At 52.9% G+C, this 56,981-nt stretch carries 59 protein-coding genes and 1 pseudogene (2 of these 60 cut by a window edge); 28 read left to right on the top strand and 32 right to left on the bottom strand.

What is annotated here, in order from left to right:
• Both E6P06_RS06815 and E6P06_RS06810 read left to right on the top strand, forming a co-directional pair.
• Positions 1-1,139, top strand: the end of a protein-coding gene (locus E6P06_RS06815; RefSeq protein ID WP_139935059.1) for a valine--tRNA ligase. The gene continues 1,717 nt to the left of window position 1, outside the view; the window shows 1,139 of its 2,856 coding nt (coding positions 1,718-2,856); its start codon lies beyond the left edge, outside the window; it ends in the stop codon at positions 1,137-1,139.
• Between the two features lie 219 nt (positions 1,140-1,358).
• Complete coding sequence (locus E6P06_RS06810; protein WP_003025856.1) at positions 1,359-1,862, top strand: GNAT family N-acetyltransferase; 504 nt, start codon at positions 1,359-1,361, stop codon at positions 1,860-1,862.
• Between the two features lie 26 nt (positions 1,863-1,888).
• On the opposite strand, the gene E6P06_RS06805 is transcribed toward E6P06_RS06810, so the two are convergent.
• The 3 genes from E6P06_RS06805 to rraB form a co-directional block, all read right to left on the bottom strand.
• Positions 1,889-2,719: a hypothetical protein gene (locus E6P06_RS06805; RefSeq protein ID WP_003839625.1), complete on the bottom strand. Its 831-nt coding sequence runs from the start codon at positions 2,717-2,719 to the stop codon at positions 1,889-1,891.
• 163 nt (positions 2,720-2,882) lie between these two features.
• Complete coding sequence (gene miaE, locus E6P06_RS06800; protein WP_060855417.1) at positions 2,883-3,641, bottom strand: tRNA isopentenyl-2-thiomethyl-A-37 hydroxylase MiaE; 759 nt, start codon at positions 3,639-3,641, stop codon at positions 2,883-2,885.
• A gap of 51 nt (positions 3,642-3,692) precedes the next feature.
• The gene (gene rraB, locus E6P06_RS06795) at positions 3,693-4,118 is read right to left on the bottom strand and encodes a ribonuclease E inhibitor RraB (RefSeq protein ID WP_003025845.1); all 426 of its coding nucleotides are present in this window, start codon (positions 4,116-4,118) and stop codon (positions 3,693-3,695) included.
• Positions 4,119-4,216: 98 nt separating this feature from the next.
• On the opposite strand from rraB, the gene E6P06_RS28215 reads away from it, so the two are divergent.
• Complete coding sequence (locus E6P06_RS28215; protein ID WP_371303384.1) at positions 4,217-4,312, top strand: hypothetical protein; 96 nt, start codon at positions 4,217-4,219, stop codon at positions 4,310-4,312.
• Positions 4,282-5,286 (top strand): ornithine carbamoyltransferase, encoded by a 1,005-nt coding sequence (argF, locus tag E6P06_RS06790; RefSeq protein ID WP_003839620.1) that lies wholly within the window; start codon positions 4,282-4,284, stop codon positions 5,284-5,286. Before E6P06_RS28215 ends, argF (E6P06_RS06790) begins: the two co-directional genes overlap by 31 nt.
• 106 nt (positions 5,287-5,392) lie before the next feature.
• Here argF (E6P06_RS06790) and E6P06_RS06785 read toward each other — a convergent pair whose 3' ends face one another.
• A complete protein-coding gene (locus E6P06_RS06785; RefSeq protein WP_003839618.1) occupies positions 5,393-5,845 on the bottom strand; it encodes a YhcH/YjgK/YiaL family protein in 453 nt (150 codons plus the stop codon).
• A 673-nt stretch (positions 5,846-6,518) separates the two neighbouring features.
• Between E6P06_RS06785 and arcA the strand changes: the two genes are divergently transcribed.
• The 5 genes from arcA (at position 6,519) to E6P06_RS06760 (ending at position 11,826) form a co-directional block, all read left to right on the top strand.
• The gene (arcA, locus tag E6P06_RS06780; RefSeq protein WP_003025834.1) at positions 6,519-7,739 is read left to right on the top strand and encodes an arginine deiminase; all 1,221 of its coding nucleotides are present in this window, start codon (positions 6,519-6,521) and stop codon (positions 7,737-7,739) included.
• Between the two features lie 9 nt (positions 7,740-7,748).
• A complete protein-coding gene (arcC, locus tag E6P06_RS06775) occupies positions 7,749-8,681 on the top strand; it encodes a carbamate kinase (RefSeq protein WP_139935058.1) in 933 nt (310 codons plus the stop codon).
• Positions 8,682-8,738: 57 nt separating this feature from the next.
• Positions 8,739-9,743: an ornithine carbamoyltransferase gene (argF, locus tag E6P06_RS06770; RefSeq protein ID WP_003025826.1), complete on the top strand. Its 1,005-nt coding sequence runs from the start codon at positions 8,739-8,741 to the stop codon at positions 9,741-9,743.
• A 55-nt stretch (positions 9,744-9,798) separates the two neighbouring features.
• Positions 9,799-11,202, top strand: a complete 1,404-nt coding sequence (locus E6P06_RS06765) for a YfcC family protein (RefSeq protein WP_003839611.1) — start codon at positions 9,799-9,801, stop codon at positions 11,200-11,202.
• A gap of 144 nt (positions 11,203-11,346) precedes the next feature.
• Positions 11,347-11,826, top strand: a complete 480-nt coding sequence (locus E6P06_RS06760) for an arginine repressor (RefSeq protein ID WP_003839609.1) — start codon at positions 11,347-11,349, stop codon at positions 11,824-11,826.
• Here the strand turns inward: E6P06_RS06760 and E6P06_RS06755 are convergent.
• The gene (locus E6P06_RS06755) at positions 11,823-11,945 is read right to left on the bottom strand and encodes a hypothetical protein (RefSeq protein WP_085951582.1); all 123 of its coding nucleotides are present in this window, start codon (positions 11,943-11,945) and stop codon (positions 11,823-11,825) included. The genes E6P06_RS06760 and E6P06_RS06755 overlap by 4 nt on opposite strands.
• Between E6P06_RS06755 and pyrL the strand changes: the two genes are divergently transcribed.
• From pyrL to E6P06_RS06725, 6 genes are all read left to right on the top strand, one after another.
• Positions 11,925-12,026: a pyr operon leader peptide gene (gene pyrL, locus E6P06_RS06750; protein WP_003025819.1), complete on the top strand. Its 102-nt coding sequence runs from the start codon at positions 11,925-11,927 to the stop codon at positions 12,024-12,026. The two genes, E6P06_RS06755 and pyrL, sit on opposite strands and share 21 nt — an antisense overlap.
• The gene (locus tag E6P06_RS28210) at positions 12,007-12,060 is read left to right on the top strand and encodes a pyrBI operon leader peptide (RefSeq protein ID WP_129622269.1); all 54 of its coding nucleotides are present in this window, start codon (positions 12,007-12,009) and stop codon (positions 12,058-12,060) included. Before pyrL ends, E6P06_RS28210 begins: the two co-directional genes overlap by 20 nt.
• A 2-nt stretch (positions 12,061-12,062) precedes the next feature.
• Positions 12,063-12,998: an aspartate carbamoyltransferase gene (pyrB, locus tag E6P06_RS06740; protein WP_003025818.1), complete on the top strand. Its 936-nt coding sequence runs from the start codon at positions 12,063-12,065 to the stop codon at positions 12,996-12,998.
• A gap of 13 nt (positions 12,999-13,011) precedes the next feature.
• Positions 13,012-13,473 carry an aspartate carbamoyltransferase regulatory subunit gene (gene pyrI, locus E6P06_RS06735; protein WP_003025816.1) on the top strand — a complete coding sequence of 154 codons (462 nt, stop codon included), beginning with the start codon at positions 13,012-13,014 and terminating at the stop codon, positions 13,471-13,473.
• Between the two features lie 200 nt (positions 13,474-13,673).
• Positions 13,674-14,060: a 2-iminobutanoate/2-iminopropanoate deaminase gene (ridA, locus tag E6P06_RS06730; RefSeq protein WP_000047544.1), complete on the top strand. Its 387-nt coding sequence runs from the start codon at positions 13,674-13,676 to the stop codon at positions 14,058-14,060.
• Positions 14,061-14,132: 72 nt separating this feature from the next.
• Positions 14,133-14,585, top strand: coding sequence for a transposase (locus E6P06_RS06725; protein WP_139935057.1), 453 nt, complete (start codon positions 14,133-14,135; stop codon positions 14,583-14,585).
• A 65-nt stretch (positions 14,586-14,650) separates the two neighbouring features.
• On the opposite strand, the gene E6P06_RS06720 is transcribed toward E6P06_RS06725, so the two are convergent.
• The 5 genes from E6P06_RS06720 to mgtL form a co-directional block, all read right to left on the bottom strand.
• Positions 14,651-15,937 (bottom strand): TRAP transporter large permease, encoded by a 1,287-nt coding sequence (locus tag E6P06_RS06720; protein WP_003839607.1) that lies wholly within the window; start codon positions 15,935-15,937, stop codon positions 14,651-14,653.
• Positions 15,938-15,967: 30 nt separating this feature from the next.
• Positions 15,968-16,477 carry a TRAP transporter small permease gene (locus E6P06_RS06715; protein ID WP_003839606.1) on the bottom strand — a complete coding sequence of 170 codons (510 nt, stop codon included), beginning with the start codon at positions 16,475-16,477 and terminating at the stop codon, positions 15,968-15,970.
• Between the two features lie 62 nt (positions 16,478-16,539).
• Positions 16,540-17,517 carry a TRAP transporter substrate-binding protein gene (locus tag E6P06_RS06710; RefSeq protein WP_003839604.1) on the bottom strand — a complete coding sequence of 326 codons (978 nt, stop codon included), beginning with the start codon at positions 17,515-17,517 and terminating at the stop codon, positions 16,540-16,542.
• A gap of 378 nt (positions 17,518-17,895) precedes the next feature.
• Entirely contained in the window at positions 17,896-20,604 is a 2,709-nt protein-coding gene (mgtA, locus tag E6P06_RS06705; protein ID WP_048216915.1) for a magnesium-translocating P-type ATPase, read from the bottom strand.
• Between the two features lie 144 nt (positions 20,605-20,748).
• Entirely contained in the window at positions 20,749-20,802 is a 54-nt protein-coding gene (gene mgtL / locus E6P06_RS28205) for a mgtA regulatory leader peptide MgtL (RefSeq protein WP_191229402.1), read from the bottom strand.
• 191 nt (positions 20,803-20,993) lie between these two features.
• On the opposite strand from mgtL, the gene treR reads away from it, so the two are divergent.
• The 4 genes from treR (at position 20,994) to E6P06_RS06680 (ending at position 26,123) form a co-directional block, all read left to right on the top strand.
• Entirely contained in the window at positions 20,994-21,941 is a 948-nt protein-coding gene (gene treR, locus E6P06_RS06695) for a trehalose operon repressor TreR (RefSeq protein ID WP_003025788.1), read from the top strand.
• A gap of 156 nt (positions 21,942-22,097) precedes the next feature.
• The gene (gene treB, locus E6P06_RS06690; protein WP_049002378.1) at positions 22,098-23,516 is read left to right on the top strand and encodes a PTS trehalose transporter subunit IIBC; all 1,419 of its coding nucleotides are present in this window, start codon (positions 22,098-22,100) and stop codon (positions 23,514-23,516) included.
• 49 nt (positions 23,517-23,565) lie between these two features.
• Positions 23,566-25,218 carry an alpha,alpha-phosphotrehalase gene (gene treC / locus E6P06_RS06685; RefSeq protein WP_048216916.1) on the top strand — a complete coding sequence of 551 codons (1,653 nt, stop codon included), beginning with the start codon at positions 23,566-23,568 and terminating at the stop codon, positions 25,216-25,218.
• A gap of 161 nt (positions 25,219-25,379) precedes the next feature.
• Positions 25,380-26,123 carry an oligogalacturonate-specific porin KdgM family protein gene (locus E6P06_RS06680; RefSeq protein ID WP_003839593.1) on the top strand — a complete coding sequence of 248 codons (744 nt, stop codon included), beginning with the start codon at positions 25,380-25,382 and terminating at the stop codon, positions 26,121-26,123.
• Between the two features lie 4 nt (positions 26,124-26,127).
• On the opposite strand, the gene E6P06_RS06675 is transcribed toward E6P06_RS06680, so the two are convergent.
• Positions 26,128-26,787 carry a MurR/RpiR family transcriptional regulator gene (locus E6P06_RS06675; protein ID WP_003844915.1) on the bottom strand — a complete coding sequence of 220 codons (660 nt, stop codon included), beginning with the start codon at positions 26,785-26,787 and terminating at the stop codon, positions 26,128-26,130.
• A gap of 180 nt (positions 26,788-26,967) precedes the next feature.
• Between E6P06_RS06675 and E6P06_RS06670 the strand changes: the two genes are divergently transcribed.
• From E6P06_RS06670 to nrdG, 6 genes are all read left to right on the top strand, one after another.
• On the top strand, positions 26,968-28,377 hold the full coding sequence (locus E6P06_RS06670; protein ID WP_139935056.1) for a PTS fructose transporter subunit IIC: 1,410 nt from the start codon (positions 26,968-26,970) through the stop codon (positions 28,375-28,377).
• Between the two features lies 1 nt (position 28,378).
• Complete coding sequence (locus E6P06_RS06665; protein WP_071687243.1) at positions 28,379-30,988, top strand: glycoside hydrolase family 38 C-terminal domain-containing protein; 2,610 nt, start codon at positions 28,379-28,381, stop codon at positions 30,986-30,988.
• Entirely contained in the window at positions 30,985-32,694 is a 1,710-nt protein-coding gene (locus E6P06_RS06660) for a sugar phosphorylase (RefSeq protein WP_048234080.1), read from the top strand. The genes E6P06_RS06665 and E6P06_RS06660 overlap by 4 nt, the downstream gene beginning before the upstream one ends.
• A 3-nt stretch (positions 32,695-32,697) precedes the next feature.
• Positions 32,698-33,282: a fructose PTS transporter subunit IIA gene (locus tag E6P06_RS06655; RefSeq protein ID WP_139935055.1), complete on the top strand. Its 585-nt coding sequence runs from the start codon at positions 32,698-32,700 to the stop codon at positions 33,280-33,282.
• A 377-nt stretch (positions 33,283-33,659) separates the two neighbouring features.
• Positions 33,660-35,798 (top strand): anaerobic ribonucleoside-triphosphate reductase, encoded by a 2,139-nt coding sequence (gene nrdD, locus E6P06_RS06650; protein WP_003844922.1) that lies wholly within the window; start codon positions 33,660-33,662, stop codon positions 35,796-35,798.
• A gap of 106 nt (positions 35,799-35,904) precedes the next feature.
• Positions 35,905-36,369 carry an anaerobic ribonucleoside-triphosphate reductase-activating protein gene (gene nrdG, locus E6P06_RS06645; RefSeq protein WP_032937736.1) on the top strand — a complete coding sequence of 155 codons (465 nt, stop codon included), beginning with the start codon at positions 35,905-35,907 and terminating at the stop codon, positions 36,367-36,369.
• A gap of 3 nt (positions 36,370-36,372) precedes the next feature.
• Here nrdG and E6P06_RS06640 read toward each other — a convergent pair.
• From E6P06_RS06640 to pmbA, 13 genes and pseudogenes are all read right to left on the bottom strand, one after another.
• A pseudogene (locus E6P06_RS06640) lies at positions 36,373-36,657 on the bottom strand (type II toxin-antitoxin system RelE/ParE family toxin).
• Positions 36,647-36,889, bottom strand: a complete 243-nt coding sequence (locus E6P06_RS06635) for a type II toxin-antitoxin system RelB/DinJ family antitoxin (protein WP_003839576.1) — start codon at positions 36,887-36,889, stop codon at positions 36,647-36,649. Before E6P06_RS06635 ends, E6P06_RS06640 begins: the two are co-directional and overlap by 11 nt.
• Before the next feature lie 77 nt (positions 36,890-36,966).
• Entirely contained in the window at positions 36,967-38,880 is a 1,914-nt protein-coding gene (locus tag E6P06_RS06630) for a BglG family transcription antiterminator (protein WP_003839574.1), read from the bottom strand.
• A gap of 21 nt (positions 38,881-38,901) precedes the next feature.
• Positions 38,902-39,642: a KDGP aldolase family protein gene (locus tag E6P06_RS06625; RefSeq protein ID WP_048216922.1), complete on the bottom strand. Its 741-nt coding sequence runs from the start codon at positions 39,640-39,642 to the stop codon at positions 38,902-38,904.
• Positions 39,639-40,757: a DgaE family pyridoxal phosphate-dependent ammonia lyase gene (locus E6P06_RS06620; protein ID WP_048234082.1), complete on the bottom strand. Its 1,119-nt coding sequence runs from the start codon at positions 40,755-40,757 to the stop codon at positions 39,639-39,641. Before E6P06_RS06620 ends, E6P06_RS06625 begins: the two co-directional genes overlap by 4 nt.
• Positions 40,741-41,874, bottom strand: a complete 1,134-nt coding sequence (locus E6P06_RS06615; protein WP_016149471.1) for an amidohydrolase/deacetylase family metallohydrolase — start codon at positions 41,872-41,874, stop codon at positions 40,741-40,743. The genes E6P06_RS06620 and E6P06_RS06615 overlap by 17 nt, the downstream gene beginning before the upstream one ends.
• Before the next feature lie 58 nt (positions 41,875-41,932).
• Positions 41,933-42,577 carry a DUF4310 family protein gene (locus E6P06_RS06610; RefSeq protein ID WP_003830379.1) on the bottom strand — a complete coding sequence of 215 codons (645 nt, stop codon included), beginning with the start codon at positions 42,575-42,577 and terminating at the stop codon, positions 41,933-41,935.
• A gap of 11 nt (positions 42,578-42,588) precedes the next feature.
• Entirely contained in the window at positions 42,589-43,365 is a 777-nt protein-coding gene (locus E6P06_RS06605) for a DUF4311 domain-containing protein (protein WP_139935054.1), read from the bottom strand.
• A gap of 22 nt (positions 43,366-43,387) precedes the next feature.
• The gene (locus tag E6P06_RS06600) at positions 43,388-43,687 is read right to left on the bottom strand and encodes a DUF4312 family protein (RefSeq protein WP_003025762.1); all 300 of its coding nucleotides are present in this window, start codon (positions 43,685-43,687) and stop codon (positions 43,388-43,390) included.
• Between the two features lie 2 nt (positions 43,688-43,689).
• Positions 43,690-44,052 (bottom strand): SFCGS family glycine-rich protein, encoded by a 363-nt coding sequence (locus tag E6P06_RS06595; protein ID WP_003830384.1) that lies wholly within the window; start codon positions 44,050-44,052, stop codon positions 43,690-43,692.
• A gap of 10 nt (positions 44,053-44,062) precedes the next feature.
• Positions 44,063-44,371: a glycine dehydrogenase gene (locus E6P06_RS06590; RefSeq protein WP_003025758.1), complete on the bottom strand. Its 309-nt coding sequence runs from the start codon at positions 44,369-44,371 to the stop codon at positions 44,063-44,065.
• A 332-nt stretch (positions 44,372-44,703) separates the two neighbouring features.
• Positions 44,704-45,090 (bottom strand): cytochrome b562, encoded by a 387-nt coding sequence (gene cybC, locus E6P06_RS06585; RefSeq protein WP_139935053.1) that lies wholly within the window; start codon positions 45,088-45,090, stop codon positions 44,704-44,706.
• A 46-nt stretch (positions 45,091-45,136) separates the two neighbouring features.
• Positions 45,137-46,489 (bottom strand): metalloprotease PmbA, encoded by a 1,353-nt coding sequence (pmbA, locus tag E6P06_RS06580; protein ID WP_139935052.1) that lies wholly within the window; start codon positions 46,487-46,489, stop codon positions 45,137-45,139.
• A 95-nt stretch (positions 46,490-46,584) separates the two neighbouring features.
• Here pmbA and yjgA point away from each other — a divergent pair, with 95 nt between their 5' ends.
• Positions 46,585-47,136 (top strand): ribosome biogenesis factor YjgA, encoded by a 552-nt coding sequence (yjgA, locus tag E6P06_RS06575; RefSeq protein ID WP_003839565.1) that lies wholly within the window; start codon positions 46,585-46,587, stop codon positions 47,134-47,136.
• Positions 47,137-47,243: 107 nt separating this feature from the next.
• Here the strand turns inward: yjgA and mpl are convergent, their stop codons facing one another.
• Positions 47,244-48,623, bottom strand: a complete 1,380-nt coding sequence (gene mpl, locus E6P06_RS06570) for a UDP-N-acetylmuramate:L-alanyl-gamma-D-glutamyl-meso-diaminopimelate ligase (RefSeq protein WP_061547574.1) — start codon at positions 48,621-48,623, stop codon at positions 47,244-47,246.
• Between the two features lie 175 nt (positions 48,624-48,798).
• On the opposite strand from mpl, the gene fbp reads away from it, so the two are divergent.
• The gene (fbp, locus tag E6P06_RS06565) at positions 48,799-49,797 is read left to right on the top strand and encodes a class 1 fructose-bisphosphatase (RefSeq protein WP_003025742.1); all 999 of its coding nucleotides are present in this window, start codon (positions 48,799-48,801) and stop codon (positions 49,795-49,797) included.
• 114 nt (positions 49,798-49,911) lie between these two features.
• Here the strand turns inward: fbp and E6P06_RS06560 are convergent, their stop codons facing one another.
• The 5 genes from E6P06_RS06560 to ytfQ all read right to left on the bottom strand — a co-directional run bounded on the left by E6P06_RS06560 (position 49,912) and on the right by ytfQ (position 55,714).
• Positions 49,912-51,024, bottom strand: coding sequence for a methyl-accepting chemotaxis protein (locus E6P06_RS06560; protein WP_003839560.1), 1,113 nt, complete (start codon positions 51,022-51,024; stop codon positions 49,912-49,914).
• Positions 51,025-51,127: 103 nt separating this feature from the next.
• Positions 51,128-52,129 carry a galactofuranose ABC transporter, permease protein YjfF gene (gene yjfF, locus E6P06_RS06555; RefSeq protein ID WP_003025736.1) on the bottom strand — a complete coding sequence of 334 codons (1,002 nt, stop codon included), beginning with the start codon at positions 52,127-52,129 and terminating at the stop codon, positions 51,128-51,130.
• Entirely contained in the window at positions 52,116-53,138 is a 1,023-nt protein-coding gene (gene ytfT, locus E6P06_RS06550; RefSeq protein ID WP_008323019.1) for a galactofuranose ABC transporter, ATP-binding protein YtfT, read from the bottom strand. The genes yjfF and ytfT overlap by 14 nt, the downstream gene beginning before the upstream one ends.
• 13 nt (positions 53,139-53,151) lie before the next feature.
• Positions 53,152-54,654, bottom strand: a complete 1,503-nt coding sequence (gene ytfR, locus E6P06_RS06545; protein WP_003839558.1) for a galactofuranose ABC transporter, ATP-binding protein YtfR — start codon at positions 54,652-54,654, stop codon at positions 53,152-53,154.
• A gap of 103 nt (positions 54,655-54,757) precedes the next feature.
• Positions 54,758-55,714, bottom strand: coding sequence for a galactofuranose ABC transporter substrate-binding protein YtfQ (gene ytfQ, locus E6P06_RS06540; protein ID WP_003025728.1), 957 nt, complete (start codon positions 55,712-55,714; stop codon positions 54,758-54,760).
• Positions 55,715-56,023: 309 nt separating this feature from the next.
• On the opposite strand from ytfQ, the gene ppa reads away from it, so the two are divergent.
• On the top strand, positions 56,024-56,551 hold the full coding sequence (gene ppa, locus E6P06_RS06535; RefSeq protein WP_115454861.1) for an inorganic diphosphatase: 528 nt from the start codon (positions 56,024-56,026) through the stop codon (positions 56,549-56,551).
• A gap of 70 nt (positions 56,552-56,621) precedes the next feature.
• On the opposite strand, the gene E6P06_RS06530 is transcribed toward ppa, so the two are convergent.
• A complete protein-coding gene (locus E6P06_RS06530; protein ID WP_003839553.1) occupies positions 56,622-56,903 on the bottom strand; it encodes a hypothetical protein in 282 nt (93 codons plus the stop codon).
• Positions 56,904-56,981: the 3' end of a type VI secretion system tube protein TssD gene (gene tssD / locus E6P06_RS06525; RefSeq protein WP_119173895.1), read on the bottom strand. Its footprint extends 1,134 nt past the window's final position; 78 of the gene's 1,212 nt are visible here — the last part of the coding sequence; the start codon falls outside the window, past its right edge; it ends in the stop codon at positions 56,904-56,906.

The raw sequence follows: 56,981 nt of genomic DNA, 5'->3' as shown, positions 1-56,981 counted from the left end.
CACTGCCGGAGCTGCTGGAGAAACGCACCGGCAACATGATGCAGCCGCAGCTGGCCGAGAAGATTGCCAAACGTACCGAGAAGCAATTCCCGAACGGCATCGAGCCGCACGGCACCGACGCCCTGCGCTTTACCCTGGCGGCGCTGGCTTCGACCGGCCGCGATATCAACTGGGATATGAAGCGTCTGGAAGGTTACCGTAACTTCTGTAACAAGCTGTGGAACGCCAGCCGCTTCGTGCTGATGAACACTGAAGGAAATGATTGCGGCTTCAACGGCGGCGAAATGACCCTGTCTCTGGCAGACCGCTGGATCCTCGCTGAATTCAACCAGACCATCAAAGCGTACCGCGAAGCGCTGGATAACTTCCGCTTCGATATCGCCGCGGGCATCCTGTACGAGTTCACCTGGAACCAGTTCTGCGACTGGTATCTGGAGCTGACCAAGCCGGTAATGACCGGAGGAACTGATGCTGAACTGCGCGGCACCCGCAATACGCTGGTGACCGTGCTGGAAGGTCTGCTGCGCCTGGCGCACCCGATCATTCCGTTCATCACCGAAACTATCTGGCAGCGTGTGAAGGTGATTTGTGGCAACACCGCAGATACCATCATGCTGCAGCCGTTCCCGGAATATAACGCGGCTCAGGTAGATGAAGCGGCGCTGGCCGATACCGAATGGCTGAAGCAGGCGATCGTTGCCGTACGTAATATTCGCGCGGAAATGAACATTGCCCCGGGCAAACCGCTGGAGCTGCTGCTGCGTGGTTGCAGCGCGGATGCGATGCGTCGTGTAAACGACAACAAGAGCTTCCTGCTGAACCTGGCGCGTCTGGAAAGCATCACCGTGCTGCCAGCCGATGACAAAGGTCCGGTCTCCGTGACCAAAATCATCGACGGCGCCGAGTTGCTGATCCCGATGGCTGGCCTCATCAACAAAGAAGATGAGCTGGCGCGTCTGGCGAAAGAAGTGGCAAAAATCGAAGGTGAGATTGCCCGTATCGAAGGCAAACTGTCTAACGAAGGTTTCGTTGCCCGCGCACCGGAAGCGGTCATCGCCAAAGAGCGTGAGAAGCTGGACGGTTACGCAGAAGCCAAAGCGAAGCTGATTGAGCAGCAGGCAGTTATCGCCGCGCTGTAATCATCGTGCCTGTACGTTTGCCGGATGGCGCTTGCGCTTATCCGGCCTACGGGCACCGTCAACGTAGGTCGGATAAGTGTTGCGCATCCGACGCCGCAGACAATAAAAGCCTCTGACGCATATGCTCAGAGGCTTTTTATTGAATTATCCTCGCTTGCGCTTCCCCTCACCGCAGTGGTATTAACTGCATATGTCTCACTTTTATGTCATGAGTTCGCTATGAGTGCCATTACCTCCGTCGCGGCAACGCTGCGCCGAATTTCTGCCGATGATAACGCCGCAATTGCCCGCGTTATCCGCAAAGTTTCCGCTGAATACGGCCTGACCGCCGATAAAGGCTACACCGTTGCCGACCCTAATCTGGACGAATTGTTCCAGGTTTACAGCCAGCCGGGCGCGGCCTACTGGGTGGTTGAGCAAAACGGTGAAGTCGTGGGCGGCGGCGGTGTTGCACCGTTAGGATGTAGTGAACCAGACATTTGCGAGCTGCAAAAGATGTACTTCCTGTCGAGTGCGCGCGGTCAGGGGCTGGCGAAAAAACTGGCGCTGATGGCGCTTGAACATGCCCGTGAGCAAGGTTTTAAGCAGTGCTATCTTGAGACCACGGCTTTTCTGACTGAGGCAATTCGCCTGTATGAGCATTTAGGCTTTGAGCATATCAGCGAAGCGCTGGGCTGTACCGGGCACGTAGATTGTGAAGTGCGAATGTTAAAGCCCCTCTGACCTTACGCCGAGAGGCTTTAACCGCGTTACTGCATCTCGGCTGAGAGCATCAGTCGAATAACGCCAGCCGCGCGAGCGGTTGGCAGCTTCAGCACCTGTGACCATAAATCTTGCACCATTTCACAGGCGACTTTCTCTTTGCCCACGCCTTTACTCGGATCGGCCATGATTTGGATATCCGGTCCAAAGCGCTGTACCAGCCCCGGACTGATGGATTGCAGATCCTGAAGCGCCAACTGTTTTTCTTCCGCCGTAACCGTATGTTTGTTCGGGCCATAGGCCGCGTGCATCATACTCATGTCGCTGGCCATACGACGGTTCATGAGCTCGCGCGGAATAATACGCACCGGGTTAATCCCGCCTTTCACTGCCGGGAACAAAAAGCGAAAACATTCGTCATTGCCCACTTTTGCCACCGCGGCAATCTGCTCGAGATTAATCTTCATATACTCGATCACGTTGGCATCAGGCGCCTGCTGCAAACGCGCCATCTGTACCTGTAGGATCTGCGGCTGAATAGCGTCGATAATCTGTTGCTCGCTTTTCCCCGCCTCTTTCAGCTGCGTTGCCTGGGTGAGGATGTTCTGCCACAGCGCTGGCTCCTGTTCCTTAAGCACCTGATAAACGGGCATGGACAGCATCGCGTTTTCAAATTTCTGCGCATCTGTCAGACCATAATCCGGGCTTTCGCGTGGGATCAGGTAGTGCACATCAAACAGATTCCACGCGATAATCGCCACCACAAAGACCACCGCGCCTGAGACCTTGCCCAGCCAGCCTTTTTTGCGAAACATGCCGACGACGATAGCAATCACCGCCCCGATATAACCTGCCAACAAAACGTGTGCCCAGTTCATTAACCATCCTTATGCCAAATCGTCTCTGTTACAGGGATATATTTCCCCTTCGATGTTTTGATTATTACGGCAGCAGCGAGCTATTTCCAGCCACCAGATTTTGCTAACAGAAACAGGAAGGATTAAACCGCGCGGCGATGGGCACGCGCGTCAAAGAAAGGAACTAAGCTGGCACACCGCTGTGAAAGCGGAATTCATCGTCAGGAGAGGTGATCAACGCGGCTTCTACTTCGCCAAAAAACTGCACCCGGCTACTGATATCATCGGTTGAAACCTGCTGCGCCAGCGCCAGGTAATCCTGATAGTGCCGCGCTTCAGAGCGCAGAAGCGACAGATAAAACGCCTGTAAATCGGCTTCAAGGTACGGTGCCAGCGCGGCGAAACGCTCGCAGGAGCGGGCTTCGATATAGGCTCCACAAATCAGCTTATCGATAAGCGTCAACGGCTCGTGGGTACGAACCTCTTTGAGCATGCCTTTCGCGTAGCGGCTGGCGGTGATTTTGACGTAGGGAATGTTGCGATGCTGCATCGCCTCACGCACCTGCCAGAAATGATGCAGTTCTTCTTTGATCAGCAAAACCATGCTGTCGATAAGCTTACGTCCCCACGGGTCGTCGGTTTGCGGCATCACGCTTTTGCTTATCTGTTTATTCAGCGCGATAAAATCCGGCTCATCCCCTTCTCTGAAAGCAAACGCTTCATAGGGTTTCAGCCAGTCCAGCAGCGCCTGAGATCCCTGTTTATCTGCGACATACTTACGCACCAGCAGCATCGCCGTTTGCGCCGCTTTCAGCTCACAGACGAGGTGGTCGGTCAATAACAGAGGCAGATTAGCCGGGTCTCGCGCTTTATCAAGCCAGGCCTGAGGCGTTTTACAGTGCAGGAAATTGTGGATCGGGGAGAGTATTTGCAGATAATCCATACATTGTCCTTGGCCTGCGGCAGCCTGGGCTACCGCAGGTCAGTAGATGACTTAGTGACGCACGCCGTCATCATCTTCGTCGACGAGATCTTCATCGTCGCCGTCTTCACCTTCTTCGCCGTTCGGGTCTTCAAAATAGGTGCCCCAACCGTCGTATTCCACATCATATTTTTCAGCCAGGTTCATCAGCTGCTCAACCTGAGCATCGATCAACTCCGCATTCAGTGCACATTCGCTCAAAATGTCACAGCAAATAACCGTGTCGCCTTCTTCCACTTCCAGCTCTTCCGGCTCGGTCACTTCATAACCCAGCTTGAAGGCTTCTACTGCCGCTTTTTCCAGGGTTTCGAAGTCATCCGCGGAAAGGTGATGCTCAATGGTGTACAGCGCGTCTGGATCGCTGCCATCTTCGAGTAACTCTTCAATAATCAAGCGCGTTTCTTCACGCTGTTCTTCCAGTAGTTCCGGGTTTGCCATGGCTCGTTCCTCATAATGTCCTGCCGATACTCTTATTGTCACATACCGCTGTCATTGCCTCCACCTTTCCAGGAAAGATTTGTTAAACAAGGTTGCAAATGAATAAACATCCATATAAATTGAATTTTAATTCAATAAATGGCCTAAGCCATGTGAGGGAACCATGTCTGCGTTTTATCATAAACATTTTTTGAAACTGCTTGATTTCACCTCTGCTGAACTCACGTCACTGCTCCTGCTCGCCGCGCAGCTAAAGGCAGATAAGAAAAACGGCACTGAAGTCGCAAAGCTCACCGGTAAAAACATCGCGCTCATCTTCGAAAAAGACTCAACCCGCACCCGTTGCTCTTTCGAAGTTGCCGCATACGACCAGGGCGCTCGCGTGACGTATCTCGGGCCAAGCGGCAGCCAGATTGGCCATAAAGAGTCGATCAAAGACACCGCCCGCGTGCTCGGCCGCATGTACGACGGTATTCAGTATCGGGGACACGGCCAGGAGATTGTCGAGACGCTGGCGGAATATGCCGGAGTTCCGGTGTGGAACGGATTAACCAACGAGTTTCATCCCACCCAGCTGCTGGCGGATCTGTTAACTATGCAGGAACACCTGCCAGGTAAAGCGTTTAATGAGATGACGCTGGTCTACACCGGTGATGCCCGCAACAATATGGGCAATTCCATGCTGGAAGCCGCTGCGTTAACCGGGCTGGATCTGCGCCTGGTCGCACCGCAGGCCTGCTGGCCAGAGGAAAGTCTGGTTGCAGAGTGCAAAGCGCTGGCGCAGAAAAACGGCGGCAATATTACGCTGACCGAAGATGTCGCCGCGGGCGTGAAAGGTGCGGACTTTATCTATACCGACGTCTGGGTATCAATGGGCGAAGCAAAAGAGAAGTGGGCCGAACGTATTGCGCTGCTGCGTAAGTACCAGGTTAATAGCACGATGATGGCGTTGACCGGCAATCCACAGGTGAAATTCCTGCACTGCCTGCCCGCGTTTCATGACGATCAAACCACGCTTGGCAAACAAATGGCACAGGAATATGGTCTGCACGGCGGTATGGAAGTGACCGATGAGGTCTTTGAATCACCCGCCAGCATCGTATTTGATCAGGCGGAAAATCGGATGCACACCATCAAAGCGGTGATGGTGGCGACGCTGGCGAAGTGAGGGCATGGATGAAAAGAATGCCGGATGGCGATGCTAAACATCTTATCCGGCCTACAACCGCGCTCTCGTAGGCCGGGCAAGGCGAAGCCGCCCCCGGCAAATACGCTTATGCCACTTGCATTTTCACCACGGCTTTGCGTACCAGCGCTGGAGCACCGACCGCGCACAGCGGTTTATGCACTTCACCCGGATAGAACACCACGAAATCACCTTCGTTCAGCACCACCGTTTTCTCCTGTACCCCTTCCGGCAGGAAGGCGATATCTTTATCCGCCAGCCAGTCAGTTTCCGGCGCGCCCGCAGGCTGCGTGCTGAAGGTCATTCCTTCCTGGCCTTTGAGCAGGATCTGAATATCCAGATAGCGAGCGTGATATTCGGCGCGGCGCTGTGCAAACGGCTCCGTCATATCTTCGGCAATCAGATAAAACAGGCGATCGCCGTCAATGTCGTGCTTACCTTTTTCCGTCGCATCCGTCACATGCGCTTTAATGTGTTCAATTGCCTGACGCAGCTCTTCCGGCAGCCAGGCATCCAGGTTGTGAATATTGCCAACAATCATCTCAAACCCCTTAATTAAAACATCGTTTCATTTTAGTTGTTATACGAAAAAACGGCCTGCCATACTACTGCTATTTGCCGATATTTTGCGTCAACGCATGTTTATCGCTGATGGTGTTAAATAATTGCTAACTCTCAGCAACAGGTTATGCATAAACTTTGCATAACTTTCGGCTACCCTTTTTCAACCTAATCAGTAACATACTGTTATTAAAAGTTTTATTAGAAAAACCAGCTATCGATCACAGTTCACCTCTCCTTCGCTATCCTTCTTCATCGTCATATTTATTTTGAAATAAACTTTACCGCGCAAATAATAAAATCATATATTCGCATAATAATTCACAACACATAAAAAAGCACAAATAAATCAATGCATTACTTATATTGCAGCACACTAGAAGTGTACATAAAATTAACACCGATAAATAACAAGACATATTCCCGCGTAGTAATTCAATTATTCATGTTTTTATTTTATTAATTCTCCGAGCCATATCATAAATTAAACATCAAAAGTCAAATATCGACCTGGCTGTGAAATAAATCACGTTTCCTCATCAAATAAGATCTAAATATAGATTCCGAAATCAGCTGAAAAGTCATGACTGCAATAAATATTTTTTGCAGGCACATCCTCTTTATTTTTTTAAAATAGTATTAAAGGAATAATGATGGAAAAGCATTATGTCGGGTCTGAAATCGGTCAATTACGTAGCGTAATGCTACATCGCCCTAATCTCAGCTTAAAAAGGCTGACGCCATCAAATTGCCAGGAACTGCTTTTTGATGATGTTCTTTCGGTAGAACGTGCAGGAGAAGAGCATGACATTTTCGCCAACACGTTACGTCAGCAAGGGATTGAGGTTCTGTTACTCACTGATTTATTGACACAAACCTTAGATGTCCAAGATGCCAAAGACTGGTTGCTGGAGACACAAATCTCTGATTATCGCCTTGGCCCCGCTTTCGCCACGGATATTCGCGCCTGGCTTGCAGATATGCAGCATCGGGAACTCGCCCGGCATTTAAGCGGTGGGCTAACCTACGGAGAAATTCCTGCCTCAATCAAAAATATGGTGGTCGATACTCACGATATTAATGACTTTATTATGAAGCCATTACCAAACCACTTATTTACCCGCGACACCTCATGCTGGATATATAACGGTGTGTCAATTAACCCAATGGCAAAAACCGCGCGGCAAAGAGAAACCAATAACCTGCGGGCGATCTACCGTTGGCACCCTCAATTTGCTGATGGTGAATTTATTAAATATTTCGGCGATGAAAATATTAATTACGACCACGCCACATTAGAAGGTGGAGATGTGCTGGTGATTGGTCGCGGCGCGGTACTCATCGGTATGTCGGAACGCACCACGCCGCAGGGCATTGAATTCCTTGCCCAGTCGCTGTTTAAGCATCGCCAGGCTGAACGCGTCATCGCGGTTGAACTGCCGAAACATCGCTCCTGTATGCACCTCGATACCGTCATGACCCACATTGATATCGATACCTTCTCCGTCTACCCGGAAGTGGTACGCCCGGATGTCCAGTGCTGGACCCTGACGCCAGACGGGCGCGGCGGCTTGAAACGCACCCAGGAAAGTACTCTGGTACATGCCCTCGAAAAAGCGCTGGGCCTCGACCAAATCACGCTGATAACCACCGGGGGCGACGCCTTCGAAGCTGAACGCGAACAGTGGAATGACGCCAACAACGTCCTGACGCTACGCCCCGGTGTGGTCGTGGGCTACGAGCGCAACATCTGGACCAACGAGAAATACGACAAAGCGGGCATCACCGTTTTACCCATTCCTGGCGACGAACTTGGACGCGGACGCGGCGGCGCACGCTGCATGAGCTGCCCACTGGAACGCGACGGTATTTAAGGAAAAGTCATGGAAAACAAACCTACTCTGGTTGTGGCGTTGGGCGGCAATGCGCTGCTCAAACGCGGCGAGCCGCTGGAAGCTGACATCCAGCGCAAGAACATTGAGCTGGCGGCAAAGACTATCGCTCAGCTCACACAGCAATGGCGCGTGATTCTGGTGCACGGCAATGGCCCGCAGGTTGGACTTTTGGCGTTGCAAAACAGTGCGTATGCCAGCGTCCCCCCCTATCCGCTCGACATTCTTGGCGCGGAAAGTCAGGGAATGATTGGCTATATGCTACAACAAGCTCTGAAAAACCAGCTGCCGCAACGTGAAATCAGCGTCCTGCTGACTCAGGTTGAAGTCGATGCCCACGATCCAGCCTTCAGTAATCCGACCAAATATATCGGACCGATTTACGACAACGATCAGGCTAAAACGCTACACGCGGAAAAAGGCTGGATTTTCAAAGCCGATGGTAAAGCGTTCCGTCGCGTTGTGCCCTCTCCACAACCCAAACGTATCGTTGAAAGTGATGCTATTCGCACATTGATCGCCCGCGATCATCTGGTGATTTGCAACGGCGGTGGCGGCGTACCGGTGGTGGAAAAAGCCGATGGCTTCCACGGCATTGAAGCAGTGATCGACAAGGATCTCTCCGCCGCCCTGCTCGCCCGCCAACTCCATGCCGATGCGTTGTTGATCCTCACCGATGCTGATGCCGTGTACCTCGACTGGGGCAAACCTACCCAGCGCCCGCTGGCCCAGGTCACCCCGGAACTGCTCGGTGAAATGCAATTCGACGCCGGTTCAATGGGCCCCAAAGTCACCGCCTGCGCGGAATTCGTCTCTCACTGTCGTGGGATTGCTGGCATCGGTTCACTGGCCGACGGCTCGGCCATTCTCGCCGGCGACAAAGGCACGCTAATTCGTCTCGAAACCACCGACGCTAACGCGTAGGACTTTTTTTTGCCGGATGACGGCTTCGCCTTATCCGGCCTACATAAGGACATTTTCATGACTGTTAACCTGAAAAATCGCAATTTTCTCAAACTGCTGGACTACACCCCGACGGAAATCCAGTACCTGATCGATCTGGCTATCGAGTTAAAAACGGCAAAAAAGGCCGGGCGCGAAAGACAGACGCTGGTCGGTAAAAATATCGCGCTGATCTTCGAAAAAACCTCAACCCGTACCCGCTGTGCCTTTGAAGTCGGTGCTTTCGATCAAGGCGCACAGGTGACCTATCTCGGCCCAAGCGGATCGCAGATCGGCCATAAAGAATCAATGAAAGATACTGCCCGCGTGCTAGGCCGCATGTACGACGGCATTGAATATCGCGGATACGGCCAGGACATTGTGGAGGAACTGGGGCAATTTGCCGGAGTTCCTGTTTGGAATGGACTGACAAATGAATTTCACCCCACCCAGATCCTCGCGGATCTGATGACCATGCTGGAACACGCCCCGGGTAAAACCTTGCCGGAACTGAGTTTCGCTTATCTCGGTGACGCCCGCAATAACATGGGTAATTCGCTGATGGTTGGCGCAGCGAAAATGGGGATGGATATCCGTCTGGTCGCACCTAAATCCTTCTGGCCTGACGAGGCGCTGGTTGCCGAATGCCGTGAAATTGCCAGCGTGACTGGCGCACGCATTACGCTCACAGAGGATGTTGAGGAAGGCGTATACGACGTCGATTTCCTCTACACCGATGTCTGGGTCTCTATGGGCGAACCCAAAGAAGCCTGGGCAGAACGCGTTAGCCTGATGACGCCCTATCAAATTAACCAGCGGGTCATCAACGCAACCGGTAACCCCAATGTGAAATTTATGCACTGTCTGCCCGCCTTCCATAACGAGCACACAAAGGTTGGACGTGAAATCGAAATGGCCTACGGCCTGAAAGGGCTTGAAGTCACGGAAGAGGTTTTTGAGTCAGCTCATTCCATCGTCTTCGACGAAGCAGAGAACCGGATGCATACCATTAAAGCGGTAATGGTAGCGACCCTAGGCGACTAACCCCAGCGGGCGTATGTCGCCTGACGGCATATGCCCAAGCTATCCGGAGAACATCATGGGCAAATTCAAATTTCCCAGCGCATATACCATCCTGTTTATTCTCATTGCACTCGTCGCGGTTATGACCTGGATAGTCCCGGCAGGGAAATACCAGATGGCGATGAATGCTACTCTGGGCAAAGAAGTGCCAGTTGCCGGTACTTATGCCCCCACAGAGGCGCACCCGCAAGGTTTTACCGCTGTACTGCTGGCCCCGATTGACGGTCTTTACAACCACGAAACCTATACCGCAGGCGCAATTGATGTGGCGTTGTTTGTCCTGATTATTGGTGGGTTTCTCGGCGTAGTAAACAAAACAGGCGCCATCGACGCAGGTATCGAGCGCGTGACGGTCAGGTTGAACGGTAAAGAGGAGTGGATGATCCCCATTCTAATGGGGCTTTTCGCCGCCGGAGGTACGATTTACGGGATGGCGGAGGAATCACTCCCATTCTACACATTGCTGGTTCCGGTCATGATGGCCGCACGCTTTGATCCGTTGGTTGCCGCCGCCACCGTTCTGCTCGGCGCGGGCATTGGTACACTCGGCTCGACAATCAACCCTTTCGCAACGGTTATCGCGGCTAACGCCGCCGGGATCCCCTTCACCCAGGGAATGCTGATGCGCATTCTGCTGCTGGTCGTCGGCTATGTTATCTGTGTGGTGTGGGTCATGCGTTATGCGCGCAAAGTCCGCAATCACCCGGAGTTGTCGATTGTGGCGGATAAAATGGAGGAAAACCGTGCGCATTTTCTCGGCAATCGCGGCAATACCAATCTTGAATTCACAGCCACGCGTAAGTGGATCCTGCTGATATTCGCCGCCGCCTTTGCGGTAATGATTTATGGCGTCGCGGTACTCGGATGGTGGATGGCAGAAATATCCGCAGTCTTTCTGGGTTCTGCCATTATCGTCGGCGTGATTGCCCGCATGAGTGAAGAAGCCTTCACCAGTACCTTCATTGACGGTGCGCGGGATCTGCTTGGCGTGGCGCTGATTATCGGCATTGCACGCGGTATCGTCGTGGTGATGGACAACGGCATGATCACCCACACTATTTTGCACAGCGCCGAAAATTTAGTCTCCGGTCTGTCCACCACCATTTTCATCAATGTAACCTACTGGCTGGAAGTATTGCTCTCCTTCCTGGTCCCTTCCTCGTCTGGCCTGGCGGTGCTCACGATGCCCATTATGGCCCCGCTGGCCGACTTCGCGCATGTACAGAGGGATCTGGTCGTCACCGCGTATCAATCCGCTTCCGGCATTGTGAATCTGATTACACCCACCTCAGCCGTCGTGATGGGTGGGTTAGCCATCGCCCGTGTTCCTTACGTGCGCTACCTGAAATGGGTCGCCCCGCTCCTGCTCATTTTGACGTTACTGAACATGGCCGTCCTGAGTATCGGCGCGATGTTGTAGCCCTTTTAGCCGTCGGATCCCGACGGCTTTTTTGAGCGCATTCTCATTTTTCTGCGCAACCGCCCGTTTGAGCCGTTATTGATACTGCAAATGTGGTGAATTTCGCCATCACATTGATACAAATGATAAACTTAGGGTGTATTTATGAAGGAATTCGATGATTACTCGACCAAAGAGCAGAAACAATTGGCGATTTGTCAGCGCCTGATTAGCGAAAAAAGCTACCTTTCTCAGGAAGCGCTTCGCCGCGATCTCCAACACCATGGTTTTACCGGAATTAGCCAGTCAACGGTATCCCGTCTGCTGAAACTGCTCGGGGCTATAAAAATAAGAAATACAAAAGGGCAAAAAATTTATTCTGTAAATCCGCAGTCGCGCCCCGCTCCTGATGCTGCCCGATCGATTGCTGAAATGGTGGTCAGCGTTGAGCACAATAGCGAATTTATCCTCATCCACACGGCGGCAGGTTATGGCCGTGCCGTTGCCAGAATCCTCGATTACCACGCGTTACCAGAGATTCTGGGTGTCATCGCTGGCAGCAGTATTGTCTGGGTTGCGCCGCGAGTTGTGCAGCGAACGGGGCTGGTGCACAAGCAGATTAACTATCTATTTAAAATGAATTAAAATTCATAAGAACCGTTTGCGGTGAATAAATTGTGCATTTTCCGCTTGATCCCATAACGGAGCTGAGTATAATCGCGGACAATTTGCCGGGAGGATGTATGGTTCAGTGTGTACGACATTTTGTCTTACCGCGTCTGAAAAAGGACGCTGGCCTGCCGTTTTTCTTTCCGTTGATCACCCATTCAGAGCCCCTCAATTGAGGGGCTTTTTTTTTGCCCAGGCGTCAGGAGATAAACATGGCTAACCCGCTCTATCAAAAACACATCATTTCCATAAACGACCTCAGCCGCGATGACCTCAATCTGGTCCTCGCGACGGCGGCGAAATTAAAAGCTAACCCACAGCCGGAGCTGTTAAAGCATAAGGTTATCGCCAGTTGCTTCTTTGAAGCGTCAACCCGCACCCGTTTATCCTTTGAAACCTCCATGCACCGCCTGGGCGCCAGCGTGGTGGGTTTTTCTGACAGCAGCAACACGTCGCTGGGCAAAAAAGGCGAAACCCTGGCCGATACCATTTCCGTCATCAGCACCTATGTCGACGCCATCGTCATGCGTCATCCGCAGGAAGGCGCCGCACGTCTGGCTACGGAGTTCTCCGGTAACGTTCCGGTACTGAACGCAGGCGACGGCTCCAACCAACATCCCACCCAAACGCTGCTGGACCTGTTTACCATTCAGGAAACGCAGGGTCGCCTGGACAATCTGCACATCGCCATGGTGGGTGACCTGAAATATGGCCGTACCGTCCACTCCCTGACCCAGGCGCTGGCGAAGTTCGAAGGTAACCGTTTCTACTTCATCGCCCCGGACGCGCTGGCCATGCCGCAATACATTCTGGATATGCTGAATGAAAAAGGTATTGCCTGGAGCCTGCACGGCACCATCGAAGAGGTGATGGCGGAGGTCGATATCCTCTACATGACCCGCGTACAAAAAGAACGTCTGGACCCGTCTGAATACGCCAACGTGAAAGCACAGTTTGTCCTGCGCGCCAGCGATTTGAACGGCGCCAGAGCGAACATGAAGGTGCTGCATCCGCTGCCGCGCATCGATGAAATCACCACCGACGTCGATAAGACGCCGCACGCCTGGTATTTCCAGCAGGCTGGCAACGGCATCTTCGCCCGCCAGGCGTTACTGGCACTGGTACTGAATAGCGAACTGGCACTGTAAGGGAGAAAAAAAGATGACACACGATAACAAACTGCAGGTTGAAGCCATCAAACGTGGCACCGTGATTGACCACATTCCCGCACAGGTTGGTTTTAAGCTGCTGACGCTGTTCAAACTGACGGAAACCGACCAACGTATCACCATCGGTCTGAACCTGCCGTCTGGCGAGATGGGCCGTAAGGATCTGATTAAAATCGAAAACACGTTCCTGACCGACGAGCAGGTAAACCAGCTCTCCCTGTACGCCCCGCAGGCAACGGTAAACCGCATTGACGATTACGACGTGGTGGGTAAATCACGTCCGAGCCTGCCTGAGCGTATCGATAACGTGCTGGTTTGCCCGAACAGCAACTGCATCAGTCATGCTGAGCCGGTTTCTTCCAGTTTTGCAGTGAAAAAACGCGCTGATGACATCGCACTCAAATGCAAATACTGTGAAAAAGAGTTTTCGCATTATGTGGTGCTGGCCAACTAATTGGTGTTGGTTATGAAATCCCGGCTCCCGTTACACATAAGCATTCGCAATGCATCGAGGCGGCAAGTCCGATTATCACTGGGAGCATAGTAAACTATGTGACCAGGGTAAGAGGACGTAGCCAACGAAGAGGCAGTGTGAAGGATGACGTGTATAATGGGCGGGAACATTCTACTACCGCTGTAAATTCAGGAGAAATCATGAGCAAGACTATCGCGACGGAAAATGCACCAGCAGCAATCGGCCCATACGTTCAGGGCGTTGACCTGGGTAGCATGGTAATCACTTCCGGTCAGATCCCGGTCGATCCGAAAACCGGTGCCGTAGCGGAAGACGTATCCGCTCAGGCACGTCAGTCGCTGGAAAACGTAAAAGCTATCGTTGAAGCAGCAGGCCTGAAAGTGGGCGACATCGTAAAAACGACCGTTTTCGTTAAAGACCTGAACGATTTCGCCACCGTAAACGCGACCTACGAAGCATTCTTCACCGAGCACAACGCGACCTTCCCGGCGCGTTCTTGCGTAGAAGTTGCCCGTCTGCCGAAAGACGTGAAAATCGAGATTGAAGCGATCGCCGTTCGTCGCTGATTTTTAGCGCAGAGATAATCCAGACAGCGCTCTGGATTATCTCCAGGCTAACCGCGCCATGGAGGGCCGGGAATGGCAAAAACGCGTTTTACCGCAGAACAAATCGCCGATTTTCTTCAGCAGTCTAAAAATGGCGTATCAAATAAGGTATTGTGCGAAAAATACGAATTTAGCGTCAGCACGCTTCGTCGTTGGCAGGAGCAGCACGCCGAAGGCGTTCGCCGTGAGTTAAAGCAATTAGAGTCGACGGGCGCAATCGTATTCTTGTGCTTCTTCATTTTAGCCACATTACTCGCCGTTATGTTCTCTAAACCCCTCGGCGCAGTTGTAATGTTCTTTTTCCTGGTGTACTGCGTTGGCTACATCCGCCAATTTCGCAAGATATCTGCAAAACACATCCAGGAAGAAAATATCTTTCTCGCCCGCACCGGGCGCGGAGCGAGAAATGCGTTTTATCATTTCAGTTGGGCCTACATCGCTCTTTTTGTCTTTGCCGTTGGCTATATAATTGTGCATATGGTCTGAAAGATTATCGGCCTACGCAAGCGTAGTTTGTAGGCCCGGTAAGCGTGAGCGCCACCGGGCATTTATCACATCACGCCAAACAATTTCGGCAGGAACAGTGAAATCGCCGGAATGTATGTCACGAGCATCAGCACCAGGAATAGCACGAGGTAGAACGGCAGCATCGCCTTTACCACCTGTTCTATTTTCTGCTTACTCACCGCACTGGCCACAAACAGCACCGACCCTACCGGTGGCGTAATAAGGCCGATCCCTAAGTTCACCAGCATGATCATGCCAAAATGGACTGGATCAATGCCGAGCGCGTTGGTCACTGGAAGCAGAACCGGCGTCAAAATCAGGATCAGCGGCGCCATATCCATCAGCGTACCGATCAGCAGCAGCATGATGTTAATGCACATCAGAATGACGTATTTGTTGTCCGAGATGCTGGTGAAAGCTTCAGTGATACGCATCGGCAATTGCATATAGGTCATAACGGCGCCGAACGCAGCGGCAAAGCCTATCAGGATCATGACGATCGTGACTGTTTTCACCGTGCGGAACATCAGCTTTGGCAGCTCAGACCATTTATAGTCACGATAGATAAACATGGTGACAAAGAAGGCCCAAAGGCAGGCAATCGCCGCAGATTCCGTCGCGGTAAAGATACCTGACAGGATGCCGCCCATGATGATCACAACCGTCATCAGGCCCCACAGCGTATCGACGAAAATCTTCAGCGCCTGGCGAAACGGTACGCGTTCCCCTTTTGGATAACCGCGCTTGTGCGCAAAAGCCACGCACATTACCATCAGACTGAAACTTAACAGCAGGCCCGGTAGGATCCCGGCGATGAACAGTGCGGCAATCGACACCGTTCCGCCTGTAGCCAGCGAGTAAATAACCGAGTTATGGCTGGGCGGCGTAAGAATCGCCTGCACCGAACCACTGGCCGTTACCGCCGCGGCAAAGTCGCGCGGATAACCTTTTTTATCCATTTCCGGGATCATTACCGAACCAATGGATGCGGTATCCGCTACAGACGATCCAGAAATAGCGCCAAAAAAGGTTGATGCCACAATGTTTACCAGCGACAGTCCGCCGCGAATAAAGCCAACAAAAATATAGGCAAAGTTCACCAGTCGCCGCGCAATTCCCCCTTCGGCCATGATCGCTCCGGCCAAAATAAAGAACGGGATCGCCAGCAGGGAGAACTTATTCACCCCGCTGGTCAGTTGGATCATCACCGCTTCCAGCGGAATATCAATGTACCAGGCGCCAATGATGGCGCTAATGCCAACCGCATACGCTACCGGTACCCCAATTGCCAGCATAATGCCGAGCGTAAAGACGAGAATAAATGCATCCATCTGCTTTCCTTTCTGAAATGGGGGCGGTAACTAGCTGGTCGATCCCAACATGACAACGGGACGTTGGTACTGCGGACCACGGAAAATCTTTTCTGCGATAAACAGCAGCGTTATGGCAGAGCCAATCGGCAATGGAAGGTAGTTTTGCCCGGCACTTAAAAGCGGGAATTCAGCCACGGGCTGTCCCCACAGCTCAAGACAGAGATTGGTTCCGTACCAGAGGATAAAAAGGCTTATCGCCACTAACATAACGTCAGCGATTACAGAGCAATAACGGCGGGAAGCATCACCCAGACGGTCAATCACCATACTTACCGCGATATGCGAGCCTGCACGATAGCTCACCGCCGCGCCAATAAAGGTGAATGTCACCATACACAGAATAGCGACGGGTTCAGGCCATGACAGGGCGTTATTCAGAACATAACGCGCGAATATACCAATGGGGATAATGGCGACCATGACTAATAATGCGATACCGGCAATCCACATTGACACCCGATAAAGAAAATCCATTACCGATGAATAACATTCACCCATAATCATCACCTCGAATTAATCAAAAGATTCAGGCGGAGGGTTGATATCCTCCACCTGATGAATTACTTCACATCCTGAATTCGTTTGATCAAATCCTGGTGGTCTTTACCGTAATTATCCCGCACTGACTGCGTGGCTTTATAGAAATAGTCCGTATCAATATCGTGGAACTGAACGCCGTTGGCTTTCATGGTCTCCAGTGATTTTGCATTATAATCCTGCCAAAGTTTTCGTTGCTCTACCTGTGCTTCTTTGGCGAGTTTAATAATGAGGTCCTGGTCTTCTTTTTTTAACTTATCCCATTTGGCTTTCGAGAACAGAAAAAGCTCAGGAATAATAAAGTGTTTGCTCCAGGTATAGTTTTTCACGACCGGCAAATAGTTATGCGCAACAAACGTTGGCGGGTTATTTTCCGTGCCATCAATAACGCCGGTCTGCATGCCGCTAAATACTTCACTAACGCCCATGACAACGGAGTTAGCGCCCATCGCCTTCAGGGTATCCAGCGCTATCGGACTCCCTTGAACACGGATTTTCATACCGTGTAAATCTTCCGGTTTCACCACCGGATTTTTGGTGATCAGATTGCGCGTTCCGGCATCCATCCAGCCGAGGAACACCAGCCGCGATTTGGCGTTGGCCGTCAGGCGGTCGCCAATCTCCTGACCAATCATGCCGTCGAGAACCTTATGCAGATGGTCTTCATCACGGAAAATATATGGCAGGGTAAACACGTTAATTTCAGGGAGAATAGCGGCGACTGGCGTCATTGAGACACGAATAATATCGATAGCGCCTAATTGTGCCTGCTCAATCATCTGTTTTTCGTCGCCTAACACACCACCGGGAAAGGTTTTAATCTCCAGACGACCTTCGGTGGCGGCGCTAAGTTTTTCCCCCATATGTTTCACGGCAACAACGTTCGGGTAATCAGCCGGATGCACATCTGCGGCGCGAAAGGTTTGTGCCAGCGTTGCATGACTCGCCAGTAATACAGACGCGCCAATACACAGACTTAACAGGTTTTTTGTCAGTTTCATTTGTCCTTCTCCAGAAGTTCATAATATCCATTAACAGGAATAGCTTGCAGAGCAAATGACTGCCGGAATTAAAAACGGGCAGCGAGAAACTTTCTTAACGACGTTACCTGCGCAGACTAACTGGTGTAACAATTTATTTCGATGACTACGTTCACAAAAAATCGCAGACAGTTAAATTTTTTAGCACGCTGTTTCATTTTTGCAATGCAGATCGTTTTATTGATAAAAAAACAACGCAAGAAAGGCGATTTGATACTAACAACCCGCGTTAGTATTTCAATAAAAATAAAACACCAATATTTCGGGAGAATATCTTTCGAATGAAAAAGTGAAATGCAGGATGGTATTAACACCATCCTGCAGAAGAGAAGTTGAGGATTACTGCCAGCCGTAGCGGCGGCTATAAAAACCTTTCACAAGCTGGGTTAATGTCATGTAACCCGCCAGAATTGCAATCAGCCACGGGAAGTAGCTCAGCGGCAGCGCCTGCAATTGCAGATAGCTGGCCAGCGGCGAGAACGGTAATGCAATGCCCACCACCATTACCACCAGCGTCATCAGCATCAGCGGCCATGCGGCGCGGCTTTGGATGAACGGCACGCGACGGGTACGGATCATATGCACAATCAGCGTTTGCGACAGCAGGCCCACCACAAACCAGCCAGACTGGAACAATGTCTGATGTTCAGGTGTATTGGCATGGAAGACGAACCACATCAGGCAGAAAGTCAGAATGTCAAAGATCGAGCTGATCGGTCCAAAGAAGATCATAAAGCGGCCCAACTCGGCGGGATTCCAGCGCTGCGGCTTTTTGATCTGCTCTTCATCAACGTTATCAAACGGAATCGCCACCTGGGATACATCATACAGCAGGTTCTGAATCAGTAAGTGCAACGGCAACATCGGCAGGAACGGTAAGAAGGCGCTCGCCACCAGCACGCTAAACACATTACCGAAGTTAGAACTGGCCGTCATTTTGATGTACTTCAGCATGTTAGAGAAGGTACGGCGTCCTTCGATTACCCCTTCTTCCAGCACCATCAGGCTCTTTTCCAGCAGGATGATATCAGCCGCTTCACGGGCAATATCAACCGCACCATCAACGGAGATACCAATGTCCGCCGCGCGCAGCGCCGGAGCGTCGTTAATGCCATCCCCCATAAAGCCGACCACATGACCTTCGCGCTTGAGCAGTGTGACAATACGCTCTTTGTGCATTGGTGTCAGGCGGGCAAACAGCGTGGTGCGCTGGGCAAGCGTTGCCAGTTCGTCATCGCTTAACCCCTCAATGCTGCTGCCGATCACCACATCGCCCGCATCCAGCCCCACTTCATGACACACTTTCGCCGCCACCAGCTCGCTATCGCCCGTCAGAATTTTCACCGTAATACCGCTGGCTTTCAGCGCCTTAAGCGCCGGTGCGGTGGTCTCTTTCGGCGGATCGAGGAACGCGATATAGCCTTCGAGGATCAGATCGGATTCGTCAATACGCTGGTAATCACCTTCACGCGCTGGCAGGTATTTCGTCGCCACCGCCACCACGCGCAGCCCCTGGCGGTTCAGCGTGTCCGTGACGCGTTTCACCCGACGCAGCATGTTGTCATCTAACGGGACTATCTCGCCGTTGTGACGCACCTGGGTACACACGCTGAGGATCTCCTGCAGCGCGCCTTTACAGACCAACTGGTGCACATCGGTTTCTTCTGCCACCACCACCGACATGCGGCGACGTTCGAAATCAAACGGGATCTCATCGATTTTTTGCCAGCGGGTAGAGAGCCGACGGGCGGATTCTTCGTCCACGCCTTCCAGCACTGCCGTATCCAGCAGATTCTTCAGCCCGGTCTGGTAGTGGCTGTTCAGCCACGCAGAATGCAGGACGTGTTCGCTGGGCTTTCCAGATATATCAGTATGATTCTCCAGCACTATTTTATCTTGTGTCAGAGTGCCGGTTTTATCGGTGCACAGAATATCCATCGCGCCAAAGTTCTGGATAGCGTCGAGGTGTTTAACGATAACCTTTTGTTTTGACAGCTTCACCGCCCCACGCGCCAGCGTCGAGGTGACGATCATCGGCAGCATTTCTGGAGTCAGTCCCACCGCCACAGACAGCGCAAACAGCGCCGCTTCCCACCAGTCACCTTTGGTGTAGCCATTGATGATAAGCACGATGGGCGCCATCACCAGCATAAAGCGGATCAGCAGCATGCTGACGCGGCTGATCCCTTTCTGGAAGGCATTCTGCTCGCTTTCCTGCTCGCTGACGCGGCCCGCCAGTTGCCCGAACCAGGTATTGGCCCCGGTCGCAATCACGATGGCCTGCGCCGTGCCGCTCACCACATTGGTGCCCATAAAGCACAGGGTATCGCATTCCAGCGGGTTGCTTTGCTGCGGGTCGCGGCTGGTTGCAACTTTCTCTACCGGCAGCGATTCACCGGTCAGCGAAGCCTGAGCCACAAACAGGTCACGAGCCTGTACCACGCGCAGATCGGCCGGGATCATATCCCCTGCCGCCAGTTTGATAATATCGCCAGGAACCAACTGATCGATCGGCAGTTCAACCCAACCGTTCTCCCCTTTCTCGTTGATAACGCGCAGCACCGTGGCGGTGTTGCTGACCATCGCTTTCAACGCATCCGCCGCTTTGGTGGAACGTGCCTCCTGCACAAAATTCAGCAGCGTCGAGATGGCGACCATCAGCGCGATGACGCCGGCAGCGAACAGATCCTCAGTGGCATAGGAAATCGCACCAAGGATGGTCAGCAGAATATTAAACGGGTTGCGGTAGCAGACCCACAGATGCACCCACCAGGGCGACGGCTTCTGCGCCGGCAACTGGTTTTCGCCATGGATTTCGCGAGCGTTCTCGACTTCTGCGGCGTTCAACCCTTCTGGGTGCGCGCCGAACGTTTTCCACAGCGCTGCTTCGTCCATCAGCGCCATTTTCAGGCAATGTTCGCTCAGCGAGGGTGGGATCGGCGTGCTGGCAACGGTCTGCGCATTGGGTAGCGGATCGCGATGCACCAGACGATGCGGTAGATGGCGGTTTAGCCGGGCAAATAGCTGGCGAGTAATATTTTTGAACATAGGCAGTCCCCCTGCGCCAGTCTTAACAGGCGCAGTAAATCCTTCAGGCGTGGCAAATCCTTGCCTGATGGCAATCTAAAAATCGTAACAGGGACGTCAGAACGTCACTGTCTTACGCATCCGGTAAGACAGAGAAAGACAGGCTTACCGGAAAGGGTTGTTTCTCCGTCTCGGGAGAGGGGTGGGATCGGGATCCATATAGCCTCCGGTAAGTGAAAGATTTGCGCTGCGGATTATACGCAGAAAACCATAAGGTTTGTGGCAATTATGGCGGTATGATACAGCACGGAAACTAAACCAAATGTATACCAGACTTTGCCCATTGCACTGCGCTTGAGTAAAGTTATTCTCTATTTGGCATAACTTCACACGCAACATGGGAAAACAGGATGCAAAATCGGCTGACCATTAAAGACATCGCCCGCTTAAGCGGTGTGGGAAAATCAACCGTTTCCCGTGTGCTCAACAATGAAAGCGGCGTGAGTGAACGCACCCGCGAGCGCGTTGAAGCGGTGATGAATCAGCACGGTTTTTCCCCTTCCCGCTCCGCACGCGCCATGCGTGGGCAAAGCGACAAGGTAGTGGCGATTATCGTCACGCGTCTGGACTCGCTTTCGGAAAATCTCGCCGTGCAGACCATGCTGCCCGCCTTTTATGAACAGGGTTACGATCCGATCATGATGGAAAGCCAGTTCTCACCCGAACTGGTTGAAGAACATCTCGGCATGCTCCGACGCCGTAATATTGACGGCGTGGTGCTGTTTGGTTTTACCGGCATTACTGAATCCATGCTCACCACCTGGCAGGATTCGCTGGTGCTGCTGGCACGCGATGCCAAAGGCTTTGCCTCGGTCTGCTATGACGATGAGGGTGCCATTCGCACCCTGATGCAGCGTTTATATGAACGCGAGCATCGCCATATTAGCTTTCTTGGCGTTCCTCATAGCGACGTGACCACCGGTAAGCGCCGCCATGAAGCTTATCTGGCATTCTGTAAGAAACACAAACTGCATCCGGTTGCCGCGCTGCCGGGTCTGGCCATGAAGCAGGGCTATGAGCAGGCCGCCAGTGTCATCACCCCGGAAACCACCGCACTAGTCTGCGCGACGGACACCCTCGCCCTTGGGGTCAGCAAATACCTGCAGGAGCAGCGAATTGAGAACCTGCAGTTGGCGAGCGTGGGCAGCACGCCGCTGATGAAATTCCTCCATCCGGAAATTATCACCGTCGACCCAGGATACGCCGAAGCCGGGCGACAAGCGGCCTCGCAGCTGATCGAGCAGATCAACGGCCGCAGTGAACCACGACAAATCGTTATTCCTTCCACCCTCTCCTGACCGCTTTCTGAGCGTTAATTTGTGATCTTCGCTGCGTTTCGGGAACGTTCCCATTTTTAAATATTCATCGACGATATACTCTGGCGCCAACAACGCGAGAGTTGCCGGATGGCGACCTAACGCGTCTTATCCGGCCTACGGGGAACACACGTCATCATGAGCAAAATAAAACAAGCAGACATCGACCGGCTGATTGAGCTGGTAGGCGGGCGCGACAATATCGCCACGGTAAGTCACTGCATTACTCGCCTGCGTTTTGTGCTGAATCAGCCTGCGAACGCCAGGCCGAAAGATATCGAACAGTTGCCGATGGTCAAAGGCTGCTTCACCAACGCCGGGCAATTTCAGGTGGTGATTGGCACCGAGGTAGGTGATTACTACAAAGCACTGCTGGCAACTACCGGACAAGCCAGCGCCGACAAAGAGCAGGCGAAAAAAGCGGCGCGGCAGAATATGAAATGGCATGAACAGCTGATTTCTCATTTTGCGGAGATCTTCTTCCCGCTGCTGCCCGCGCTGATTAGCGGCGGCTTGATCTTAGGTTTTCGTAACGTGATCGGCGATCTGCCGATGAGCAATGGCCAGACGCTGGCGCAGATGCATCCTTCGCTGAAAACCCTTTACGACTTCCTGTGGCTGATTGGCGAGGCGATCTTCTTCTATTTGCCGGTCGGAATCTGCTGGTCGGCGGTGAAGAAAATGGGCGGTACGCCGATCCTCGGTATTGTGCTGGGCGTAACCCTGGTTTCACCGCAGTTAATGAACGCTTATTTGCTCGGTCAGCAGGTACCGGAAGTGTGGAACTTCGGCCTGTTCAGCATTGAGAAAGTGGGCTACCAGGCGCAGGTCATTCCGGCATTGTTGGCCGGGCTGGCGCTCGGGTTTATTGAAACACGCATGAAGCGCATCGTGCCGGATTACCTGTATCTGGTGATCGTCCCGGTGTGTTCGCTGATCCTTGCGGTATTCCTTGCGCACGCCTTTATCGGTCCGTTTGGCCGCATGATCGGCGACGGTGTCGCGTTTGCGGTCCGCCATCTGCTGACCGGCAGTTTTGCTCCGATTGGCGCGGCTCTGTTCGGCTTCCTGTACGCCCCACTGGTGATCACCGGTGTGCATCAGACCACGCTGGCTATCGACATGCAGATGATTCAGAGCATGGGCGGCACGCCGGTATGGCCACTGATCGCACTGTCGAATATCGCTCAGGCTTCTGCGGTGGTCGGGATCATTATCTCCAGTCGCAAGCACAACGAACGTGAAATCTCCGTTCCTGCCGCGATCTCTGCTTATCTTGGAGTAACTGAACCAGCAATGTACGGGATCAACCTGAAATACCGCTTCCCGATGCTGTGCGCGATGATCGGCTCCGGTCTCGCCGGACTGCTGTGCGGCCTGAACGGTGTGCTGGCAAACGGGATTGGCGTCGGCGGTTTGCCGGGCATCCTCTCCATCCAGCCGACTTATTGGCAGGTATTTGGCATGGCGATGGTCATTGCGATTGTTATCCCAATGATACTGACCTCATTTGTTTACCAGCGTAAATACCGTCTGGGCACATTACAAATTATCTAACTTTTCTTCGGGGCGCAGTTGCGCCCCAGCGTATTTCCAGGAAACAACCATGAATATTCCCCACTGGTGGCAAAACGGCGTTATCTATCAGGTTTACCCCAAGAGTTTTCAGGACACTACCGGCAGCGGCACCGGCGATTTACGCGGCGTGACGCAGCGTCTCGACTATCTGCAAAAACTGGGCGTTGATGCCATCTGGCTGACGCCGTTCTATATTTCGCCGCAGGTTGATAACGGCTACGACGTCGCGGATTACCTGTCTGTCGATCCGGCCTACGGTACGCTGGAAGATTTTGACGAACTGGTGGCGCAGGCGAAAGCGCGCGGCATCCGTATTATTCTCGATATGGTGTTTAACCACACCTCAACCCAGCACGCCTGGTTTCGTGAAGCGCTGGATAAAGACAGCCCGTATCGTCAGTTTTATCTCTGGCGCGACGGCACGCCAGACAGCCCGCCGAATAACTGGCGTTCCAAATTTGGCGGTAACGCCTGGGGCTGGCACGCCGAAAGCGAGCAGTACTATCTGCACCTCTTTGCTCCGGAGCAGGCCGATCTGAACTGGGAAAATCCGGCGGTACGCGCCGAGCTAAAAAAAGTCTGTGAGTTCTGGGCCGATCGCGGCGTGGACGGATTGCGCCTCGACGTGGTGAATCTTATCTCTAAAGATCAGGACTTCCCGAACGATCCCGACGGCGATGGGCGGCGTTTTTATACCGATGGCCCGCGCGCGCATGCGTTTTTACGCGAGATGAACCGCGACGTCTTCACGCCACGCGGCCTGATGACGGTGGGCGAGATGTCTTCCACCACACTGGAAAACTGCCAGCAGTACGCCGCACTCAATGGCTGCGAACTGTCGATGACCTTTAACTTTCACCACCTGAAAGTGGATTACCCCAACGGTGAGAAGTGGACGTTAGCCAAACCCGATTATGTCGCGCTGAAAACCCTGTTCCGTCACTGGCAGCAGGGCATGCACAATCAGGCCTGGAACGCGCTGTTCTGGTGTAACCACGATCAGCCGCGCATCGTGTCGCGTTTTGGCGATGAAGGTAAATACCGCATTCCGTCGGCCAAAATGCTGGCGATGGTGCTGCACGGCATGCAGGGCACGCCCTATATCTACCAGGGTGAAGAGATCGGCATGACCAATCCGCACTTCAGCCAGATTACCGATTATCGCGATGTGGAAAGCCATAACATGTTTGCCGAACTGAACGGTCAGGGGCGGGATGCCGACGAACTGCTGGCGATCCTCGCCAGTAAATCCCGCGATAACAGCCGCACGCCGATGCAGTGGGATGCCAGCCAACACGCGGGCTTTACCGAGGGCGAGCCATGGATCAATCTGTGTGACAACGCGGCGGAGATCAACGTGGTTGCAGCACTGAACGATACCGACTCGGTGTTCTACACCTATCAGAAACTGATCGCATTGCGCAAAGTGGAGCCAGTTATTACCTGGGGCGACTATCAGGATCTGTTACCGGACAGCCCACATCTGTGGTGTTACCAACGCGAGTGGCAAGGGCAGCGACTGCTGGTCATTGCTAATCTGAGCGATACCTTCCAGAACTGGCAGCCAGTCCAGGCCGATGGAAACTGGCAGGTGCTGATGCACAACTATGCCGAGGTCGCCAGCCAACCTGGGGACATGACACTACGTCCTTTTGAGGCCGTCTGGTGGTTGCAGAAGTAACGCCGCAAAGATACGGATAAGCATCTTTATCCGTATCTTTTATTATTCAATTCAGGAGTGACGTATAGCGATACCTGAAATGTACCATGATAAAATTTACAAGCGCTGGAGAATAAAACAAAAATACCCCTGCCTCTTATTATATAACCCGGCAGGATATTATGAAAAATCTTATTAGAACATGTTCTCTTTCAGCATTACTGATTAGCAGCCAGGGATGGTGTGGAAATACTGCTGTTGATTTACGCTTTGGTCATAACACCAACTCTGACGTTAATGACTCACGTATTAAAGTCATGCACCAGGCCGATAATGGATTTTATTTTTCCGTTGAGGCTGCACAAAATCACAATGACACATTTTTTGGCGATACCGATCGTAACGACCCCGATGATAAAGGTGTCACTGAAGCCGCTCAAGAAATAGAAACACGCTGGCGTTTTGATTTAGGCGATGGTTATGCAATTGCGCCGGGGATGGTTACTGTATTTACCACCAGCAACACGCATTACCGTCCCTTTATTCAGGGATGGAAGTCTTTTGATAATGGACTTAATCTCTCCGCGCGTTATCGCTATAACACCGTAAATGACTCACACAGTGACAGAGAATTAGACGGCAGCGGTTACACTCGCCGTCAATCTCACCAGTTCGATATCTGGTTTGCCTATAATATCGGCAAGTTTGGCATGTCTTATAATCCCCGCTTCCGCTGGCAGGATGGTGTCGACCAGGGAACGGGTGATGATACGTATTGGGAGCATACCGTGGCGTTCAATTATAAACTGGACGATGGCTGGACCCCGTATGTTGAGCTAGTGTCTCTTGATAAAACCTACATCAATGACCACGGAAATCATGAAAATGATTACGCCGTGCGTCTGGGTATCGTTAAGCAACTCTGATGTTTTACGCCGCATCGTGTTGCAACAAATAGCAACCGATGCGGTCAACAACGGTCAACAACTCCAGTTGACCTTCCCGTTGGTACAAGGAAATCGCATCGATATCAATGTCCAGGGGCCAACACAGCGTAGCCAGCGCCGCTAACGACGATTCTCTCCTGGTAATCGCAATTATTTTTAGCCCTTTTCGCAAAGCATTTCTTGCCATCTCAACTAAAGAAGCGGTTTCTCCCGATTTACTGATCAGCACCAGCGTTCCTCGCGAGACCCGGGTAAGCTGATGAATATCATTGAGAATTAAATGGGGTAAACTCGCCAGTGAAAGAAAGCGAGAAAGGTAATTCAAACTGGTCAGCGATGCACCACGTGAATATAAAAATATATGACTTGAATTACTCAGCAGGTTACATAATTGTATAATTACTTCTGTTTTTTCGTTGCCAACACTATATTTTACCGGTTCGGCAACACGTCTGTCTCGTGAAAATTTATAACGCAGTTCGGTATAACTCTGATACCCCATTTTCTTACACACCCGATTCACCGACGTCGTCGTCGTGAAGGTCTCGGTCGCAATCACTTTAGCGGAAATATCAGAAATTTCATGTGCATGGCACTGTATATATTCGAATATTAATCTTTCACTACCTTGAAAAGAATTCATAAAACAGCACTCTTTAACTAAAGATAGAATAATCATACTCGTATCTTATACCTGACACTGCAATGCGAATCACACTATCAGGATACAGGTATGCCCATACGCAATTAGTATCACCAAACGTTTAATGGTTCTTTTATTTCTCTTTATAATTTCCGCAGTCCTATTTTTAGAGATTTTACAATGACAAAACTAAAAATTGTTGCAGTAACGGCGTGCCCTACAGGTATCGCCCATACATTTATGGCGGCCAACAAAATTGTCACCTGGGCGAAAGAAAATGGCTTTGACGTTAAGGTAGAAACACAAGGAAGCGATGGGGTCAAAAATAAGCTTTCCCGGCAAGATATCGCCAGCGCTGACGCTGTCATACTGGCAACGGACGTTCCTATACAGGATGCTGAACGATTCGCAAACACGCTACATCTTAAAATTCGTACCCAAGAACTGATTAAGAATACCGAGCGCTATATTCGCCAGGCGCTAGCCTTGAGCAAAGGATCCACCCAAATAACTGACGAACCCGAAGAGCATCGTTCCGCATGGCAGATATTTATTGGCCATATTATGGCAGCAATCAGCTATATGCTGCCAGTTGTCGTTCTCGGTGGATTACTTATGGCGGTGGCGAAAATAACCGGGCAATTTATTCCCATCGCCGGAACGCCGTTCGAGGTGCTGGATAAACTGGGCTTTATGGTCATCAAGTTTATGTACCCGGTATTTGCCATGTACCTCGCCTTTTCAATTGCCGGGAAACCCGCACTGATACCTGGTCTTATCGGCGGAATTATGTCTGACGAAGTCTACAAGCGCTTTTTTAATCTCGAAGGTTTTATGCCCTCGGGATTCTTTGGCGCAATCGCCATCGGCTTTTTTGTCGGTCATCTGGTGCAATGGCTCAACGATACAATAAAAGTACGTCAGCAAATCACCACCATAAAAACCATGCTGATCGTGCCGCTGTGTACCGGTATTACACTGGTTATTGTGATGCAGTATCTGATTAACCCCATTTTTGGCGCGCTGAATCAGGCGATGGTGGCCTTTTTTACTTCCGCCGGAGAATCCGGGCGCAGCTTTTACTCGCTGATGATCGCAGCAGGTACCGCTTTCGACCTCGGCGGGCCAATTAACAAAGCTGCGGGGTCGGTGGCGCTGGGACTTAACGGCGTGAGCGATACCTTCGATTTAACAGCCAGAGAACTGGCTATCGTCATCCCTTCAATCGGCGTCGGCATTGCCGCATTGCTCAATAACCGCTTCGGTCTTCCTGATGTGTTCAATAATGAAGAAAAAACTATCGGTAGTACCTCACTACTGCTGGGATTCATTGGCATTTCCGAAGGCGCGATCCCCTTTATTCTGAAAAACCCGCGTCTGATCCCCGTCTTTATGGTCGGCGCAATGCCTGGCGCATTCATCGCCACAACGTTAGGTGTCAAACAATCCTTACCGCTACCTGCCGTTTGGGGATGGCCGCTCGCCACCAACGTCACCGGCTATCTGGTAAGCGTTTTCGCAGGCTCTCTGGTGTGCGCGTTGGGCGTACTTTTCTTCAGCCCGAAACTGGCAACAAATTCAGGAAAGTAAAATGAGTCATATCCATGTCATCGCCCACACGCACTGGGATCAAGAGTGGTATTTCACGTTGCAGGACAGCAATATCCTGGCATCGCGAAACTTTGCCGATGTTATTGATACATTAGAACGTTACGCCGATTACACCTGTTACCATTTCGACGGACAAACCGCCGTGGTTGAGGATTTTCTGGCCGTCAATCCGCAATACGCTGACCGCCTGAAGCTGCTGGTCAAAAACAAGCGGCTTTACATCGGCCCGTGGTACACCCAGACGGATACGTTCAACGTTCACGGCGAATCGATTATCCGCAACCTGAAGTACGGCATACTTTCCGCGCGTAAACTGGGCCACGCCATGATGGTGGGATATCTGCCCGATACCTTTGGTCATAACAGCCAGCTCCCGACGCTGCTTCGCGGATGCAACCTGGACAACATCGTGTTCTGGCGCGGCATTGATCATGACACGCAGGTTGCACAGAGCCAGTTTATCTGGCGTGCGCCGTCAGGTTCGCAAGTCATTGCCTGCGCAATGCTGTTTGGCTACGGGGCAGCCAAAAATATTCAACCGGACGATGCCCACCTGCAGGAAAAAATCTTTCCAATGGTGAATCTCATCCGCCAACGCGCCGGTCTGCATGACTTACTCCTGCCCTGCGGCGGCGATCAGGTCAATATTGATCCTCTGTTACCCGAGATTCTGCAGACGGTCAGCGAACGCTCCCCTACAGGCGATCGGTTCCAGATATCATCGCTGGAAGCGTTTGTTGATACGCTTCGTCAGCAAGCCGATGGATTTACCTGCTGGCAAGGCGAACTGAAATCCCCGCGCTATACCAGGATCCACAAAACCATCGGCTCCGTTCGTTACGACATTAAAAAGAAAAATTACGATATCGAACAATTTTTGTTGGGCAAGCTGGAACCGACTATTGCGCTGGCCCGCCATCATGATATTCACGTCAACCTCCAGTGGGTTGATCAAATCTGGAAAAACCTGTTACGCAACCATGCCCATGACTCCATAGGCGGGTGTAACAGTGATGCCACCAACCGGGATATTCTGCATCGCCTGGAACAAACGGAACAGCTCAGCCATAGCCTGTGGAATCTGGTGATTAAAGAGCTGGCCATTGCCAGCAGCCAGGAGAACGACCTCTTTGTGGTGAACCCTGGCGCGACGCCCTGGTCCGGGGTTGTCAACGCCACGCTATATACCAGCACACCATCCCTTGAACTCTGCGCTGGCGAGCAGACTCTCTCATTTAGCATTATTGAACAAACAGAGCTTTCCGGTGGACGCGTGATTCAGGTTACGCCGCAGGGAGAAAAAGAGGTTGAGCTTCCGCCTTATTATCGCTCGCAGGTCGCTATCGACACGCAGGAACTGCCCGCACTGGGTTATATCAATATTGCCGTTCGCGAGGGCACGCACACGGTTTCTACGCTGCGCCCTTATGCCGAAAACCATATTGAAAATGACCATTATCGACTCAGCCTTGATGACGGAACACTGACGCTACGGGATAAACGTACCGGCAGAACTCTCTCCGACCTGCTGACCTTCGAAGATTGTGCGGATGCAGGTGACAGTTATGATTTTTCACCGCTGCAAGGTGATATCCCCCAAAAGTTCAATCACTTCACACTTCTCGCCTGCGAAAAGAGCCAGCACGTCGAGCGCTTAACGCTGGGCATCACGCTCAACCTGCCCTATTCATTAAGCCAACGCGCAACACAAGAATGCCCGGTACAGGTTGTTTGCGAACTCCGTCAGGGCGAAGCCCATCTTTTTATTGATGCCCGTTTAGAAAACAACGTTTGCGACCACCGCCTGCGCCTGCTGATCAACAGCGATATTCATACTCAGGAATCAATAGCCTCTCAGCCTTTCGGCATTATTCACCGCCCCATTGCCGACGCCCCTGCGAACTGGCAGCAAAACTATCGTGAGAAACCTGTCGATATCGAAACCAGCGAGGGAATTATCGCCATTGCGGAAAACGACAACGCTCTGGTCATAAACAGCCTGGGCATGAAAGAGTATCAGATCCTGCAAAACACAACATCGCAGGTGGCGCTGACGCTCTTCAAATCGACAGGCGTTCTGGGACGCGACGATCTGGCCTGGCGCCCCGGACGCGCTTCCGGCATCAATAATACCGTCGTTTACACGCCCGAGGCCCAGCTCCACAAGCCCCTGATCTTTAACCTGACCCTGACACTTAGCGAGCGTGCCGACCATCTGACATTACGCCGCCTTGAGGAAAGAGCTTTACGTCAGCCTTTCAGCTGGCAGAACCAGAAATTGAATACGCTGGACAACCGTCTGGAGCGCTTCACGCTCAATTTCACACCGCGTTCACTGCCAGAAACTTTCAGTCTGCTGACGTTGCCTGAGCCGCTCATGCTCTCGGCGCTGCCACACGCCCAGACGATAAATGGAACAATATTACGTATTTTCAATGCCGGTGAGCATCCTGTTGAACTCCCACCATTGCTGCAAGAAATGCCGCAGATTAACTATCTGGAAGAACCCGTTAAGCACTGCCGCGAAATTGCGCCTTTCGCCACATGCGATTTCCTTTTCTCACTGCCGGAGCGTGACGCAAAAGTATGAATATCTCCCCACATAAAGCATTTATCCGCGACACGCTGGCACAGCTCTATCCGCAAGCGGATCATCAGGCAATCGCAGCGAAGATTGAACAGCTTATCCAACGCTGGAAACCCAAAACGCAAACGACGATTCCGTTAGATCAAAGCCGTATCTGGATGATCGCCTATGGTGATAGCATCTGCGCGCAAGGGGAAAATCCCCTATCGATTCTCCACCAGTTTGCAAAACTGTGGTTGAAGGGGACGATCAGTGACATTCACCTGCTGCCGATGTTCCCCTGGACCTCCGATGACGGTTTTAGCGTGGTGGATTACCGACAGGTTGATCCACATCTTGGGCAGTGGTCAGATATTGCCGCGCTGGCGGGCGATTTCAATTTAATGTTCGATTTTGTGATTAACCATATTTCACAGCAAAGCCGTTGGTTCCAGGGCTATTTGCATGGTGAGCCTCGCTACCAGAACTACTTTATCAACGCCGATCCGGATGAAAATTACAGCCGGATCACACGTCCGCGTACATCTCCTTTATTAACGCCATTCACGCTTAAAACAGGGGAAACGGCGCATATATGGACCACATTCAGCGCCGATCAAATTGATCTTAACTTCCGTGAACCCGAGGTTTTACTGGAAAGTATTGATATTCTTTTGGAATATGCTTCACGCGGTGCCCAGGCAATTCGACTCGATGCCGTCGGTTTCTTGTGGAAAGAGAAAAACAGCCGCTGCATTCATCTGCCGCAAACCCATCAGGTAATCAAACTCTGGCGGGCGATCCTGGAAGAGATCTGGCCTGACTGCCTGCTGATTACCGAAACCAATGTGCCACATCAGGAAAACATCAGCTATCTGGGGGCCGGGGATGAGGCTCATATGGTGTATCAATTCCCGCTACCACCGCTGACACTGCATGCCTGCCTGCGCGGCAACGCACGCTGGCTACGCCAGTGGGCGCAAAGCCTGGAGCAAGAAACCTTTCCTGCCAACACCACATTTTTCAATTTCCTCGCTAGCCATGACGGCATTGGCCTGCGACCTGTCGAAAACATCCTCTCGACGGAAGAAAAAGCGTTCCTGGTCAGTGAAGTAGAACGTAAGCAAGGACGAATTTCCTGGCGCACCAATCCAGACGGCAGCCAGTCGCCGTACGAGATGAACATTAACTTTCTGAGCGCGTTAAGCGAACCGGGAGAAGCTCCCGACACGCAGGTTGCCAGATTTGCCGCCGCTCACGCCATCCTCTTTATGTTGCAGGGCGTTCCTGCAATTTACTACCACAGCCTTCTCGGTAGCGAAAATGATATCGCAGGGTTGAACGCGTCAGGGATCAATCGCCGTATTAACCGTGAAAAACTGGATTTCGCCACCACGCATCAGGCATTAGTCACGCCAGAATCCCGACAAGCGAAGATCTATGCCGCACTAACGACATTACTGCGCATTCGCCAACAACATCCCGCGTTCTCACCGGCAGCCGCTCAGCAAGTCCTTACACTGCCGGATGCGCTATTTGGCGTCAAACGCCACCACCAGACAGAGGAAGAAACTGTCTACGGTATTGTGAATGTCACTGGCGCATCACAAACACTTCTCTTACCCGTGACGGGGACAGATCTCCTGACAGGAACCCCCTTTAATGGCGTTTGCGAACTGGCGGGCTGGCAAACGATCTGGATCCACGTCAAGGCACAACCGGAGGCATAAAACATGGAATTGTCCACACTGACTCGTCAGGCGTTAATTTTTATCGATCCTCCGCAATCGTCTCCCGATGCGATCATCCGGTATATGTCTTCAGCATTGTCTGAATGCGGACTCATTACCAATAAAGACGCTTTTATTGACAGCGTTCTGCGCCGTGAAAATGAAGGACCGACCGCGCTGGGAGAAGAGCTGGCCGTCCCTCACGGAAAATGTGATTCCGTCGTGCAGGCGTCGTTCTGCGTCGCCCTTTTTCCCGAGCCAATACTGTGGCCGGGTCTTGAAGGACCTGAACCAGTACGGTTAGTGTTCCTGCTGGCGATCCCGCCAAATGAAGCGGGTACAACGCATATGCAACTGCTCACCCAGCTCACCTCGTCGCTGGTTGAGGATGAGATGCGAAACGCCATGCTTAACGCTACGTCTGCCGAAGAAGTACTGGCGCTGCTCTCGACTGGAACGACACCAGCTCAGGAAGTGCCAGAAAACCGCGTGAAGAGCAGTTACCTTGTACCACTCATTCTGGGTCTCGTCGCCTCGGCAGCCTTCATTAATGCAGGTATCCACTGGATGCAGTCGCTGTCGTCATAGTGTGTTCCGGGCAGCAGATGCCTGCCCGGCTTTACCTTCCTGTTTTTGTTGAATAATTAATCAGAATTTTCTGCCCATAATTTACAATCGCTGTACTGCCCGTCATCTGTACGCTCCGATTTTTACTTTGCGCTACATCAAATAAACCGTAAACATCCTTGATGCAAATCACTACATATAGAACTTAAAATGCACGCCGACCCAATATGTTGTATTAATCGACTACAATTGCTACAACTACAGTGCACCGCTTTACGGTGAAATTGTGGATAAAGTGGGTCAGGATTGCGGGAAGTCATTGGCAATAGAGATGAATAAAGCCATGGCCGCTTCCCCAACCTCTGTGGATAACCTGTTCTTATAAATATGGAGTGATCATGACACCGCATGTGATGAAACGAGATGGCTGTAAAGTGCCGTTTAAATCAGAGCGCATCAAAGAAGCCATTCTGCGTGCAGCTAAAGCAGCGGGAGTCGATGACGCAGATTACTGTGCCACCGTCGCAGAAGTCGTTAGTAGCCAGATGAATGAGCGCAGCCAGGTCGATATCAACGAGATCCAGACAGCGGTAGAAAACCAGCTGATGTCTGGTCCGTACAAACAACTCGCCCGTGCGTACATCGAATATCGCCACGACCGTGATATACAGCGTGAAAAGCGTGGCCGTCTGAACCAGGAAATTCGTGGTCTGGTTGAGCAAACCAACTCTGCTCTGCTGAACGAAAACGCCAACAAAGACAGCAAAGTGATCCCGACCCAGCGTGACCTGCTGGCCGGTATCGTCGCCAAACACTATGCGCGTCAGCACCTGCTGCCGCGTGATGTCGTCCAGGCGCACGAGCGTGGTGATATTCACTATCACGATCTCGACTACTCTCCGTTCTTCCCAATGTTTAACTGCATGCTGATCGACCTGAAAGGCATGCTGACGCAGGGCTTTAAGATGGGTAACGCGGAGATTGAGCCGCCAAAATCCATCTCCACCGCGACGGCCGTCACCGCGCAAATTATCGCGCAGGTTGCCAGCCATATTTATGGCGGTACCACCATTAACCGTATTGACGAAGTTCTCGCACCATTCGTGACCGAGAGCTTTAACAAGCATCGCAAAACCGCTGAAGAGTGGCAGATCCCGGATGCCGACGGTTATGCGCATTCCCGTACCGAGAAAGAGTGCTACGACGCATTCCAGTCCCTCGAGTATGAAGTGAATACCCTGCATACCGCTAACGGCCAGACGCCGTTCGTCACCTTCGGTTTTGGCCTGGGAACCAGTTGGGAATCGCGTTTGATCCAGCAGTCCATTCTGCGTAACCGCATTGCGGGTCTCGGTAAAAATCGTAAAACCGCCGTGTTCCCGAAACTGGTGTTCGCCATTCGCGACGGCCTGAACCACAAGTTTGGCGATCCGAACTACGACATCAAACAGCTGGCGCTGGAATGTGCAAGCAAGCGCATGTATCCGGACATCCTGAACTACGATCAGGTAGTGAAAGTGACCGGTTCGTTCAAAACGCCGATGGGCTGTCGCAGCTTCCTCGGCGTGTGGGAAAACGAGAACGGCGAACAGATTCACGACGGGCGTAACAACCTCGGCGTTATCAGCCTCAACCTGCCGCGTATCGCGCTGGAAGCCCACGGCGATGAAGCCACCTTCTGGAAACTGCTCGACGATCGACTGGTGCTGGCACGTAAAGCGCTGATGACCCGCATTGCGCGTCTGGAAGGCGTGAAAGCTCGCGTGGCGCCAATCCTGTATATGGAAGGTGCCTGCGGCGTGCGTCTGAAAGCGGACGATGACGTGTCAGAAATCTTTAAAAATGGCCGCGCGTCTATCTCGCTGGGTTACATCGGCATTCACGAAACCATTAACGCACTGTTTGGTGACAAACATCTGTACGACAGCGAGCAGCTTCGCGCCAAAGCTATCGCCATTGTCGAACGCCTGCGTCAGGCAGTCGATCAGTGGAAAGACGAGACCGGCTACGGCTTCAGCCTGTACAGCACGCCGAGCGAAAACCTGTGCGATCGTTTCTGCCGTCTGGATACCGCCGAGTTTGGTGTGGTGCCAGGCGTGACCGATAAAGGTTACTACACCAACAGCTTCCACCTCGACGTGGAGAAAAAGGTTAACCCGTACGACAAGATCGATTTCGAAGCGCCATACCCGCCGCTGGCGAGTGGAGGCTTCATTTGCTACGGCGAATACCCGAATATTCAACACAACCTGAAAGCACTGGAAGACGTCTGGGATTACAGCTATCAGCACGTGCCGTATTACGGGACCAACACGCCAATTGATGAATGCTACGAGTGCGGCTTTACCGGTGAGTTCGAGTGCACCAGCAAAGGCTTTACCTGCCCGAAATGTGGTAACCACGACGCCGCGCGCGTGTCGGTCACCCGCCGCGTCTGCGGTTATTTAGGCAGCCCGGACGCCCGTCCGTTTAACGCCGGTAAGCAGGAAGAAGTGAAGCGCCGCGTTAAGCATTTGGGTAACGGGCAGATAGGTTAATCCGCTGTTACGTTAATGCCCGGTGGCGCTGCGCTTACCGGGCCTACGGACCGCACTCTTATTGTAGGCCGGGTAAGCGCAGCGCCACCCGGCATGGTTACAAGCTATGAACTTTCACCAATACTATCCCGTCGACATCGTTAACGGCCCCGGCACCCGCTGCACGCTGTTTGTGTCCGGGTGCGTGCATGAATGTCCCGGTTGCTATAACAAAAGCACCTGGCGGCTCAATTCCGGCAAGCCATTTACCAAAGAGATGGAAGACAAGATCATTGCCGATCTGAACGATACGCGAATCAAGCGTCAGGGGATCTCGCTCTCCGGTGGCGATCCGCTACATCCGCAAAACGTGCCGGAAATCCTGCAACTAGTGCAGCGCGTTCGCGCTGAGTGCCCCGGCAAAGATATCTGGGTGTGGACCGGCTACAAGCTCGATGAACTCAACGCCGCGCAAATGCAGGTGGTCGATCTCATCAACGTACTGGTCGATGGCAAATACGTGCAGGATCTTAAAGACCCGGCGCTAATCTGGCGCGGCAGCAGCAACCAGGTTGTACATCATTTGCGTTGATCGCTAAAGCCGTTTGTTTGCATCGAGATAAACGGCCGAATGTTCTCGCTTGCCGACCGCGACAACAAACACGGTCACAACCTCATCCCGAACCTGGTACACCAGACGATAGCCGGACGATTTAAGCTTAATTTAATAGCAGTCTGGAAGACCGTTTAAACGGGCAGAGTCAATTCTGGGGTTCAACAACACGTCGGCCAACTTCTTCTTAAACTGAGACTTCACCGTATCACCCAGTTTATGCCACTCTTTTAAGGCTCTCGGGTCGAATTCCAGTTCATAAGTCATCCAGACTAACCTTGATTCCTTTTTGCGGGCTGGCCAGCCTCTCCCGGACTGTCTGAATCAGTGTATCTTCGCTGTCGCTAACGGTGACGGTTTTCACTGGCATGCGCCCCGTTTCCGCGACGTACTGAAACAGTAATCGCACAGCTTCCGTTGGAGTAATGTTCAGTTTTTCCAGCACGGCATAAGCCTCATTTTTGAGTTTGTCATCCAGACGGACGTTCAGCGTGGCCATTATGCCTCCAGTAGAATCGAATGTGTAATGCAGTTTAGCATTACATACGCATTACATCGAATTCTGGATAACGCCTCTCAAAAACGACTGACACACTCCATGGCGACCGTTTTGAACTCGGTGAAATTCCGGCATGCGCAGAGCCGCGTCATGGCGCGCTCGCGCAGGAAGGTGACGAAAATATCGTAAATGGCCATCGCTTCTTCGTACTCGCTTTTACTGATGGCGAGCAGGAAGATCACGTGCGCGGTTTCATCACCCCAGGCAATGCCCTGCGGGGCGAGGATAGTGTAAACCACCGTTTTCTTGGCCAGCAGACCGAGGGCGTGCGGCAAGGCAATGCTGTCACCCAGCATGGTGCTGACGATAGCTTCACGCTCAACCACCGAATCAAGAAACTCCGCGTCGACAAAACCTTCATCCTGCAACTGACGGCATAAGGTTTTGAACAACGTTTGTTGATCCATTGGCTCGTCAATTACACGAAAATGGGCGGCATCGAAGAATTTGTTCAACATCCACGGGCGGGTTCTGTCCACCAGCACCAGTTTGCCAATTTGTTCCAGTTGATAATCGGTCGGGAACGGCGCAATCATCGCTACAGGCTTATCTTTTTCACCGATCCGCGCGGTAGAGATGACAAAATCTTCGCTGATGCTTTCCCGCTGTTCGTAGTCACGCAGCGTGACGGTATCGACGATCTCTATCTGCGGATACTTACGCGCCAGCACCGCTTCAATCATCCGCGCCATCGCATTTCCGGCATCACATACCAGCAGAACCTTCGGCTGTCTCTGGTAACCGATGTTGTAACTACGCTCCAGCCCGACGCCAATATGCAGCACGAGGAAGCCGATCTCATTTTCACTGATGGTGTACGGCGTATATTTTCCCCATCCCGAGACGGCGGCCAGCGTCATGTCCCACGCCATGGGGTAGTGCTGTTTAATATTTTCCAGCAGCGGATTGGGGATCATTATCTGGTAACGCACGCGGGTGATCATCGTCTTAATATGCGTCAGCAGGTCAGCATGTAACTGTTTGTCATTCAACAGGTTGTAGTTGTACTGGGTGTTGATAAAACGCAGGATGTAATTGACCAACGCTTCGTCATCATCCGCATTGATAGCACTGGGCGCAATCTCTTGTACCTGGCGAGCAGCAATATGCACCTGTAGCCAGTTTTCTTCGGAAACGGAAAGCGGTTTGTCTGCCAGGCGGTGCAATACCGCCGCGATTTCCCGCGTGGCCAGGCACACCGATTGATCGGCCTCTTCTGCGGCAAAATCCGGGAGTGGATACCCTTCGCTAATCCGCCGTACCGCCACCGCGCAGTACAAGCGTAAAAACAGCTCGCCCTCATCGGTCAGACGAATATGAAAACGAGCGAAAATATCCTGTAAAACGGGCTGTAGCTGCTCAGGGATCCCGGCATTAAGCGCCTCCTGCATCACTAATGGGTGCTGCGGATCCTGCTGTGCCAGCGTCCACAGCAAATCGGTCAAACAGGCGCGAATCGCCATTTCGCTGCCGAACAGCTTCATGCCGTGACGGGGACGCGTTTCCAGCGTCAGATGATAACGTTGCAGATGCTCGCGCACCTCAGCCATATCGTTTTGCAGCGTCGCGCGGCTGATAAACCATTCATCAGCCAAATCTTCCAGCTTTAGCGAGAAAGCCGACGTCAGAAAACGCACCACCAGCCAGTGTATCCGTTCCTGGCTGGTTCGAGGGATGCGAAGCAACGCGTTGGGCTGCTGCGTTTGCAGGGTGTTATAACTTGCCGGGTCGTCAATTTTGAGCTGATAACCGTTACCCCGGCTGAGGACAAACTGTGCGCCGTACTGGGTGAGCAGCGCGTTTAGCGCGGTGATATCCGCCCGTACGGTGCGTGTGGAAACCGACAACCGCTGCGCCAGCTCGTCCTGTGGAAGCGCTTCGTTTTGCAACATGTCAAACAGCTGTGCTAAACGTTGGTTGGGAAATCGCACGTCAGTTTCCTCATCAGTCAGTTAGCCTACGCAGGCCCGGGTCATCGCCATCAGTTGGCGTACGTCATCCGGACGAGTGTTACCACTCACCTTATCAATAATCGAACTATAGATGTGAGGAATGATTTTACTCACTCCGGCATCGAGGGCAATCTGCAGGATTTCAGTGAAATTATCCAGATCGATACCGCCAGTTGGCTCCAGCCAGAAGTCATGACGGGCGCAGGCCTGCGCTACGGCAATGTACTCTTCACGGCATTTCAGGCCGCCCATCGGGAAGTATTTAATCGAGCTACCGCCCATGTCTTTGAGCAGTGCAATCGCGGTTTCTACCGGCACAATACCGTCCGGCGTCTGGCTGCTCAGCGGACCGGTGGAGATTTTCACCCTGCCCGGCATGCCGGTTGGCGAGACCAGACCGTTGACCACTGTCTCCTGCTGGCCCAGCAGCGCGCGACTGGTGGCCACGCCGGTAAAGACCTGATTAACATGCTGCGGCTGTACCTGACGGGAAATTTCACTGACCATCGCCGACTGGTTAGGATCGCCTGCCCCCAATCCCACGGAGAGCGCATTGTCGATAAGCGCTGCGTATTCACGCATATCCGCTACTGCGCTTGCGACATCCGGGTAATTTTTTGACAACACACCAACCAACACGTGTCCTTCCGCCGCCGCGTAAATATCCCGTGCATTTTCTTTGGAGCCTGCCAGCACGTTCAGGCAGACGCGGTCGCGATAAAAGTTAGGGGTCAGTTTCATGCGTTTTTCTCCTGCGAAATCACTTCACCAATTCGACGGGCCACAATCTCCAGCTGCGCACGATCGACGCTGCGCACATCAGCTTCGATAATGCCTTCGTTGGCTTTGTAACCACGGAAGTAAATCGCGTACTCGCCTTGTTTCAGGGCTTCAACCAGTTCGCCCGTGGCGATCCCGGTTACCGCTTCATCAAACTTAATTTCCGTGCGTGCGATGTCGCGCCCTGCGCTATCCCACACCACGCGGGCGCTCACGCCGTTAAGCTGGTTCAACACATTAATGAACGGCGTCATTTTCTCGACCATCTCCGCGCCACTCTCTTTCTGCGCGTTCAGATACAGTTCGATGGCGCAGGTTAGGCCAAGAATTCCCTCTTTCCCCACCTTCATCGCCCGGCCAATTCCCGCCGTCTGGCGTTTCACCCACTCAACGTACTGGGTTTTACCTATCACCAGACCGCTGGTTGGTCCTTCAATCGCCTTCGCGCCGCTATAAATAACCAGATCTGCGCCAACCCGGTAGTAGCATTGCAAATCTTCTTCCGCCGCCGCGTCCACGATCAGCGGCAGATTATGCGTACGCGCCACCACCGCAGCCTGCTCCACGCTGAGCATACTTTTCTGGACGCAGTGGTGAGATTTGATATACAGAATGGCCGCCGTACGCGGTGTAATGGCCGCAGCCAGTTGCGCCGCGGAACATTCGTTGGCATAACCAGCCTCCACTAACTTACCGCCGCCAAGCGCCACCATGGTACCCACCGGAGCGCCAAAGTTGACGTTGTGGCCTCTGGGCAGCACGATTTCGTTGTTCTCGATGGGCGTGACGTGCAGGTTCTCCAGCAGCCAGTCGCTGTCTTTAACCAATACGCCAGCCACCGACAGGGCGATCCCCGCCGAGGCGCAAGAGACAACGGTTGCCCCTTCCACTTCCAGCAATTTCGCGATGTAGTCGCCGGTTTTATTCACCAGGTCTTTCATCTCAAAGTATTGATTCATCCCGGCCATCGCGGCTTCAACCACTTCTGGTCGCGGCGTGGAAACGCCAAGCGCCGTCATGCGGCCGGAGGTATTAATCACCTGTTTTAAATCGTATTTCTCAAAAATCGAAGGCATGTTCCGCGCTCCCTTGTTCGGTCATATAGCCCTTGCCCGCACGTATTGCGGCAAGCGGCACCAGCAGTTGTTCAGCCTGCAGGCTGTCGTTTTCTGCATCTACCAGCACGGTTGGCTGGCGCTTAAGCGTAAAGAGGGTTAAATCAGCATCCAGACCGACCTGCAGTCGCCCCTTCTGTTTCAGGCGCAGGCCGTCGGCAGCATTGGCGGTAACGCACTCAATGACCTGCGGAAGCGACATCCCAATGGCGAGAAATTTCGACATCACATTCGCCAGAGAATGGACCGGGCCGCTGATACGGTTGCGACAGTAAATATCGGAACTGATGGTGTGTGGCAAAATCCCCAGTTCAATAGCGCGTTTTGCCACCGCAAAGCTCAGGCTGGCGGTGCCATGCCCAACGTCCAGACGCACGCCGCGTGAAATCGCCCGCGTCACTGACGCCCGCAGCTCGCCTTGCGGCGTCAGAATGCGGTTCGGCTTACCGTTGTAGCAGTGGGTAATGATGTCACCCGCGCTCAGGCGCTCGGCGATCTCATCCAGGTCCGGCGGGTTGTTGCCGATGTGCACCATCAGCGGCAGGTCGCCGTTCTCTTTTTGCATCGCTTTGGCACGATCCAGCGGGGTGATGCCGTTTTCGCCGACCACGCTGCTACTCATACGTGCCTTCAGACCGACGATAAAATCAGGGTGGCGTTTCACCGCCTCTCGCACCGCATCAGCGTCAATATTGGCCATGTTGGCCAGCTCGTTCTGGGCGATAAGCCCAACGCGGGAGATATTCAGCAACGCATACACCTCGGTGGCAGCTTCCCGGGTCAGGGTGTAAAAATCGTCGATGTCATCCGCCCCGGTACTGCCCGCATCCACCACGGTAGTGACGCCGGTCGCAATACCGACGCTATCCGGCTGGTCGTGGTAAATCGGGGATTTCGGGTAGCAATGAACGTGGGAGTCAATCCAGCCTGCGCTGACGTAGCACTCGCCGCCCAGCTCAATGGTTTTCAGCGCCGGGCCATCAACGTCGCCCAACGCCGCGATCTTGCCGTCTTTGAGCGCAATATCGCTCACCGTATCGTCAACGAGGCGCGCACGGCGCAGGAGTAAATCAAACATCGCTCTCTCCTATGCCGGATGGCGGCGTAACCGCCTTATCCGGCCTGCAAATCAACAGTTAGCTAATGGCAATCGGGAAGATGGACCCGAGGATCATTGCCCCAAGAATCGCCCCGCCGGTAATCGGTTTTTGCCACAGATAAAACAGCAGCGCCCCCGCCAGAGAACCGATTCCGATAGGAATAGAAGCCGTCATCGCGCTGAGGATAATCAACGGTCCGAGGAAGCGGCCGGAGGCGTTACCGGCCCCCATCATGACGTCCGCACCGTAGGTTGAATCGCTCTGGTTGATGGTGAACTTACGCGCCAGAATGATGATGTAGCCAATCGCCAGACCAATCACCAGACCAGTGACCAGCGAGGCGGCAAAGTTGGCGACCGGGAAGATAATGCCCGCGCCCAGCAGCAGCGCCGGAACACCTAACCCAACCCCGGTCTGAATCGCCCCGCCGATATCCAGAATACCCACCAGCGAACCTTCAATGATGCGGGCAAACAGGAAACTTGCGCCAAATGCCGCCACCGCCCCGTAGGAGCCGGTATCCATTCCCGCCTTCAGCATCGCCACAAAAGCCACTTCGTTAAATGCGCCAATACCGTACAGGTAGTACATGTGCGTTCCGGCAAATACGCCGGATGAGAGCAGGCCCACGAAGATCGGGAACGACCAGTCAGCGAACCAAAAACCTTTATTCTGTTCCATGATGACCTCCGTTATTTGCCGCTGAGCGAGTTGTGGATAAGTTCGAGCCAGTTAGGCACGGTCAGATGGAAGGATTCGATCATCTTCATATCGAAACCGCGGAAGAAGCCGCTCAGGACAAACAGCGCGACGATAGCTACCATCATCACTTTCGTGACGTGGTTCCAGCCGCTTTCTTCAACACCTTTGCCGATCAGAATACCGAGCACCAGCCCCGGAACGGCGTTGCCCATGATCAGCTGCGCCGCGCCGCCAAAAACGGTGGCCCAGAAGCCGGATTTCTTACCGGCGTCGATCGCCGCCAGCCAGAAGATCACCGGCATCACGGTGTTAACCAGCAGGTTAGCCGCGGGCACCAGCACCTTGACGGCGGTAACCTGCAGCGCTTCCGGTACGGATGGCGCAGTGAGGTTCAGGAAGGTCACCACGATCATCCCGATAACGCCGCAGGCAATTGCCATGCGCTTAGGATCGTGCAGCGTTTCACCGACGTTGCGATTTTTAATCATCAGAGCGGCGGCGCCCCAGTTGGGGATGATGCGATGGTCGACGTCCTGAGTGAACGCCCCCGCCGCAACGGAGGAAGCCCAGGCGTTAAAGAAGAAGCCCAGACCGAACGAGAAGTGAGAAGCCGGATCCCCTTCGCAGGAATTCAGTTCTCCAAGAGTACGAAACGCGCCCATCCCTTGAGTGGTAGGCGCATGAAACATGCGTGCAGCCCCAGCGCCGACACCAACGCCAACCAACGCGCCGATGATGAGCGATTTTATTAATATTATCAGGAACATAATTATGCCTTTTAATAGAAAATCAGCGTTGCGTAACGAAATCCACCTTGTCGAGATTGATGGCAGTCACGTTGACGGTCACGTCCAGCTCCACGCTGAAAGTGCGTCTTTCCCGGCGCAAAAAGAGGAATAAAAATGCCTCTTTACGCACCGATTCACGCGCTTGAACAACCTGCACATCCTGTGGCTCAATACGCAGTAAGATATGCGGTGACGCTTTCATCACCGCAGCCTGAACGTGGTTCAGGGCATCGGCAAAGGCGCGAGCTTTGGTCTCGCCCTTACCCGTGACTCTCACCGTGGTGGTGAATTGCTCTTTCATGCTTAAGCGCCGTGTTTCTTTTGCCAGGCCTGCACCAGGCGCTCGCCGAGCTCTTCTTTGTCCATAAATCCGAATCCCAGTACGTTGCACCCTTCGTTGATGGCGGTTACCCCTTCATCGACCGAACGCATGCCGTATTTCGCCTTGTAGCCGTATTTGGTCTGCGCAGTAATCGCACCCGCACCACCGCTGCCGCAAAACGAGATACCAAAGGTGGCGTTTTCCGCCTTCATCACGTCACCCAGCTTCATATCTGCTGCAACGCCCGGCACCACAACGGCACGGCCACCCGCTTTCTCTACGCCTGCCGCCACTTTCTGGCCTTTACCCAGACGATCGCCAATCACTACGGTAATCTGTTCCATCTTTTTCTCCTTAAAGGTTGTCTTTCGCGACTTCAAAGTGCACCGACAGCAGCCAGGCCTCTTCCTCAGGAAGATTGCCAAACTCGGCGACCACGTCGCGGGCAAGCGCCATTGACTCGGCAGATATTTCATCAAACAAGCTGGCATCGACTTCTGGTAAGGGTTCACCCGTTACCGAGCGGTGCGCCATGGCGCGAACATGCGACGTCAGCATCTGTTCCTGTACGGCGTTGGGAATAATGTTGCGTTCACGCAGCAAGGCATACACCTGCGCCAGCATGCGGTCGGCCAGTTCCACCGATTCCCCCATGTCATTCATTACAGCTCCGTTATTCACTCGTCTTACCCCGTTAATGTCTCTGAGGGTAAATTAGCGACGGAGGTTATAAGTTTGTAGCGAGTTGTTTTCCACTTCGAAGTGGAAAGGTGTGCAGCGATAGTGATCTGTGCCGCAAAAAGGGCTGGAACCACGATTTATCACCGGAAGAATGTGATTGAGATCGCAAGAGTGGGCCGCAAAATGGAAGGAAGTGCGAACAATGAATGGACGATAAAAATGAAAAAATGTGATGGGGATAGCGTTTACTTATGGGGCGTGTAGTAGCGGGGGATTTTATCCGGCCTACGGGTATGCAGGCCGGGTAGCGCAGATTAGCGGAACTTCTTGTGGTTTTCGTTGCGCGTGGTTTTCAGCTCTTCCGCAACGGCTTTCGCCTCTTTAACTTTACCTTCGTTCGCCAGCTTCAGCGCGCCGTCAATCTGACCGATCAACTTGTCAAAACCGTGGCGGAAATCCTTCATCTCCGGGCTGTCCGGGGATTTGCTTTCCAGCTTCGGTGGCGTTCCTTTTTGAGCGTCCAGCGCGGCTGCACGCATTTTGGTTAACGCATCTTTCAGTTCAGTCGCATTATCCGTTTTTTCGACAATTTTCAGGTTGTCGTTGAGGATCCCCATGTCATCTTCGAGATCGGCTGCAAACGCAGAAGAACCAAGAACCAGCGTTGAAGCCGCGACGATCGCTAACAGGTGTTTACGCATTGCTCACTTCCTTTTTTATTATTAAAAATTAACGCCTTAACGAGTATTACTGCCCGGCGATTTTCATCTCCGGTAACAATACCGAACCACATTGGATATTACTGCGCGTTTCAATATCGTTCCCCACGGTCACAATATTGCGCCACATCTCTTTTAAGTTACCGGCGATGGTAATTTCACTCACCGGATACTGAATTTCGCCGTTTTCGACCCAGAAGCCCGCCGCGCCGCGCGAGTAATCGCCGGTAATGCCGCTTACGCCCTGTCCCATCAGCTCGGTAACCACAAGACCTGTGCCCATCTCTTTGAGCAACTGCTCGAAGCTTAGACCCTGTCCCGGAATTCGCCAGTTGTGGATCCCGCCCGCATGCCCAGTGCTCTTCAGCCCCAGCTTACGTGCGGAATAGTTAGTCAACAGCCATTGAGTCAGCACGCCGTCTTTAATAATGTCGCGGCGTTCGGTCCGTACCCCTTCGCTGTCGAACGGTGAAGACGCCAGCCCTTTCAGCAGGTGCGGATGTTCTTCAATAGTCAGCCATTCCGGCAGAATTTGTTTGCCCAGCGAATCCAGCAGGAAGGTGGATTTGCGGTACACCGAACCGCCGGCGATCGCGCCGACCAGGTGTCCGAACAGTCCGGTCGCCACTTCGTTGGCGAAAATCACCGGCGCTTTCATGGTGGACAGCTTACGCGGAGACAAGCGAGATAAGGTGCGGCGAGCACAGTCAGCCCCTACCCACTCCGGCGTTTGCAGATCGCCCATCGCCCGACCAATGGTGTAGGCGTAATCGCGTTCCATATCGCCATTTTCTTCCGCGATCACACAGCTGGAAAGGGAATGACGCGTGGAGCAGTAGCCCTGCAGCATGCCGTGGCTGTTACCAAACACTTTGATGCTATAGTGGCTGTTAAAGCTGCCGCCTTCGGTATTGGTGATACGCTTATCAGCCTGCAGCGCCGCCTGTTCAGCACGAGCGGCCAGTTCGATGGCTTCATCAGGGGAAACTTCCGCCGGGTGGAACAGGTCCAGATCGGGCGCATCAAAGGCCAGCAGTTCTTTATCTGCCACGCCTGCGCACGGATCCGGCGAAGTGTAACGTGCAATGTCCAGCGCAGCCTGCACGGTGCGTGCAATCGCCTGCGGGCTTAAATCGGTGGACGATGCGCTGCCCTTACGGTTCTGGTGATAAACCGTAATCCCCAGTGCACCATCGCTATTGAATTCGACGTTCTCCACTTCACCATAACGGGTGCTGACGCTAATACCCGTGGTCTTGCTCACAGCGACTTCCGCGCCATCCGACTTACCTGACGCTAATTCCAGTGCCGTCGAGACTGCTTCTTCCAGAATCTTACGCTGCGCTTCAACTTGTGAGATTACTTTCATCGCAAATGCCATAATGTAGAGAGAGTTTCTCTGAAGTCTAACAGAGAACCGTTTTTCAGTGCGCATCTTAACTGGTAACATTAGCCTCTTTTTTTAAGGAGCCTGAAATGACAAAGCAGCCCGAAGACTGGCTCGACGACGTTCCCGGTGATGACATCGAAGACGAAGACGATGAAATTATCTGGGTCAGTAAAAGTGAAATTAAACGCGATGCCGAGGAGTTAAAACGCCTGGGTGCGGAACTGGTTGATCTGGGGAAAAACGCGCTGGATAAGATCCCGCTTGATGCGGATTTACGTGCCGCCATTGAGCTGGCCCAGCGTATTAAGATGGAAGGACGCCGCCGCCAGCTGCAGTTGATTGGCAAAATGTTGCGCCAGCGCGATGTTGATCCTATCCGTCAGGCGCTGGACAAGCTGAAAAATCGCCACAACCAGCAGGTCGTTGTCTTCCATAAGCTGGAGCAACTGCGTGACCGTATGGTTGACGGTAGCGATGAAGCCATCGAAGAAGTGATGAGTCTGTGGCCTGACGCCGACCGCCAGCAACTGCGTTCGCTGGTACGTAACGCCAGGAAAGAAAAAGCGGGCAACAAGCCGCCAAAATCTTCCCGCCAGATCTTCCAGTATCTGCGTGAACTGGCGGAAAACGAGGCCTAACCTCTTCGTCTGCCGAAAGTGCCGGATGGCGGTGCAATCACCTTATCCGGCCTACAATCCGTTAACACGTTGTAGGCCCGGTAAGCGTAGCGCCACCGGGCATTTTTTTACTCTTCCGCTTCTGCCTGAGCTTTCTTCGCCAGGCCATCCAGCAGTTTTTGATGAATACCACCAAATCCGCCGTTGCTCATCACCAGAATGTGATCGCCTGGCTGCGCGGTTTTCACCACCATATCTGCCAGGGCATCCACATCGCCACTCCAGTGTGCCGGCTGAACGCAGGCTTCAGCGACTTCGGCTACCTGCCACGGAATATGCGGAGGTTGCAGCAGGAACACTTCGTCCGCACGGCCTAACGACGGCGCCAGATCGTCTTTGCACAGGCCCATTTTCATGGTGTTCGAGCGAGGCTCCAGCACTGCGATGATGCGCGCCGTACCGCCCACTTTACCGCGCAACGCCGCAAGCGTTGCCAGAATGGCCGTCGGGTGATGGGCAAAATCGTCATACACCGTCACGCCATTGGCTTCACCGCGCAGCTCGAGACGACGACGGGCGTTAATGAATGAACCGAGCGCATTAGCTGCATCTGCAGGCACGACGCCCACATGGCGCGCGGCCGCAATCGCCATCAGACCGTTATGCATATTGTGCTCGCCCACCAGGCCCCACTTCACTTCACCGACTTTTTCACCGTCCAGCCATACTTCCCACTCAGAAGCATCGGTGGTCAGTTTTTTCGCCTGCCAGTGACCTTGTTCGCCCACCAGTTCTTGTTCGCTCCAGCAGCCCATCGTCATCGTTTGTTTCAGATTGATGTCGTTTTCCGGGTAGATGATGCGTCCCTGGCCCGGCACGATACGCACCAGATGGTGGAACTGTTTCTGGATCGCTTTCAAATCGTCAAAGATGTCCGCGTGATCGAACTCAAGGTTGTTGAGGATCAGCGTACGCGGGCAGTAATGCACGAATTTAGAACGCTTGTCGAAGAACGCGCAGTCGTACTCATCCGCTTCAATCACGAAGAAGTCGCTTTCGCCCAGACGCGCAGAAACCTCGAAGTTACCCGGTACGCCGCCGATCACAAAGCCAGGCTTATAGCCGCAGGCTTCGAGGATCCAGGTCGCCATTCCGGCGGTGGTGGTTTTGCCGTGCGTACCCGCAACCGCCAGTACCCAGCGGTCGCGCAATACAAAGTCATGCAGCCACTGCGGGCCAGACATGTACGGAATGTTCTTCTCGAGAACCGCTTCCACGCACGGATTACCACGGGTCATGGCATTGCCGATGATCACTAAGTCCGGCTGCGGGTCGAGCTGGCTGGCATCGTAACCCTGAATCAGATCAATGCCTTGCTTCTCAAGTAAGGTACTCATCGGCGGATACACATTGGCGTCCGAACCGGTTACTTCATGACCGAGCGAGCGCGCCAGCATCGCCAGACCGCCCATGAAAGTGCCACAAATTCCCAAAATATGAATGCGCATACGTCACTATCCTTTTTTAATCTGGGGGCCATTTTACGCACATGTCCGGCAAGTGAGAAACGCATTTCAGGATATTCCGCAGTTTGCTGGCGCGATTCACCTAAGCGCAACAATGGAAATATTTGTTAATATTGTTGCGGTCGCTTTACTCCACATAAATTGCAGGGAAAGTGTTATGAAAACGTTAGGTGAATTTATTGTCGAAAAGCAGCACGAGTTTTCTCATGCTACCGGTGAACTCACTGCTTTGTTGTCGGCAATAAAGCTGGGCGCCAAGATCATCCACCGCGATATCAACAAGGCCGGTCTGGTCGATATCCTGGGTGCCAGCGGTGCTGAGAACGTGCAGGGAGAGGTTCAGCAAAAACTCGATCTGTTCGCGAACGAAAAACTGAAAGCTGCACTGAAGGCGCGCGACATTGTGGCGGGCATTGCCTCGGAAGAAGAAGATGAAATCGTCGTCTTTGAAGGCTGTGAACACGCTAAATACGTTGTGCTAATGGATCCGCTGGATGGCTCATCCAACATCGATGTTAACGTCTCTGTCGGTACGATTTTCTCTATTTACCGCCGCGTAACCCCAGTCGGTACTCCGGTCACGGAAGAGGATTTCCTGCAACCGGGCAACAAGCAGGTTGCTGCAGGTTACGTGGTTTATGGTTCTTCCACCATGCTGGTGTACACCACCGGCTGTGGCGTGCACGCCTTCACCTACGATCCTTCTCTGGGCGTATTCTGCCTCAGCCAGGAACGTATGCGCTTCCCGGCGAAAGGCAGCACGTACTCCATTAACGAAGGTAACTACATCAAATTCCCGAACGGCGTGAAGAAGTACATTAAATTCTGCCAGGAAGAAGATAAGTCAACCCAGCGCCCGTACACCTCGCGCTACATTGGCTCTCTGGTTGCGGACTTCCATCGCAATCTGCTGAAAGGCGGGATCTACCTGTACCCAAGCACCGCCAGCCACCCGGAAGGGAAACTGCGTCTGCTGTATGAATGCAACCCAATGGCCCTGCTGGCCGAGCAAGCGGGCGGCAAGGCGAGCGACGGTAAAAATCGTATTCTGGATATCATCCCGGAAAGCCTGCACCAGCGCCGCTCCTTCTTCGTGGGTAACGACCATATGGTTGAAGATGTAGAACGCTTTATCCGCGAGTTCCCGGACGCGTAAGCGCAACATCCGGCCTACAGCACGTTGCAGGCCGGATAAGCGAAGTGCCATCCGGCACAATACGGTGATATTGCCGGATGGCGGCGTAAACGCCTTTATCCGGCCTACGCACAGTTACGCTGTCTGTAGCTTAAATACGGCCATTGCTTCGATTAGCGCTGAAGACTGTTCTTCCAGCGAGCGGGTAGCCGCTGACGACTGCTGTACCAGCGCCGCATTTTGCTGCGCCGTTTCATCCATCTGAATCACCGCAATATTCACCTGCTCTATGCCGCGACTCTGTTCCTGGGACGCACTGGCAATTTCACGCATCAGTTTGGTCATGCGCATGACTTCATTGGCAATCTCATCCATGGTTTCGCCCGCCTGCTGCGCCAGCTCACTACCTTCCCCTACGTGGGTGTGTGAATCACTGATTAACGTGCGGATCTCTTTGGCCGCCTCGGCGCTGCGGCTGGCCAGATTACGTACTTCACCTGCAACAACCGCAAAGCCCCGCCCCTGCTCACCGGCGCGCGCCGCTTCAACGGAAGCGTTGAGCGCCAGGATATTGGTCTGGAAAGCAATACCGTCGATTACGCTGAGGATGTCGGCGATTCGGCTGGAGCTGCCGGAAATATCGCGCATTTTCTCGATCACATAGCACACCATTTCACTACCGCGATCGGCGGTATCCGACACCGATTTTGCCAGTTGGTGAGCCTGTTCCGCGTTCTGCGCATTCTGTTTCACCGTCGCCGTGAGTTCTTCCATGCTGGCGGCGGTCTGCTCCAGTGAAGTAGCTGTCGATTCAGTGCGTTGCGCCAGATGCTGGTTCCCGGCCGTCAGTTCACGACTGCCAATATCAATTTGCGAACTGGCATCGCGTACGCGTTGTACCGAGTCGCCCAGCGCATGGCGCATGTCATCCATTGCCGCGTTCAGGCGGTTGAATTCAGCGCTGGCCGACAGCGTGGTAACCGGTGATAAATCCCCCGTCGCCAGACGTTCCAGTTGCTCAACCATATTATCCAGCGGTTTGAGAAACTTATTTCGCAGCATAAACCAAATAACCGCCAGCAATGCGATAGCAGCCAACATCGCAGCGCTCATAATACCGTGATAAATCAATGAGGTAATGACACGCGTCGAGGCATATAGCCCCATACCACCGGTCAGTAACAGAAGGAAAGTCAGCAAAGACAATAACACCAACAAACTTGATCGAATTGAAAGGGATTTTGGCATCGTTATATTTCCGGTTGTAGGGTTAAAACAGACCTGTACAGAACCTATCGACTACAACCGGAAAAAGTTTAGGTATTTAAATGTTTTGTGCAAAATCAGGATGTTACTTTGGTGTTGCCGCCGTACCCACTCGGGTAACCGGCGAGCTTTGACGATTTTCCCAAAGCACCGTCAGGCCGCGTTGTAACGCTATAAAAATAAACAATAAAATGCCAATCGCGATCTTCGTCCACCAGGAACTTAATGTGCCATCAAAATTAATGTAGGTCTGGATCAGCCCTTGGATCGCCACGCCAAATAACGTACCCAACACCGTTCCCACGCCGCCGCTTAGCAGCGTTCCGCCAATCACCACTGAGGCAATCGCATCCAGCTCAACGCCAACGCCCGCCAGCGCATAACCCGCCTGGGTGTAAATGGAAAACACAATGCCGGCAAGCGTCGCCAGCCCGGTAGACAGCATATAAATGCGGATCGTTGTGCTGCGAGTAGAAATGCCCATCAGGTTAGCAGAGGTGGCGTTGCCGCCAATGGCGTAAACCTGATTACCAAAGCGCGTACGGTGCGCAAGGAAGATGCCAATCACCACCACGCCCAGCATTAACAACCCCATCGCGCTCAGGCGACCGCCGCCAGGAATTTTCCATGCCAGACTGGAGAGCGTGTCATAAATCGGATGGTTAATTGGGATCGACTCTTCAGAGACCAGATAGCTGACGCCGCGCAGGAAGAACATTCCCGCCAGAGTGATAATAAATGCCGGGATCTTCAGCGCATCAATCAGTAACCCCATAAATGCGCCAAACGCGCAGCCCATCAGCAAAATCAGGGGGAACGCCAGCAGCGGGGAAATACCCCAATAGCCAATGGCCTTCGCCAAAAATACGCCGGTAAACGCGATCACCGAGCCAACGGAAAGGTCGATCCCGCCAGAGAGGATCACGAAGGTCATGCCCACGGCGATAATCCCTAAAAAAGCGTTATCGGTCAGGATATTGCAAATCACCCGGGTGGAAGCAAAAGCTGGAAACTGCGTCAGGCAGTAAAGGTAGCCCAGCACAAACACGCCGAGGGTGATCATCAGCGGTAAATTACGTTTTATCATGACCACGCACTCCTTTTATCAGGCTGATAAAGCGTTGTGATTGCACGACCAGCACACACAACACCACCACGGCTTTGACCACCTGATTCAGTTCCGGCTGGAAGCCCGACAGCAAAATCCCGGTGTTCATGCCCTGAATAATCAACGCGCCTACCACCGACAGCAGCAGGTTAAAGCGCCCGCCCATTAGCGAGCCACCACCGATGACTACCGCCAGGATGGCATCCAGTTCCAGCCATAATCCGGCGTTATTGGCATCTGCCCCACGAATATCCGCCGTGACGATAATGCCAGCGATAGCCGCGCACAGGCCGCTCAGCACATAGGTGAGCATCACGATAATGCGGGTGTTCACCCCAGCGTTTTTTGCCGCACGAATGTTGATACCCACCGCTTCGATAAACATACCCAGCGCCGTTTTCCGCGTCAGCAGCCAGAACACCACCAGCGTGAGCAGTGCAATAATTACCGGCGTAGGGAACAGTAAGAGCGAGCCGCTACCAAACCACGACAGCTCGGGCGAGTTGAAAGTGACGATTTGCCCGGAAGTGATAAGCTGCGCCACTCCACGCCCGGCCACCATCAGGATTAGCGTGGCGACAAACGGTTGGATCTTGAGTATGGCCACCAGAATCCCATTCCACAGCCCAGCCAGAATGCCGGAGCCTAAGGCGGCAAGCAGCACCACCGGTAGACTGTGCCCGGCCACCGTCATCGCCGCAGTAGTGGCGCCAGCAATAGCCATGACGGCACCCACGGAAAGGTCGATGCCGCCGGTGGCAATCACCAGCGTCATACCAATCGCCAACAGCGCCACGGGAGCGGCGCGGTTGAGAATATCAATCGGGCTACCAAACAGCCGACCATCCTGCAAAATCACCTGGTAGAAGTGCGGGGCGACCAGGCTATCCACCAGCAGCACCAGCAGTAGCGCCACCAGTTGTGGCATCCCCTTTGGCCAACGGAACCGCCGTTTAGGCGGATTGGATTGAGGGAGGGATTGAGGCATCACCATAGTCTCCTTAGGCCGCAATGGCGTTCATGATCGCCGGTACGGACAGTTCAGCCAGTGGGATCTCGGCCACTTGTTTGCGATCGCGCATAATAATGACCCGATCGGCATAGCCCACTAACTCTTCCAGTTCGGATGAGATGACCAGCAGCGCCAGACCATCCGCGCACAGCGTTTCGATCAGTCGGATAATCTCCGCATGCGCGCCGACGTCGATCCCACGCGTGGGTTCATCGAGGATCAGGAACTGCGGTTTGGTCAGTAACCAGCGCGAGAGCAATACTTTTTGCTGATTGCCGCCGGAGAGAAACTCGATCGGCTGTTCAGCGTTGGGGGTGCGAATTCCGAGCTGGCGGATAAAACGCTCGGCAATCTCGTTTTGTTCTTTCCGTGGGATAGGCCGCAGCCAGCCGCGCTGCGCCTGCAATGCCAGAATGATGTTTTCCCGCACCGAAGCGGCGGCAATAATGCCATCCGTTTTGCGATCCTCCGGACAGAAACCGATCCCCAGACACGAAGCCTGATGCGGCGATCGCAAGGTCTGCGGTTTGCCTTTGATCAGCGCTCTTCCGCTGTCGGCGGGTTTAATACCGAAGATCACCTCTGCCGTTTCCGTTCGCCCGGATCCCAGCAGCCCTGCGAGACCGACGATCTCACCGGGACGCACCTGTAGATCAAACGGCGCGATGGTACCTTTTTTGCCAAAGTCGCTAAAGGCCGCCACCGGCTTATCGCTAAGCAATGTGCGTCCCGCACGCTGTAGCGCATGGGTATCCAGTTCGCGACCCAGCATCATTTTGACCAGTTCAATTTGCGGTAATTCCCGGGTTTCACGGCAGCCAACGAAGCCGCCGTTACGTAGAACGGTGATGCGATCGCTGACCTGATAAACCTGATCGAGGAAATGAGTGACGAAGATCAGGCTGACGCCCCGATCGCGCAGATGACGCATCAGGCCGAACAGCATTTCAACTTCCTGGGTATCGAGGCTGGCGGTCGGCTCATCGAGGATCAGCACTTTCGCGGAGAGATCGATCGCCCGACAGATGGCGACGATTTGTTGCATCGCCACGGAAAAGCGGTTCAGCGGCTCACGCACGTCAAGGGAAAAACCGTATGACGCCATCAGCTCCGTCGCGCGTTTTTCCATCTGCTTGCGCTGAAGCAGGCCAAAACGCCGCGGCTCACGACCAATAAATAAGTTATCGGCAACCGACATATTGGGCAGCAGGTTCACTTCCTGGTACACGGTGCCAATCCCCAGTTGCTGGGCATGGGCGGTGTTTTTGGGGGAGATCGGTTGGCCTTCGAGCCAGATAGTGCCGCGATCGGCATGGTAAACGCCGGTCAGCGCTTTGATGAGCGTCGATTTGCCGGCTCCGTTTTCCCCCAGCAGCGCCATAATTTCACCGCGACGCAAGCTGAAATCCACGTTATCCAACGCTTTGACGCCGGGAAAGAATTTGCTTAATCCTTCGGTGCGGAGGATTTCCTGATGTTGGTCGGTGGTCATGATTCCTCCTGCATCACGCCGGATGGCGCTACGCTTATCCGGCCTACAAAAGAGCGTAATGTAGGCCGGGCAAGCGCAGCCCCCCCGGCATTTTCATGAAGGCTTAGTAGCCCATGTTTTTCTTCTTCTCTAACTCTTCTTTCGCCGTATCCGGCAGATAGAGGATCGACTTGGTAATGGTCAGCTTCTCAGGCATCGTGCCGTCTTTTTTGAATTTCTCCAGCGCGTCGAATGCCGGCCCCGCCATATTCGGCGTCAGTTCGACACTGGCGTTGGCTTCACCGTCAATCATCGCTTTGTAGATATCCGGTACGCCGTCGATAGAACCGGTGAGAATATCTTTGCCGGGTTTCAGACCCGCTTCTTTGATCGCCTGGATAGCACCGATCACCATGTCATCGTTGTGGGCGTAAACCATGCAGATGTTCTTGCCGTTGTTTTCTGCTTTGATAAAGCTCTCCATCACTTCTTTCCCTTTACTGCGGGTGAAGTCACCGGACTGAGAACGGATAATTTTGATGTTTGGCGCACTGGCGATGGCTTCAGCAAAGCCTTTTTTACGATCGATCGCCACGCTGGCCCCGACGGTCCCTTGCAGCTCAACGACGTTACACGGCTTGCCGTCCACTTGTTTAATCAGCCAGTCGCCGATCAATTTGCCTTCCAGCACGTTGTCGGCGGTGACGGTGGTCATATAGAGAGATTTGTCTTTTACATCGATGGAACGATCAAGCAAAAAGACCGGAATGTCGGCATCTTTCGCTTCTTTTAAAACCGGCTCCCAACCTGTTGCCACGACCGGCGCAATAAAGATGGCGTCGACGCCCTGCGCAACAAATGAGCGAACTGCTTTAATCTGGTTTTCCTGCTTTTGTTGGCCATCAGCGATTTTCAGCGTAATTCCCCGCTTTTCGGCCTCGCTTTTCGCGACGTTGGTTTCTGCTGCGCGCCAGCCGGATTCAGAGCCAACCTGCGAAAATCCTACGGTTAAAGGGGCTGCCATTGCCATAGACGACATGGCTGCCGAAACTGCTGTGACTAAAAGTAAGCGCTTCCACATAAGTGCGTCCTCGTAGGGTGATTATTGTTGGTTAATTAACCGTTGCGAAAAAACTATAGACAATTGAGCATGTAACGGATTGCGTTACATCACACTTCAAAAAAGTAAATAAAACGTTAATCACAACTTTGTAATCGCTTTCATCTCGCTATGAAAAATGCGGCTGAAGATATGGATTTTTCTGTCACGAGAGAGAGGCGAAAAGAAGAAAATGCACGCAGAGAAAGCGAAAACAAGCGGAGACATTCCGCGCGAGTTGGCTATAATACCCGCCACTTGTTTGCCATAGCTTATTTAAAGGAAACAGACATGAGCTTACTCAACGTCCCTGCCGGTAAAGACCTGCCGGAAGATATCTACGTTGTTATCGAGATCCCTGCTAACGCAGATCCGATCAAATACGAAGTTGACAAAGAGAGCGGCGCCCTGTTCGTTGACCGCTTCATGTCCACCGCGATGTTCTATCCGTGCAACTACGGTTACATCAACCACACCCTGTCTCTGGACGGTGACCCGGTAGACGTTCTGGTCCCGACTCCGTACCCGCTGGAACCAGGTTCAGTGATTCGTTGCCGCCCGGTTGGCGTACTGAAAATGACCGACGAATCCGGTGAAGATGCGAAACTGGTTGCGGTACCGCACACCAAGCTGAGCAAAGAATACGATCACATCAATGATGTGACCGACCTGCCGGAACTGCTGAAAGCGCAGATCACCCACTTCTTCGAGCACTACAAAGACCTCGAAGCTGGCAAATGGGTAAAAGTTGACGGTTGGGACAACGCTGAAGCTGCTAAAGCTGAAATCGTTGCTTCCTTCGAGCGCGCGAAGAAGTAAGTTGGCTTTCTAAGATCAGCATAACTTATTGAAGCCCCTCACTTTATGAGGGGCTTTTATTGAGATCAATCTAAACAATTAGTTTCAGTTCAGGCTTCGTTTCAAAGAAACGTTCTTGTTCTTGAAAATCTATTAACCTACTAGCCCCTTCAGGTATTTTGGTTCTCGAAATTTTCACTCCAGATTTACAGGTTTCGCACCAAATAACCTTCCAGCCAATATCACCATTATCGAAACCAAAGTATTGATAAGAAAGTCCTTTTTTACCACATGCTGGGCATTCACATGAACTGTAACTACCATCATCTTTTGGTAAGTGCTTCATCCATTCAAGATAGGTCAAAGAGTTCATCTATTTGTACTCCTCTAGCTTTCCGGTCTTATTATTCAGGTAAAATTGCCAAAAGCTATCTTCAATACTATGGGCGGC

This window comes from Citrobacter sp. CF971 (assembly GCF_006385635.1).
GTDB lineage: Bacteria > Pseudomonadota > Gammaproteobacteria > Enterobacterales > Enterobacteriaceae > Citrobacter > Citrobacter freundii.
This window is presented reverse-complemented; position numbering and strand designations above follow the sequence as displayed.

Coding starts and splice junctions, on each gene's coding strand:
- E6P06_RS06810 (WP_003025856.1), top strand. CDS start 1,359: ATGAGTGCCATTACCTCCGTCGCGGCAACGCTGCGCCGAATTTCTGCC.
- E6P06_RS06805 (WP_003839625.1), bottom strand. CDS start 2,719: ATGAACTGGGCACACGTTTTGTTGGCAGGTTATATCGGGGCGGTGATT.
- miaE (WP_060855417.1), bottom strand. CDS start 3,641: ATGGATTATCTGCAAATACTCTCCCCGATCCACAATTTCCTGCACTGT.
- rraB (WP_003025845.1), bottom strand. CDS start 4,118: ATGGCAAACCCGGAACTACTGGAAGAACAGCGTGAAGAAACGCGCTTG.
- E6P06_RS28215 (WP_371303384.1), top strand. CDS start 4,217: ATGAATAAACATCCATATAAATTGAATTTTAATTCAATAAATGGCCTA.
- argF (WP_003839620.1), top strand. CDS start 4,282: ATGTCTGCGTTTTATCATAAACATTTTTTGAAACTGCTTGATTTCACC.
- E6P06_RS06785 (WP_003839618.1), bottom strand. CDS start 5,845: ATGATTGTTGGCAATATTCACAACCTGGATGCCTGGCTGCCGGAAGAG.
- arcA (WP_003025834.1), top strand. CDS start 6,519: ATGGAAAAGCATTATGTCGGGTCTGAAATCGGTCAATTACGTAGCGTA.
- arcC (WP_139935058.1), top strand. CDS start 7,749: ATGGAAAACAAACCTACTCTGGTTGTGGCGTTGGGCGGCAATGCGCTG.
- argF (WP_003025826.1), top strand. CDS start 8,739: ATGACTGTTAACCTGAAAAATCGCAATTTTCTCAAACTGCTGGACTAC.
- E6P06_RS06765 (WP_003839611.1), top strand. CDS start 9,799: ATGGGCAAATTCAAATTTCCCAGCGCATATACCATCCTGTTTATTCTC.
- E6P06_RS06760 (WP_003839609.1), top strand. CDS start 11,347: ATGAAGGAATTCGATGATTACTCGACCAAAGAGCAGAAACAATTGGCG.
- pyrL (WP_003025819.1), top strand. CDS start 11,925: ATGGTTCAGTGTGTACGACATTTTGTCTTACCGCGTCTGAAAAAGGAC.
- E6P06_RS06755 (WP_085951582.1), bottom strand. CDS start 11,945: ATGTCGTACACACTGAACCATACATCCTCCCGGCAAATTGTCCGCGAT.
- pyrB (WP_003025818.1), top strand. CDS start 12,063: ATGGCTAACCCGCTCTATCAAAAACACATCATTTCCATAAACGACCTC.
- pyrI (WP_003025816.1), top strand. CDS start 13,012: ATGACACACGATAACAAACTGCAGGTTGAAGCCATCAAACGTGGCACC.
- ridA (WP_000047544.1), top strand. CDS start 13,674: ATGAGCAAGACTATCGCGACGGAAAATGCACCAGCAGCAATCGGCCCA.
- E6P06_RS06725 (WP_139935057.1), top strand. CDS start 14,133: ATGGCAAAAACGCGTTTTACCGCAGAACAAATCGCCGATTTTCTTCAG.
- E6P06_RS06720 (WP_003839607.1), bottom strand. CDS start 15,937: ATGGATGCATTTATTCTCGTCTTTACGCTCGGCATTATGCTGGCAATT.
- E6P06_RS06715 (WP_003839606.1), bottom strand. CDS start 16,477: ATGGGTGAATGTTATTCATCGGTAATGGATTTTCTTTATCGGGTGTCA.
- E6P06_RS06710 (WP_003839604.1), bottom strand. CDS start 17,517: ATGAAACTGACAAAAAACCTGTTAAGTCTGTGTATTGGCGCGTCTGTA.
- mgtA (WP_048216915.1), bottom strand. CDS start 20,604: ATGTTCAAAAATATTACTCGCCAGCTATTTGCCCGGCTAAACCGCCAT.
- treR (WP_003025788.1), top strand. CDS start 20,994: ATGCAAAATCGGCTGACCATTAAAGACATCGCCCGCTTAAGCGGTGTG.
- treB (WP_049002378.1), top strand. CDS start 22,098: ATGAGCAAAATAAAACAAGCAGACATCGACCGGCTGATTGAGCTGGTA.
- treC (WP_048216916.1), top strand. CDS start 23,566: ATGAATATTCCCCACTGGTGGCAAAACGGCGTTATCTATCAGGTTTAC.
- E6P06_RS06680 (WP_003839593.1), top strand. CDS start 25,380: ATGAAAAATCTTATTAGAACATGTTCTCTTTCAGCATTACTGATTAGC.
- E6P06_RS06675 (WP_003844915.1), bottom strand. CDS start 26,787: ATGAATTCTTTTCAAGGTAGTGAAAGATTAATATTCGAATATATACAG.
- E6P06_RS06670 (WP_139935056.1), top strand. CDS start 26,968: ATGACAAAACTAAAAATTGTTGCAGTAACGGCGTGCCCTACAGGTATC.
- E6P06_RS06665 (WP_071687243.1), top strand. CDS start 28,379: ATGAGTCATATCCATGTCATCGCCCACACGCACTGGGATCAAGAGTGG.
- E6P06_RS06660 (WP_048234080.1), top strand. CDS start 30,985: ATGAATATCTCCCCACATAAAGCATTTATCCGCGACACGCTGGCACAG.
- E6P06_RS06655 (WP_139935055.1), top strand. CDS start 32,698: ATGGAATTGTCCACACTGACTCGTCAGGCGTTAATTTTTATCGATCCT.
- nrdD (WP_003844922.1), top strand. CDS start 33,660: ATGACACCGCATGTGATGAAACGAGATGGCTGTAAAGTGCCGTTTAAA.
- nrdG (WP_032937736.1), top strand. CDS start 35,905: ATGAACTTTCACCAATACTATCCCGTCGACATCGTTAACGGCCCCGGC.
- E6P06_RS06635 (WP_003839576.1), bottom strand. CDS start 36,889: ATGGCCACGCTGAACGTCCGTCTGGATGACAAACTCAAAAATGAGGCT.
- E6P06_RS06625 (WP_048216922.1), bottom strand. CDS start 39,642: ATGAAACTGACCCCTAACTTTTATCGCGACCGCGTCTGCCTGAACGTG.
- E6P06_RS06620 (WP_048234082.1), bottom strand. CDS start 40,757: ATGCCTTCGATTTTTGAGAAATACGATTTAAAACAGGTGATTAATACC.
- E6P06_RS06615 (WP_016149471.1), bottom strand. CDS start 41,874: ATGTTTGATTTACTCCTGCGCCGTGCGCGCCTCGTTGACGATACGGTG.
- E6P06_RS06610 (WP_003830379.1), bottom strand. CDS start 42,577: ATGGAACAGAATAAAGGTTTTTGGTTCGCTGACTGGTCGTTCCCGATC.
- E6P06_RS06605 (WP_139935054.1), bottom strand. CDS start 43,365: ATGTTCCTGATAATATTAATAAAATCGCTCATCATCGGCGCGTTGGTT.
- E6P06_RS06600 (WP_003025762.1), bottom strand. CDS start 43,687: ATGAAAGAGCAATTCACCACCACGGTGAGAGTCACGGGTAAGGGCGAG.
- E6P06_RS06595 (WP_003830384.1), bottom strand. CDS start 44,052: ATGGAACAGATTACCGTAGTGATTGGCGATCGTCTGGGTAAAGGCCAG.
- E6P06_RS06590 (WP_003025758.1), bottom strand. CDS start 44,371: ATGAATGACATGGGGGAATCGGTGGAACTGGCCGACCGCATGCTGGCG.
- cybC (WP_139935053.1), bottom strand. CDS start 45,090: ATGCGTAAACACCTGTTAGCGATCGTCGCGGCTTCAACGCTGGTTCTT.
- pmbA (WP_139935052.1), bottom strand. CDS start 46,489: ATGGCATTTGCGATGAAAGTAATCTCACAAGTTGAAGCGCAGCGTAAG.
- yjgA (WP_003839565.1), top strand. CDS start 46,585: ATGACAAAGCAGCCCGAAGACTGGCTCGACGACGTTCCCGGTGATGAC.
- mpl (WP_061547574.1), bottom strand. CDS start 48,623: ATGCGCATTCATATTTTGGGAATTTGTGGCACTTTCATGGGCGGTCTG.
- fbp (WP_003025742.1), top strand. CDS start 48,799: ATGAAAACGTTAGGTGAATTTATTGTCGAAAAGCAGCACGAGTTTTCT.
- E6P06_RS06560 (WP_003839560.1), bottom strand. CDS start 51,024: ATGCCAAAATCCCTTTCAATTCGATCAAGTTTGTTGGTGTTATTGTCT.
- yjfF (WP_003025736.1), bottom strand. CDS start 52,129: ATGATAAAACGTAATTTACCGCTGATGATCACCCTCGGCGTGTTTGTG.
- ytfT (WP_008323019.1), bottom strand. CDS start 53,138: ATGCCTCAATCCCTCCCTCAATCCAATCCGCCTAAACGGCGGTTCCGT.
- ytfR (WP_003839558.1), bottom strand. CDS start 54,654: ATGACCACCGACCAACATCAGGAAATCCTCCGCACCGAAGGATTAAGC.
- ytfQ (WP_003025728.1), bottom strand. CDS start 55,714: ATGTGGAAGCGCTTACTTTTAGTCACAGCAGTTTCGGCAGCCATGTCG.
- ppa (WP_115454861.1), top strand. CDS start 56,024: ATGAGCTTACTCAACGTCCCTGCCGGTAAAGACCTGCCGGAAGATATC.
- E6P06_RS06530 (WP_003839553.1), bottom strand. CDS start 56,903: ATGAACTCTTTGACCTATCTTGAATGGATGAAGCACTTACCAAAAGAT.